Here is a 54,162-nt window from a genome sequence, read left to right on the forward strand (position 1 = left end):
GTTTGGGAACCGACCCTACCGAAGCGTTCGGACCGTTCGGTGCATTGTTGGTAGGGTCGCATCCCGATCGACTGCCGCTACGCTGCGCAACGTTCGGCAAGGGCATGACCTCCGATCGAAGGCGGCTCCGGCACGGGTCATGCGTTCGCCGCGCCGATCACCGTTATCGGCAGTCGTTTGGGAACCGACCCTACCGAAGCGTTCGGACCGTTCGGTGCATTGTTGGTAGGGTCGCATCCCGATCGACTGCCGATACCATGCGCAACGTTCGATAAGGGCATGACCTCGGATCGAAAGCGGCTCGGGCACAGGCCACGCGTTCGCCGCGCCGATCACCGTCATCGGCAGTCGTTTGGGAACCGACCCTACCGAAGCGTTCGGACCGTTCGGTGCATTGTTGGTAGGGTCGCATCCCGATCGACTGCCGATACCATGCGCAACGTTCGATAAGGGCATGACCTCGGATCGAAAGCGGCTCGGGCACAGGCCACGCGTTCGCCGCGCCGATCACCGTCATCGGCAGTCGTTTGGGAACCGACCCTACCGAAGCGTTCGGACCGTTCGGTGCATTGTTGGTAGGGTCGCATCCCGATCGACTGCCGGTACGCTGCGCAACGTTCGGCAAAGGCATGACCTCGGATCGAAGGCGGCTCCGGCACGGGTCATGCGTTCGTCGCGCCGATCACCATCACCGGCAGTCGTTTGGGAACCGACCCCACCGGCGACGCGCCCGCCGTTACAGCCGGTGTGGGCCGTCTTCCAGTACCTGGCGCAGGAACGGTACGGTGATGCGGCGTTGCGCGGCCAGCGATTCGCGGTCCAGCCAGTCCAGCAGGCTGACCAGGCTGCCCAGTTCGCGGCCGGTGCGGGTCAGCAGCCATTCGATCGCCGCTTCGTCGATCGCCAGGCCCCGGCGCAGCGCGCGTTCGCGCAGCACCGCCGCGCGGCCTTCGTCGTCCAGCGGCTGCAACTGCACGCGCACGCACTGCTGCAGGCGCGAACGCAGGTCGGGCAGCACCAGGCCGAGCTGGTCAGGCCCGTGCTGGGCGGTGTACAGCAGGGTGATACCGGCACTGCGCGCGCGGTTGTGGAAATCGAACAGTGCCACCTCGTCCTCGCGCTGCCCGGCCACCGCGTCCAGCCCGTCCAGCGCGACCAGGTCGCGCCCTTCCAGCGACTCCAGCGCGGCGCGGGTGCGCCCCACCACCGCCTTCAGCGGCAGGTAGGTGGGCTGCCGCCCGGCCTGTTCGGCCAGCGAACACATCGCCAGCGCCTGGTGGGTCTTGCCGGTGCCGGCGGCACCTTCCAGGTAGACCCAGTCGTGCGCGGCGCCCAGCGCGATCGCACGCAGCTGCGCCAGCGCACCGTCGGGGGCACCGATGAAGGTTTCCAGGCGCTCGTCCTGCGGGTAGCGCAGGGCGAGCGGCAGCTGCGGGACGACACTCACTGCGGGTCGGGTGCCTTCGGCAGGGTGTCGATAAGGGTCGCCGGCTTGTCGCCGTACGAATCCAGCACGATCGACGAACGCTCGCCGGCATACAGGTCGCTCTGCCGGTAACGCTGGTGGGCATAGCGCAGCAGCACGTTGCTGACCGCCGCTACCGGCAGCGCCAGCAGCATGCCCAGGAAGCCGAACAGCTGGCCGCCGGCCATCACCGCGAAGATCACCGCCACCGGGTGCAGGCCGATCTTGTCGCCAACGATGCGCGGGGTCAGCACATAGCTTTCCAGCAGCTGGCCCACGGTGAATACGATGGCGACCAGGACCAGCAGCTTCAGGTCGAAACCCTGCGCCTGCACCAGTGCCGCGGCCACCGCCATCACGATGCCGGTGGTGGCGCCCAGGTAGGGGATGAAGCTGATCAACCCGGCCACCAGGCCGATCAACAGGCCCAGCTTCAGCCCGACCAGCGACAACCCGGCCGCATACACCACGCCCAGCGCGATCATCACCAGGAACTGGCCGCGGATGAACGCGCCCAGCACTTCATCCGATTCGCGGGCCAGCTTGGTGATGGTGCCGATGTGGTTGCGCGGGATCATCGAGGCCACCCGCTCCACCAGCTTGTCCCAGTCGCGCAGGAAGTAGAACGCCAGGATCGGCAGCAGCAGGATGTTGACCACCCAGGTCACCATCGCAAAGCCCGAACGCGAGACATAGCCGAAGAAGGTCTTGGCGAAGCCACCGGCCTGCTGCCAGTGGCTGCGCACCCACTCGATCAGCCGGTCCGGGTCCAGCCACTGCATGATCTCCAGCCCGGTCTTCTGCTCGAACCACGGGATGCCGGTCCGCATCAGCCACTCCTGCGCCTGCGGGATGGCCGCGATCAGGGTGGCGATCTGGCGTTCGATCATCGGCACCAGCACCAGCAGGGCGGCCACCAGGGTCAGGATCATCGCCACGAACACCAGCACCACGCCGGTGTTGCGCGAGCGCCCGGTCGCCTCGATCCGGTCGACCAGCGGGTCGCCCAGCCAAGCCAGCGCCAGGGCCAGCACGAACGGGGTCAGGATCGGGGCCAACAGCCAGACCACCCAGCCGATCGCCAGCGCCAGCAGCACGTACTTGACGCGGCGCAGGAACTGCGCGATTTCCGCTTCGGGGCTGAGGATCATCGCAGTCGGTACTCGTTGCTGGCCGGGCGCGGCGCGGTCGTGGACGGGTCGCCATCATCGGGCACCGGCAACGGCGCCAACGGCACGATCACGCCGCTGTCGCCCAGCATGCGGTTCAGCCCGGCCAGGCCGGTGGTCATTTCCAGGGCCAGCTCCAGGCGGTTGCCGGAGGCGCGCAGCGGGGTGATGTTGCGCACCACCGGGCTCTCGCGCAGGCCGGCAGCCAGGCGCATGTAGTCCTCGGCGCTGTCCAGCCCGGTCACCGCGATGGTGTAGGTCCCGGCCGCTCCGGTGGCCGCGCCGGCCTTGGCGTAGCGGCGCACCAGCGCATCGGCGGCACCGTCGGCGCCACCGGCCATGGCGCGGCGGGCATCGCTGTCCTTGGTGGTCCACTTGTTCAGTTCCTTGCCACCGTCGACGAACACCCAGTCGGCCACCCAGCCACCGTTGGCCCGGTACAGCTTGCCGACCAGCTGCATCGGCGGGGCATAGCGCGACGAGGCACGGGCCACCGCGGCGGTGTCCTGGCGCCAGATCGCGCCGACCAGGGCCTGTTCGGCGGCACTGCCGGTGGGCAGGCCCAGTTTGTAGCCGCGCTCGACCGCACGGTTCAGCAACGGGCGGGCCGCATTGGCCTGCTGGACGCTGACCAGGCGCGGGCCGGAGCCGTCATCGATGGCCAGCCAGGCCACCGGCTTGGGCCGCGGCTGCGGCCACAGCGGCAGGCCCAGGGCCGAGATCAGGCCGTCCACCTCATCCTGGCGGAAACGCGCCACCAGCATGGTGCGGAAACTGGGCGCCCCGCTGGCCGAGGTGCTCTGGTCCTGGCGGTAGTCATAGCTGGCCACGTAGTCCTTGGCACCGCGCAGGGCCTGGGCCACGCCGGGGCGGCCCATCACGCTGCGGTCGCCGGACAGCTTGGCCAGCACGTTGCCCAGCGCCCGGGCCAGGGCGCCATTGCGGTCGCCGTCGGCCTGGCTGTTGACCGGCACTTCGGCCTCGTAGGCCCCGCTGGCAATAGCCACATCGCCTTCGGTACGCAGGCCGCTCTGGGCCATCGTGGCCACCGGCAGGCATAGCGCGAGGAACATCATCATCAAGAGGCTGCGGCGCATCAGGACTTCCATTGAGCGTATCCGGGGGGAATTGTTGCCCGAATAGGGCCTGCGCGCCAACGTGGCCTGTTAAAATCCCGCTTTCACCCCAGCGCAGCGCCGACGCCCGTGACCAACTCCCCGTCCAACCCCTCTCCCCTGACCTACCGCGAGGCCGGTGTCGACATCGACGCGGGCAACGAACTGGTCGAGCGCATCAAGCCGCTGGTCAAGCGCAGCTTCCGCCCCGAGGTGATGGGTGGCCTGGGGGGCTTCGGCGCGCTGTTCGACCTGTCCGGCAAGTACCGCGAGCCGGTGCTGGTGTCGGGCACCGACGGAGTGGGCACCAAGCTGAAGCTGGCACAACAGCTGGGCCGCCACGACACGATCGGCATCGACCTGGTGGCCATGTGCGTGAACGACGTGCTGGTGCAGGGCGCCGAGCCGCTGTTCTTCCTGGACTACTTCGCCACCGGCAAGCTGGACATCGACACCGCCGCGGCGGTGGTCGGCGGCATCGCCAACGGCTGCGCCGAGGCCGGCTGCGCGCTGATCGGCGGGGAAACCGCGGAAATGCCCGACATGTACCCGCCCGGCGAGTACGACCTGGCCGGCTTCACCGTCGCCGGGGTCGAGAAGAGCGAACTCAAGGACGGCGCCAGCGTGGCCGCCGGCGACGTGCTGATCGGCATCGCCTCCTCCGGCCCGCACTCCAACGGCTACTCGCTGGTGCGCCGCATCTACGACCGCGCCGGCCGCCCGGCCGACCTCGAACTGGACGGCGGGGTCAAGCTGGTCGATGCGCTGATGGCCCCGACCCGCCTGTACGTCAAGCCGATTCTGGCGCTGCTGAAGACCCACGGCGCGGCCATCCACGGCATGGCGCACATCACCGGCGGCGGCCTGACCGAAAACATCATCCGCGTGGTGCCCGATGGCCTGGGCCTGGACATCCGGGCCGATGCCTGGACCCTGCCGCCGGTCTTCCAGTGGCTGCAGAAAGAAGGCGCCGTGGCCGACAGCGAAATGTGGCGCACCTTCAACTGCGGCATCGGCTTTGTGCTGATCGTCGCCGCCGACCAGGTCCAGGCGGTGTCCGCCGCCGTGGCCGCACAGGGCCTGGAGCACTGGACCATCGGCGAGGTCACCGTCGCCGACGGTGCCGAACGCGTCCGGATCGGTTGATCCATTCCATGGAGCCCCGCATGGATGCCCCCGCTCCGCCGCCGCTGCCGGCCTCGCCGGCCGCGCCCGTGCAACGTTACGACGACGATGCGCAGCTGCGCGTGCTGTCGATCCTGCACTACGTGCTGGGTGGGCTGACCGCGTTCTTCGCGCTGTTCCCGTTGATCTACGTGGCGCTGGGGGTGGCGATGATCGTCGGCGCGGTGCCCGGCGAGGGCACGGCGGCCGACCAGCTCACCCCGCAGGTGGTGGGCTGGGTGTTCGTGCTGATGGCGCTGCTGTTCATCGCGCTGGGCATGACCCTGGCCGGCTATCTGATCTATGCCGGGCGCTGCCTGGCCCAGCGGCGCCGCCACCTGCTGTGCATGGTGGTGGCCGGCATCGCCTGCGCCTGCATGCCGCTGGGCACCATCCTGGGGGTATTCACCCTGCTGGTGCTGTCGCGCAGTTCGGTACGCGAGCGTTTCCCGCCTGCGCGCCCGCCGGTCGGTGCCTGATGCGCCCGACCCTGCTGCGATGAACCGCCCCGCCCTGCCTGCGCCACCGATGAGCACCGCCAAGAAAGCCGCCTTCGCCACCGTCCTGGCCGTGTTCGCGGCCAGCTGGATCGATCCGCAGTGGCCGCTGGAACAGACCCTGCACAGCACCCTGACCGTGCTCGGGCTGGCCGCGTTGTGGTGGGTGGACCGCCGCTGGACGCTGGGCAGCGGCGCCTTCGCCGCGATCTGCGCCTTCATCGCCATCCACTGCATCGCCGCGCGCTGGCTGTACTCCAATGTTCCCTACGATGCCTGGTTGCAGGCGGCGCTGCACTGGTCGCCCAATGCGGCCTTCGGCTGGCAGCGCAACCACTTCGACCGGCTGATCCATTTCCTCTACGGCGTCTGCTTCACCCCGGCGCTGGTCCAGCTGGCGCGGCACGCCTGGCCGGCACTGCGCCTCGGCCAGGCCTTCAGCCTGGCGGTGATGGTGGTGATGTGTTCCAGCCTGGTCTACGAATGGTTCGAGTGGGGCATCGCGCTGCTGCTGTCGCCCGAAGCGGCCGAGTCCTACAACGGCCAGCAGGGCGACCTGTGGGATGCGCATGCGGACATGCTGCTGGCCACCCTGGGCAGCGTACTGGCGTGGCCGCTGGCGCGCCGGGAGCTGCGCCGATGAGCGCGCCCAGCCGCATCGCGGTGCTGGCCTCCGGCCGCGGCAGCAACCTGCAGGCGATCCTGGCCGCGATCGCCGCCGGGCAGCTCGATGCCGAGGTGGTCGGCGTGCTGTCGGACAAACCCGAGGCCCCGGCCCTGCACAGCGTGCCCGCCGCGCGCCGCTGGGCGCGCGCGCCGCGCGACTTCGCCGACCGCGACGCCTTCGATGCCGCGCTGGGCGATGCGCTGGCCGGCTTCGCCCCGGACTGGATCGTCTGCGCCGGCTATATGCGCATCCTCGGCGCGGCCTTCGTGGCCCGCTTCGAGGGCCGCCTGGTCAATATCCATCCGTCGCTGCTGCCGCTGTACAAGGGCCTGCACACCCACGCCCGCGCGCTGGCCGCCGGCGATGCCGAGCATGGCGCCAGCGTGCACTTCGTGGTGCCCGAACTGGACGCCGGCACGGTGCTGGCCCAGGCGCGGGTGCCGGTGCTGCCCGGCGACACCCCCGAAACCCTGGCCCGGCGGGTGCTGACGGTGGAACACCCGCTGCTGATCGCCAGTCTGCAGTGGCTGGTGGCCGGCCGCGTGGCTGAACAGGATGGTCAGCTGCTGGTGGACGCTCACCCCCTGTTTAGTCCATTGCGCCTAGATTGCGCCGGTCAGCTGCAGCATTGACGGCCGCGCACACGCGCTGCTGACCCGGCCGCTGGCATCCTTCCCCCCTCGCCCCCTGCCCGCATGAGTACTTCCTTGTTCAAGCCAGTACTGCTGATTGCATCCCTGCTGTGCACCGTGGCGGTCGTGCAGGCCCAGCAAGCGGCCGATCCGCCGTTGCCGCCGGCCCTGCCCGCGATGCAGTGGGAGGCGCCGCCGCTGGAGCCGTTCACCGCCACCTACCAGGCCCTGTACAAGGGCAAGGAAGCCGGCGATGCAGTCCTGCGCGTCACCCATACCGGCGGCGCGCAATGGCGGGTGGACATGCAGGTGATCGGCCGGCGCGGCTTTGCCAGCGTGCTGGGGCTGAACCTGGAACAGAGCACGGTGTTTGAAAAGCGCGGCGACAGCTACGTGCCGCTGAGCCAGGCGACGGTGCGCAAGGGCCTGTTCCTGGGCAAGAAGGTCACTGGCACCTACGACTGGCAGGCCGGCACCGCGCAGTGGCTGGGCGACCTGAAAAAGGAACGCACCCAGCCGATTCCGCTGCAGGCCGGCGACCAGAGCGCCCTGCTGATCAACCTGGCGATCATGCGCGATGCCCGCCCCGGCGGGCAGATGCGCTACCGCTACGTCGACGTCGGCCGGGTGCGCCAGCACGACTACCAGGCCGCGCCGGACACCGAGAACGTGCAGGTCGGCGAGCTCTCCTACAACGCGCTGCGGGTCCACCGGACCAACGGCGGCAATGACGAAACCATCCTCTGGATCGCCAACGGTGTCCCCACGCCGGTGCGCATCCTGCAACGCGAAGATGGCGAGGATCGGATTGATCTGCGCCTGATCGAATACCAAGGAGTCTGAGCATGAACCTGTTGAACCGCCCGCTGACGTGGGTCGCCGCCGCCGCGCTGAGCATGGCCAGCCTGCCGGCCATGGCCCTGCAGCCGTTCAAGGCCGATTACCAGGCCAGCTACATGGGCATGCAGGCCAACGGCACCATGACCCTGACCAGCGAAGGCGCCAACAAGTGGCGCTACAGCCTGAACGTGAAGAACCAGCTGGCCGACCTCAGCCAGAACACCGTGTTCGAGGAAGCCAACGGGCGCCTGCGCCCGCTCACCAGCAGCGACCGCTCGGTGCTGCTGGTGAAGAAGCGCAATGTGGATGCCACCTACAACTGGTCCAGCAACCAGGCCAGCTGGACCGGCGACATCAAGCCCGACCGCCGCGGCCCGGTGGCGTTGAAGGCCGGCGACATGGATGCGCTGCTGATCAACCTGGCGATCGCGCGCGACGTGGCCGCCGGCAAGCCGCTGAACTACCGCATGGTCGACGAGGGCCGGATCAAGCCGATGAGCTACAAGGTGATCGGCCAGGAGAAGATCACCGTGGCGGGCAAGTCCTACGATGCGACCAAGGTGTCGCGCGTGGACGGCAACAAGGAACAGATCGCCTGGATCGTCAAGGAATTCCCGGTGCCGGCGCGCCTGCTGCAGCGCGAGGGCGGCAAGGATGCGCTGGACCTGACCATCAAGGGGATGAACTGAGGGTTTGATGGCGGCATCCACGCATGGCGTGGATGCGGACCAATGCAAAACGCCCGCTTGCGCGGGCGTTTTTTCATTCCTTCTTGGCGTCTTCGCCGAACACCGTCTTGCAGTCCACGCGGATCTGCTCGCGGTTGCCGCGCCAGTAGAAGGTGCGGCAATGCCGGTTGCCCTGCTGCTGGGTGTCCACGCCCACCGCATAGAACGCCTGCAGCACCTCGGTGCGGCTGACCGTGCCGTCGCCGTTCCAGTCCATGTCCTGCTGCTCGATGCCCTGGGTGATGGCGATGTCGGCATACCAGGCATAGCCCAGCCACGCCAGCACCACCAGTACCAGCGCCAGCAGCGCCTTGCGGCGGCGGGTGAACTTGCCGCGCAGGATCATGCGGCCACGCGCCGGATGGTCGCGCCCAGCGAGGACAGCTTCTCTTCGATGTTCTCGTAACCGCGGTCCAGGTGGTAGATGCGGTCGATGGTGGTGTCACCTTCGGCCATCAGGCCGGCCAGGATCAGCGAGGCCGACGCGCGCAGGTCGGTGGCCATCACCGGTGCACCGCTCAGGTGTTCGGCACCGCGCACGATCGCGGTGTGGCCTTCCACCTGGATATCCGCACCCAGGCGCAGCAGCTCGTTGACGTGCATGAAACGGTTTTCGAAGATCGTTTCATTGATCACGCCCACCCCGTCGGCCACGCAGTTGAGCGCCATGAACTGGGCCTGCATGTCGGTCGGGAAGGCCGGGTACGGTGCGGTGGTGAGGTTGACCGCGCGCGGGCGCTTGCCTTCCATGTCCAGGGTGATGCTGTGCTCGGTGGTCTCGATCTTCGCGCCGGCTTCGACCAGCTTGGCCAGCACCGCGTCCATGGTGCCGGGACGGGCACGGTTGACCGTGACCCTGCCGCCGGTCATCGCCGCGGCGACCAGGAAGGTGCCGGTTTCGATGCGGTCCGGCAGCACTTCATGGCGGCCGCCGGACAGTTTTTCCACGCCCTCGATCACCAGCCGGGCGGTGCCCAGGCCTTCGATCTTGGCGCCGAGCGCGATCAGGCAGTGGGCCAGGTCGGTCACTTCCGGTTCCATCGCCGCGTTGTCCAGCACGGTGGTGCCTTCGGCAAGCACGGCCGCCATCAGCACGTTCTCGGTGCCGGTGACGCTGACCATGTCGAAGGTGAAGTGCGCCCCCTTCAGGCGGGTGGCCACATGCGCCTTGATGAAGCCGTTCTCCACGGTGATCTCCGCACCCAGGGCCTGCAGGCCCTTGATGTGCTGGTCGACCGGCCGCGAGCCGATCGCGCAGCCGCCGGGCAGCGACACTTCGGCCGCGCCGAAGCGGGCCAGCAGCGGGCCCAGCACCAGGATCGAGGCGCGCATGGTACGCACCAGTTCATACGGGGCCACGTGCTGGTTGACCGGGCGCGGGTCGACCACGATCGCGCTGCCGCGCGACAGCGTGCCCTGGTCGATGGTGACCTTGGCGCCCAGTTCGCTGAGCAGCTTCACCGTGGTGACCACGTCATGCAGGTGCGGCACGTTGGTGATCTCCACCGGCGCATCGGCCAGCAGGGTGGCGCACAGGATGGGGAGGACGGCGTTCTTGGCGCCGGAAATGTTCACTTCACCGTGCAGCGGCTTGCCGCCGGTCACTACGATCTTGGCCATGGAGTCTGCGCAATAAGGGAAAAAAGGAGGGGGGGGGGGTAGAAGCCGACCGTTGGTCGGCTTACCGATCAGCTTTGTTGGTCGGCTTACCGATCGGCTTCGGCGGCGGTCACGGTCTTCAGCGCCAGCGCGTGGATCGCCCCGCCCATCAGATCGCCCAGGGTCGCATAGACCATCCGGTGGCGCGCCAGCGGCAGCTTGCCGGCAAAGGCGTCGCAGACCACGGTGGCCTCGAAATGCACGCCGTCCTCACCCTGCACGTCGGCGCGGGCGCCGGGCAGGCCGGATTCGATCAGATTGCGGATGGTCTGCGCGTCCAACGGGCTTTCCTAATAAAATGAGCGTCCATTCTACCCTTCCGCGTGGCGCCCGCATGGCTGTATCGCCCCTGCCCCCCTCTCCGGCCGACGCCGGCGCCCTGGTCGCCAGCGGCCGCCGCGTGTTCCAGATCGAGGCCGACGCCCTGGCCGCCGTGGCCGACCGGCTGGGCGATGCGTTCAGCCAGGCCTGCCAGCGGATCCTGCGCGGCAAGGGCCGGGTGGTGGCCACCGGGATGGGCAAATCCGGGCACGTGGCGCGCAAGATCGCCGCCACCCTGGCCTCCACCGGCACCCCGGCCTTCTACGTGCACCCCGGCGAGGCCGGGCACGGCGACCTGGGCATGATCACCGGGGACGATGTGGTGCTGGCGCTGTCCTATTCGGGCGAGTCCGACGAGCTGCTGATGCTGCTGCCGGTACTCAAGCGCCAGGGCAACACCCTGATCGCCATGACCGGCCGGCCCCAGTCCAGCCTGGCCCTGGCCGCCGATGTGCACCTGGACGTCAGCGTGCCGGCCGAGGCCTGCCCGCTGGCGCTGGCCCCCACCTCCAGCACCACCGCCTCGCTGGCGATGGGCGATGCGCTGGCGGTGGCCCTGCTGGACGCGCGCGGCTTCACCGCCGACGACTTCGCCCGCTCGCACCCGGCCGGCAGCCTCGGCCGCCGGCTGCTGCTGCATATCACCGACGTGATGCACAGCGGCGACGAGCTGCCGCGGGTGGACGCCGGGGCCAGCCTCAGCGAGGCGCTGGTGGAAATGAGCCGCAAGCGGCTGGGCATGACCGCGGTGGTCGACGCCGACAACCGCCTGATCGGCCTGTTCACCGACGGCGACCTGCGCCGCGCGCTGGACACCGCGCTGGACGTGCGCAGCGCGAAGATCGCCGAGGTGATGACCCGCAACCCGCGCACCATCGGCGCCGACCGGCTGGCCGCCGAGGCCGCGCAGCTGATGGAAACCCACAAGATCACCGGCCTGCTGGTGGTCGATGCCGACGGCCGGCTGGTCGGCGCACTCAACATTCATGACCTGTTGCGGGCCCGGGTGGTTTAAACCACAGTGGCCTTCCTCCATTCAGACAACCTGCGCCCCTGCTGATGCCCTATTCCCCGCTGCCCGGCTTCCCGTCCCACCTGCATGCCGCCGCCGGCCGTATCCGGCTGGCCTGCTTCGACGTGGACGGCACGCTCACCGATGGTCGGCTCTACTACGACCGTGACGGCAACGAGAGCAAGGCGTATTACGTGCAGGACGGACTTGGCCTGAAACTGCTGCAGCAGCACGGCATCCACCCGGTGCTGATCACCGCGCGCAACAGCCTGTCGGCGCAGAAGCGTGGCGCCGACCTGGGCATCGACACCCAGATCGCGGTCGGCGACAAGCTGGCCAGCGTGCGCGCGCTGTGCGACAGCCACGGCATCGGCCTGGACCAGGTCGCCTTCATGGGCGATGACCTGCCCGACCTGGCCCCGCTGTGCGCGGTCGGGCTGGCGGTGGCGCCGGCCAACGCGCATCCGTGGATCGCCGAGCGCGTGCACTGGCAGACCCGCAGCGATGGCGGCCGTGGCGCGGCCCGCGAGCTGTGCGACGTCCTGCTGGCCGTGCAGGGCCATGTGGACGCGGTATTGGCGAGGTTTGGCGCATGAACTGGCGTACCGTCCTGGGAGGCCTGCTGCTGGTGGCCGCGCTGGTCAGCGGCTGGTCGCTGCTGCGCCACCGCGACAAACCGGCCGCCGAAGCGGCCGATGACGGCAGCAAGGACTACGTGCTGCACGACTTCCAGATCATCGCGCTGGACGAACAGGGCAAGGAATCCACCACCCTGCGCGCGCCGCTGCTGGAGCGGGCGCGCAACGATGAAACCATGACCATCACCACCCCGCTGTTCCTGCTGCCCGACCAGGACGGCAACCACTGGGAGCTGCGCAGCGAGAAGGGCTGGGTCAGCGCCAAGGGCGACCTGCTCAAGCTGACCGGCAACGTCAGCGGCGACAGCCCGAAGGTGCCCAGCGTGCCGCCGACCACCTTCCGCACCGACCATTTGGACGTCTACCCGAAGGAAAACCGGGCCAGGACCGATGCTCTGGTCAGCATGACCCGGCCAGGCATGACCCAGTCCGGGGTCGGGTTCGAGCTGGATTCCAAGAGCAAGACCTATCATTTCCTGAGCCAGTCCAAGGGCCGTTACACGCCCAGCCGCTGAGCCACCGCCCTGGCGACGTCTTCGGACCGGCGCCGGCCCCGCCCCACCTGGACCGGCACCCGCCGGGCCTCGACCCCAACCTTCGCAGGACAGACCCCTTTCATGAAGATCCTATTTGCAGCCGCCTGCGCGATCAGTCTTCTGGTTCCGGCCTTCGCCGCCGGCGCCAAGTCCACCGACCGCAACCAGGACATGTCCATCGACGCCGGCGCCCAGTCCGGCACCCTGGTCGGCGACGGCAAGACCGTGCTGTCGCAGGGGGTGATCATCATCCAGGGCACGCTGGACCTGCGCTCCTCCGATGCGGAGATCTACATGAAGGACGGCGAGGCGGTACGCGCGGTGTTCACCGGCAAGCAGGCCAAGCTCAAGCAGCAGCTCGACGACGGCAGCTGGATGGACGCCAGCGCCGACCGCATCGACTACGACATCAAGGCCGAAGTGCTGACCATGACCGGCAATTACCACGTCAAGAGCGCGCGCGGCACCAATACCGGCCAGAAGATGACCTACAACACCCGCACCGGCGAGATGAACAGCGGCGGCGACGGCTCGCGCGTGCGCACGGTGATTCCGCCCAAGAACAAGACCGCCGCCCCGGCCGCGGCCACCCCGGCGGCCAAGACCACCGTCCCCACCGCCGGGAGCAAGAAGTAATGCTCGTCGCCAAGGGCCTGCGCAAGCGCTACAAGCAGCGCGAAGTGGTCAAGGATTTCGAACTGACCCTGGACGCCGGGGAGGTCGTCGGCCTGCTCGGCCCCAACGGCGCCGGCAAGACCACCTGCTTCTACATGATCGTCGGCCTGGTCGAGGCCGACGCCGGCAGCATCGTGCTGGACGGCAAGGACATCACCGCCGACCCGATGTACACCCGCGCCAAGCAGGGCGTGGGCTACCTGCCGCAGGAGCCTTCGGTGTTCCGCAAGCTGACCGTGGCCGACAACCTGCGCCTGGTGCTGGAGCTGCGCGAGGACCTGGACAAGGCCGGCCGCGAGAAGGAGCTGAATTCGCTGCTGGACGAACTGCAGATCGGCCACGTCGCCGACCAGCTCGGCGCCAGCCTGTCCGGCGGCGAACGCCGCCGCTGCGAGATCGCCCGTGCGTTGGCCGCCCGCCCGCGCCTGATCCTGCTCGATGAACCCTTCGCCGGCGTGGACCCGATCTCGGTCGGGGAGATCCAGCGCATCGTCACCCACCTCAAGCAGCGTGGGATCGGGGTGCTGATCACCGACCACAATGTGCGCGAAACCTTGGGAATCTGCGACCGCGCGTATATCCTCAACGAAGGCAGCGTACTGGCGCAGGGGGCGCCGGAGGCGATCCTGGCCAACGCCGATGTCCGCCGCGTCTACCTTGGGGATACCTTCAAGCTCTGACGCCGGGCCGCTGCGGCGCCTTCCCTTCGTTCGGCACAGGCATGAAAGCACGGCTGCAGACATCGCTGGGACAACAACTGGTCATGACGCCGCAGCTGCGTCAGGCCATCAAGCTGTTGCAGATGTCCAGCGCCGAGCTGGAGCTGGAAATCGCCGAGGCGGTGGAAACCAACCCGTTGCTGGACTGGGCCGAGAACGCCGAACCGGCCCTGGAGGCCGCACCCGGCGACGACGCCCCGCCGCCGGCCCCGGCCGACACCCACGCCGATGGCGAGCACCAGATCGCCGCCAGCGACGACTGGGCGCCCGGCGAGGGCGACTGGAGCAGCGGCAACAGCGGCGGCTCGTTCGACGATGACGACAACGGCAGCGCCGCCGAGCGCGTGGCCGAGACCGAAAGCCTGGCCGACCACCTGCTGTGGCAGCTGCACCTGTCGCACCTGTCCGCGCGCGACCGCAGCATCGGCGCGGCGCTGATCGATGCGTTCGAGGACGACGGCTACCTGCGCGAGCCGTTGTCGACGATCGCCGAGACCCTGCTGCCGGCCATCCACGCCGACCACGCCGAAATCCTGACCGTGCTGCACCAGATCCAGCGGTTCGACCCGATCGGGATCGGCGCGCGCAGCCTGGGCGAATGCCTGCGGCTGCAGCTGGACGTGCTGGACCCGGCCACCGCCGGGCTGGCGCTGGCCCGGAAGATCGCCGATGGCCCGCTGGAACGGCTGCCGCGCAGCGGCGTGGCCGGGCTGGCCCAGGAGCTGCGCGAGCCGCTGGCCGAGGTGGAAACCGCGGTCCAGCTGCTGCGCTCGCTGGACCCGCGCCCGGGCAGCCGGATCGGCGAGCTGGCCCACGACAGCTACGTGGTGCCCGACTGCGTGGTCTGGCGCCAGAACGGGGTATGGCGCGCCGCGCTGGCCGGCCATGCCGGCCCCAAGGTGGTCATCCACCGCGGCTACGAACAGATGATCCGCCGCTGCGGCGACGCCGACGCCGGCTACCTGCGCGCCCACCTGCAGGAGGCGCGCTGGCTGCTCAAGGGCCTGGAGGCGCGCGGGGAGACCCTGCTGCGGGTGATGCGCAGCCTGCTGCAGCAGCAGGCCGCGTTCCTGGAGTTCGGCGAACAGGCGCTGCGCCCGCTGACCCTGCGCGAGGTGGCCGCCGAGCTGGGCCTGCACGAATCGACCATTTCCCGGGCGATCGCGCGCAAATACGTGCGCACCCCGCGCGGCACCCTGCCGTTGCGCGCCTTCTTCGCCTCCGGGATCGACACCGACAGCGGCGGCGAAGCCTCCAGCACCGCCATCCAGGCCATGATCCGGCGCCTGATCGACACGGAGAACCCGCGCAAGCCGCTTTCTGACGCCAAGCTGGCTGACCTGCTCAAGACCTCGGGAATACCGGTGGCGCGCCGCACCGTGGCGAAGTATCGTGAGGCCATGAACATTTCCGCCTCGCACGAAAGGGTACGAATCGTCTGACGCTCCACCGCGCCTGGCGGGAAGGTTCATTGGCACATCCGAACAAAGGAGATACCCGATGCGCATCGAGACGTTTGGCAAAGACGTGGAAGTCACCCCGGCCCTGCAGGAATACGTGGAAACCAAGCTGCAACGCTTGGCCAAGCACTTCGAACAGCACTGCGAAGTGCGCGTGACCCTGGGCCTGCGCAAGAACGAACACCACGTCGATGCCAGTGCCAACGTCCCCGGGCAGACCCTGCACGCCGAGGCGGGGGGCCAGACCATGTATGCGGCGATCGATATCCTGGCCGACAAGCTGGACCGGCTGGTGATCAAGCACAAGGAAAAAAAACAACAGCACGCACCGCTGCCAGTGGGCGACAATGACGACTGACGTCCTCGCTCTGCCCTGACATGCCCTTGACTGATCTACTGGCGGCCGTGCGCACCCAGGTGCTGCCGGCCGCCGATCGCGACAGCGTGCTGCATGCCGCCGCCCGGCTGCTGGCCTGCCGTGAAGCCAATGCCGACCTGATCTACCAGAACCTGTGCCAGCGCGAGACGCTGGGCAGCACCGCGATCGGCCATGGCATCGCCATTCCGCACGGCCGTGCGCCATTGCTGGAACGCCCGCGCGGGGCCCTGCTGCGGCTGGAAAGCCCGGTCGATTTCGGCGGCGAGGAGCCGGTGGACCTGGTGTTCGCCATCGCCGTGCCGGCCCACTACACCCATCAACACCTGATGCTGCTGTCCGAACTGGCCGAGCTGTTCTCCGAACCGGCCATCCGCCAGGCGCTGCGCGAAGCGCGCGACGGCGACGCACTGCGCCAGGTGATCGAATTCCCCCCGCCGGCGAGTGCCGCATGAATACCAGCATCACCGCGCGCGAACTGTTCGAACAGCAGCGCGACCGCCTGGGCCTGCGCTGGGTGGCCGGGCAGAAGGGCGAGCGACGCGAACTGGAAGCCGGCAATACCGTGTCCCGGCGCCCCTCGCTGGCCGGCTACCTCAACGCGATCTACCCCAACAAGGTGCAGATCCTGGGCACCGAGGAGCTGGCCTGGCTGGATTCGCTGGACTCGCGCCAGCGTTGGGAGACCATCGAGCGGATCATGCTCTCCCACCCGCTGGCGCTGGTGATCACCCGCAACCAGGCCTGCCCGGAAGACCTGCGCGCGGCCGCCGACGAATCGCAGACCCCGCTGTGGATCTCGCCCAAGCGCGGCCACGAACTGCTCAACCACCTGTCCTACCACCTGGCGCGCACGCTGGCGCCGCGGGTGATCCTGCATGGCGTGTTCATGGAGATCTACTCGATCGGGGTGCTGATCACCGGCGAAGCCGGCTCGGGCAAGAGCGAACTGGCGCTGGAGCTGCTCAGCCGCGGCCACCGGCTGGTCGCCGACGATGCCCCCGAATTCACCCAGATCGCCCCGGACGTGCTCGACGGCACCTGCCCGGAACTGCTGCAGGACCTGCTGGAAGTGCGTGGGCTGGGCGTGCTGAACGTGCGCGAGATGTTCGGTGACACGGCGGTAAAGAAGAACAAGTACCTTCGGCTGATCGTCCACCTGACCAAGCCGATGACCGAACCCACCCCGCATGGCTACGAGCGCCTGACCGGCGACTCGGGCACCCGCCACGTGCTGGACCTGGACGTGCCGCTGATCACCCTGCCGGTGATGCCCGGGCGCAACCTGGCGGTACTGACCGAGGCCGCCACCCGGCTGCACATCCTGCGCACCAAGGGAATCGACCCCGCCGCGATGTTCATCGCCCGCCACAGCAACATGCTCGAACGCCGAACGCCATGAACACGCCCACGCCCGCCTCCGCCCCTGCCGCCGCCACCCTGATCATCGTCAGTGGCCTGTCCGGTTCCGGCAAGACGGTCGCGCTGAAGACCTTCGAAGACCTCGACTACTACTGCTCGGACAACCTGCCGATCAACCTGCTGCCGGACTTCGTGCGCAGTCTGCTCGGCGACCACGACCAGGCCGGGCCGCGGCGGCTGGCGGTGGGCATCGATATCCGCGCCCAGAGCGACCTGTCCCAGCTCTCGCACTGGCGCCAGGATGCCCAGGCCGCCGGCCTGGATGCGCAGCTGCTGTTCTTCGATGCCACCGATGAAACCCTGCTCAAACGCTATGCCGACACCCGCCGCCGGCACCCGCTGAGCCAGCTGGGGCTGTCGCTGCCCGAGGCGATCGCGCGCGAACGCGAACTGACCGCGCCGCTGCGCCGCGCCGCCGATGCGGTGATCGACACCACCACGCTCAACGTGCACCAGCTGCGCCGCAAGGTGGTGACCGAATTCGCGCTCAACCACGCCAACAAGCTGTCGCTGCTGTTCGAATCGTTCGCCTACAAGCGCGGCGTGCCGGCCGAAGCCGACTTCGTGTTCGACGCCCGGGTGCTGCCCAACCCGCACTGGGACCCGCAGCTGCGGCCGATGTCCGGGCGCGAGCGCGAGGTGCGCGAGTATCTGGATGCGCAGCCGGACGTGCAGCGTTATACCGGCCAGCTGATCGATTTCCTCGATACCTGGCTGCCGCGGCTGGGCAATGACACCCGCAGCTATGTGACCGTGGCCTTCGGCTGCACCGGCGGCAAGCACCGTTCGGTCTACCTGGCCGAACGCATGGCCCGCCACGCCCGCGAGCAGGGCTGGCCGGAAGTGGCCACCTTCCACCGCGAACTGGATTGACCGGTACGGCCGGCAACCGCGCCCCCCGGTAGTGCCGGCCGCTGGCCGGCTCCTCAAGGATTCCGGGCTCAAGCGCAGCAGCGCCGATCCTTCCTGCTCTGCACCGATTCCGCTGTGCGCAGGTAGCGCAGGGAAACCGTGCGCCTGAAGATGCCTCGGCCATCCATCATGAATACGGGACACAGCGCCCCTCTTTTGCGGCTATCGCCAATTCACGTTGACCTGTTAACGTTTGGCAATGACCTGTGGCATTCTCCTGGTAACTCATCCTGGCGTCGGCACCTCCCTGCTGGAGGTGGCGACCCGGCTGCTGCGGCACCTGCCGCTGAAGACCGAAGCTTTCGAAGTACCGTTCGACGCAGACCTGGACGTCCTGCTGCCCCTCGCCTCGGCCGCCTTGCGCCGGGTGGATGGTGGCCAGGGCGTGCTGATCCTGACCGACCTGTACGGCGCCAGCCCCAGCAATCTGGCCGGGCAACTGGCTCGTCTGGGCACCCCGGCACGCCGGGTTTCGGCGCTTAGCCTGCCGATGTTGTTGCGGGTGATGAATTATCCGGAACAGGGACTGGATCAACTGCCCGCCACCGCTGCGGCGGGCACTCGCAATGGAGCGATTGTCGACGATGCTTGAACGTGAACTCACCGTATCCAACCGCCTGGGCCTGCACGCCCGCGCCACTGCCAAACTGGTGCAGGAGCTGGCGCCTTTCCGCTGCAACGTGACCATGACCGCCCGGGGCCGGGAGATCAACGCCAAGAGCATCATGGGCGTGATGCTGCTGGCCGCCGGCCAGGGCACCCCGGTCACGGTGCGCATCGACGGCGAGGATGAAGCCGCCGCGATGGATGCGGTGGTCTCCCTGTTCGAACGGCGCTTCGACGAGGACAACTGAGCATGCCGGGGCCACCGTCTCGACCGGGCACCACCAGCGCCAGCCGGACCGCGTCCGGCGCGCTGCTGTTGGCCGGCCACGGTGCCTCGCGCGGCAATGCCCTGGGCCGGGCCCGGGTGCGCCTGCCGCACGCGCTGGAAGTGGCCGAGCAACGCATCGCCCCGGCCAAGGTCGAGGCCGAACTGCAACGGCTGCACCAGGCCGTGGACGCGGCCCGGGCGGAAATGCACGACCTGCGCCAACGCCTGCAGGGCGCATTGAACCAGGAGGCGGGCGAATTCCTGGACCTGCATGCCCTGCTGCTGGACGACCCGGAGCTGCTGTTCGGGCTGGATGAACTGATCCGCAGCGGCCCCTACAGCGCCGGCTATGCCCTGCGCGTGCAGCGCGACCGACTGGCCAAGGTCTTCGATGGCATGGACGATGCCTACCTGAAGAGCCGCATGGACGACCTGGACCATGTGATCGGGCGCATCCATGCCTTCCTGCAGAAGCGCCCGCCGGACGTCAAGGGCCTGGCCGGCGAAATCCTGGTCTGCGACAACATCGCCCCCTCCGAACTGGCCCAGCTGCAGGCGCACGGCGTGGTCGGCATCGTCACCGTCGGCGGCAGCGCGCTGTCGCACAGCGCCATCCTGGCGCGCAGCCTGCACCTGCCGCTGATCGTCAACGCCGCCCTGGTGCTGCAGAAGATCGCCGACGGCGACGTGCTGATCATCGACGGCGGCACCGGCAGCATCACCATCAACCCGCAGGCCGGCGACCTGCGCGACTACCGCAGCCGCCTGCGCGAACAGGCGCGCGAACAGCGCGAACTGGGCCGGCTGCGCTCCAAGCCCAGCCGTACCCGCGACAACATCGACATCACCGTGCTGGCCAATGCCGAATCGCGCGAGGACGTCACCCAGGCCCATGCCCTGGGCGCGCACGGGCTGGGCCTGTACCGCACCGAATTCCTGTTCCTGCAGCGCAACGAGCTGCCCGACGAACAGGAGCAGTTCGAGACCTACCGCGATGCCGCGCTGGGCATGAGCGGCCGCCCGGTCACCATCCGCACCCTGGATTTGGGCGCGGACAAGGCCGACCGCACCGGGCTGACCCTGAGCAACGAGGAGAACCCGGCGCTGGGCCTGCGCGGGGTCCGCCTGTCGCTGGCCCGGCCCAAGGTGGCCGACACCCAGCTGCGCGCGATCCTGCGCGCCTCGGCCTACGGCAAGCTGCGCATCCTGGTGCCGATGGTGAGCACCCGCGAGGAACTGCTGGCGGTGCGCCGGCGCCTGCACAAGCAGGCCGCGCTGCTGCGCGCCGAAGGCCATGAGGTGGCCGAGCACATTCCGTTCGGCGCGATGATCGAAGTGCCGGCCGCGGCGATCGCGCTGGAGAGCTTCATCGACCTGGTCGACTTCCTGTCGATCGGCACCAACGACCTGGTCCAGTACCTGCTGGCCGCCGACCGCAACAACGAAGCGGTCGGCGAGCTGTATTCGCCGCTGCACCCGGCGGTGGTGCGCCTGCTGGCGCATATCCTGCGCACCGGCCAGGCCTACGACATCCCGGTGGCGGTGTGCGGGGAAATCGCCGGCGACCCGCGGATGACCCCGATGCTGCTGGCGCTGGGCCTGACCGAGTTCAGCCTGCACCCGGGCACCCTGCTGGAAGTGCGCCGCGCGATCCGCGACAGCGACCTGTCCGTGCTGAAGGCCATGGCCCCCAAGCTGCTGCAGGCGCGCGACCGGCGCGGGATCGAACGCTGGATCGAAAAGGCCGGCCTGGCCACGTAGGTATCGACCGTTGGTCGATACGCGGCATCACACGCGGCACGACCAACGGTCGCGCCCTACCCGATTGACACACAAGCACGCGATAATGACGCGCTGACCACCCCGCTTGCCGCATCCTGTCCGGGATAGCGGCCTTTTCTTTTCCCGCAGGAGCTGTGCATGGCCGAAGCCGTACGCCACGACAAGACGGCACGCCAGCTGCGGCTGTTGTCCGATGCACTGGACAGCGGGCGACTGGGACCGGTGCGCCGGCTGGTCAACACGCTGGCGCCGGCCGAGATCGGCAACCTGCTCGAATCGCTGCCGCCGGGCAAGCGCGAGGTGGTGTGGGGCCTGGTCGACCCCGAGGACGACGGCGAGGTGCTGGTCCACGTCGGCGAGGAAGTGCGCGAAAGCCTGCTGGCCGACATGGACCCGGACGAAATCATCGCCGCGGTCGAAGACCTGGACATCGATGACCTGGCCGACCTGGTCGAGGACCTGCCCGACACGGTCATCGACGAAGTGCTCAAGTCGATGGACCGCGAGAACCGCGAGCGGCTCGAGCAGGTGCTGTCCTACCCCGAGGACAGCGCCGGCCGCCTGATGAACCCGGACGTGGTGACCGTGCGTGCCGACGTCAACGTCGACGTGGTGCTGCGCTACCTGCGCCTGCGCGGCGAGCTGCCCGACCATACCGACCACCTGTTCGTGGTCAGCCGCCGCCACCAGTACCTGGGCCGGCTGTCGCTGGCCGCGCTGGTCACCCATGAAGACAACACCCCGATCAACCGGCTGATCGACGACGAACAGCCGGCCATCGACGTGGGCGAAAACGCCGACGAAGTGGCCCGGCAGTTCTCCGATCATGACTGGGTGTCGGCCCCGGTGGTGGACGACAACAACATCCTGCTCGGCCGCATCACCATCGATGACGTGGTCGACATCATCCGTTCGCAGGCCGAGCACCAGGCCCTGGGCGCGGCCGGCCTGGACGAAGAGGAAGATCTGTTCTCGCCGATCAAGCGCGCCGTGCGCGGCCGCGTGGTGTGGCTGGGGATCAACCTGTGCACCGCGTTCCTGGCGGCCAGCGTGATCGGCCAGTTCGAACTGACCCTGCAGAAGGTGGTGGCCCTGGCGGTGCTGATGCCGATCGTGGCCGGCGTCGGCGGCAATGCCGCCGTGCAGGTGCTGACCCTGATGGTGCGCGGCATCGCGCTGGGCCAGGTCGGCCCGAGCAATGCACGCATCCTGCTGTGGAAGGAATCGCGGGTGGCATTGATCAACGGCACCCTGATCGGCACCGTGGTCGGCATCATCGCCTACCTGTGGTTCCACAGCTTCCTGCTGTCGCTGGTGATCACCCTGGCGCTGATCATCAACTTCTGCGCCGCCGCGCTGGCCGGTGTGCTGTTGCCGCTGATGCTCAAGCGCATGAACGTGGACCCGGCCGTGGCCGGTACCGTAGTGGTAACCGCGGTCACCGACGTGATGGGCTTCTTCAGCTTCCTCGGCCTGGCCACCCTGATCCTGCTGCACTGACCTTGCAACACTGACTGGAGCCGGACATGGCGCTGACCCTGGACAACTACTTCTCGCCCGGCTGGCGCGACCAGCTGCACACCTGCGCGGCCTGCGAATGGCAGGGCAGCGCGCGCCAGATGCCGATGGAACTGCACGAGGACGAGGCCCAGTTCGACTGCCCGCAGTGCGAAAACCCGATCCTGCTGGTGGTCCACCCCAGCCTGGCCCAGGTGCAGGCCGCCGCCGCCGACGGCCATCCCGAGGCGATCGACCAGCTGCAGATCCTGGCCGCCGCGCCGCGCCCGCACTGACGCACTGCAAGATGCCCACGGCGTGCCGACCACCTAGACTGAAAACGTTTCCAGTCGAGGATGGCCAATGGCACGATACGCGCGAACCCTGCTGTGGATACTGGCGGTGCTGATGCTGGCCGGCTGCACGCCGACCCGCGACGACGCCCCCGGGCATTTCGTCGGCCGCGCGCTTACCGTGGACGGCCACACCACGCACTACCAGGTGTTCGTGCCGCGTGGCGCGCGCACCCGGCGCGGCGCGTTGCCGGTGGTGCTGTTCCTGCATGGCTCGGGCGAGCGCGGCCGCGATGGCCTGCGCCAGATCCAGGCGGGGCTGGGGCCCTACCTGCGCGCCCAGGCACGCACCTTCCCGGCACTGGTGGTGTTGCCACAGGTACCCGAAGACGAAGAATGGTCCGGGCAGAACAACCGCCTGGCGTTGGCCGCGCTGGACACGGCCATCGCCGAGTTCGGCGGCGACCCGCAGCGCCAGTACCTGACCGGCATGTCGATGGGCGGCTACGGCAGCTGGAACATCGCCCTGGCCGAACCGACCCGGTTTGCGGCGATCGTCCCGGTATGCGGCGCGGTGCTGGCCCCGCGTGCGGTGCGCCCCACCCTGTTCGTGGAGGACGTCGCGCACGAAGCCGATCCGTACGCGGCCATCGCCCAGCGCCTGCGCAACGTTCCGATCTGGATGTTCCATGGTGCGCTGGACGACCTGGTGCCGCCGGAGGATGACCGCAAGCTGCACGCCGCGTTCCAGCAGGCTGGAGCAAAGGATGTGCGTTACACCGAGTACCCCGGCGGCAACCACAACGCGTGGGACGCCACGTACGCCGATGCCGCGATGTGGGCGTGGCTGTGGGAGCAGCGGCGCTGATGCCGGCCGCTGGCCCACCTGACCGGTAGTGCCGGCCGCTGGCCGGCTCCTCATTCATCTGGATCCCCCCGTAACGCTGCGGGATACGGCGACCCTTGCCTGCGCCATTGACCGATATCGCCAGACTGCCGGATCGATGACGATGTGCCATGAGTTCTACTCGACTGCGCAAGGGCCGCTGTTCGCTTCCCGGGCAGACCTACGTGGTGACGACGGTCTGCAACCATCGTCATCGCTGGTTTGAGGATCACGATGCGGCAACCATCGCGATGGACCAGCTACGGGAACTGGATCAACGTGGATGTGCACGTTCGCTTGCCTGGGTGGTGATGCCCGATCACGTGCATTGGCTACTGGAACTGCAGTCCAAGCCGCTCGACGATGTGATGCGCCGCTTCAAATCATCAAGTGCGTTGGCGTTCAATCGAGCATATGGTCGCGGCGGCGCATTGTGGCAATCCGGCTACCATGATCACGCGGTGCGCTCGGACGAATCGCTGCGCCGCCACGCGATGTACATCCTCTGCAACCCGATCCGGGCCGGGCTTGCGGCTGCGATCGGGGATTATCCGTACATGTGGAGCCTATGGCCGCATGACCGGTAGTGCCGGCCGCTGGCCGGCTCTGCAAGGTCTATCGGGAGCCGGCCAGCGGCCGGCACTACCTCTCTCCACGGATGGTCGGCTGCGGAGCCGGCCAGCGGCCGGCACTACCGTGTGTGTCGGCCTAAGGCCGATACACATGCCGACGCCTTACCCCAACAACGTCTCCAGCACCGCCATGCGCACCGCCACACCGTTGGCGACCTGGCGCAACACCCACGACTGCGGGCCGTCGGCCACTTCGTCGGTGACTTCCACGCCGCGGTTGATCGGGCCGGGGTGCAGCACGGCCGCGTCGGTGCCAGCGCGCTTGAGGCGCTTGGCATCCAGGCCGTACTGCGCGTGGTACTGCTCGATCGACGGCACCAGGCCTTCTTCCATGCGCTCGCGCTGCAGGCGCAGCATCATCAGCGCATCGGTGCCTTCGAGCATGGCGTCGAAATCCTGGCCGACGATGCAGCCCTTCAGCGTTTCATCGTCGGGCAGCAGCGACTGCGGGCCGCATACGCGGATTTCGCCCACGCCCAGCGTGCGCAGCGCGTGCAGGTCGGTGCGGGCCACGCGCGAGTGCTTCACGTCGCCGACGATCAGTACCTTCATCTTCGAAAAATCGCTGCCCTTGGCCTGGCGCAGGGTCAACATGTCCAGCAGGCCCTGGGTGGGGTGCGAGCTGCGGCCGTCGCCGGCGTTGACCAGGGCGGTGCCCTCGCCCGCGGCGGCGGCCAGCGCGGCCACCGCGCCGTCATCGGGGTGGCGCACCACGAAGCCGCGCACGCCCATCGCTTCGAGGTTCTTCAAGGTGTCGCAGGCAGTTTCGCCCTTGCGCGTGGACGAGGTCGACGCGTCGAAGTTCAGCACGTCCGCGCCCAGCCGCTGCGCGGCCAGCTGGAACGAGCTGCGGGTACGCGTGGAGGGTTCGAAGAACAGCGTGCACACCGCCGAACCGCCCAGCACGTGGCGCTTGTTGCCGACCCGGCCGACCGCCGCGTCGCGGATCTGGCCGGCGCGGTCGAGCAGCTGCAACAGGGTTTCACGGGGCAACCCTTCCAGGGTCAGCAGGTGGCGCAGGCGTCCATCGGAATCGAGTTGCGAAGCGGTCATGGGCAGGGTCTGAGGGTCAGGAAACGGGGGTGGCGTCGTCGGGGCAGGACAGCCAGCGTTCGATGATCACCGCGGCGGCCACCGCATCCAGGGTGGCCGCGTCGCGGCGACGCTTGCGGCCCTGCGCGCGTTCGACCGCGAACCGGCGCGCCGCCTCGACCGAGCTGGAACGCTCGTCGACCAGCACCACCGGCAGTTTGAAACGTTCCCGCAGCTGGCGGGCAAAGCCCTGCGCGCGCTTGCGGTTGGGCTGGTCCAGGCCGTCCAGGGTCAGCGGGTCGCCGACCACCAGGCCATCGGGCCGCCATTCCTTGATCAGGCGCTCCACTGCGGCCCAGTCCGGGCCGCTGCCATGCACGTCGACCACCGCGATCGCGCGCGCATGGGTGCCGAACGAGCTGCCGATCGCCACCCCGATCCGGCGCGAGCCGACATCGAAGCCGAGCACGGTGCCGTCGCGGGGGATGCCCGCCGGTGCGGCGGCGGCAGGCGCTGGCAGGGCCGACTCAGACATTGCCGCTGTAATCGGTCAGCCGGAACAGGTCCACCCCGATCCGCGACGCGGCGCCCTGCCAGCGTTGCTCCAGCGGGGTGCTGAACAGCAGGTCGGCATCGGCCGGCACGGTCAGCCAGCTGTTGTCGGACAGCTCGTTCTCCAGCTGGCCTTCGCTCCAACCGGCGCAGCCCAGGGTGACCAGCGCATTGCGCGGGCCCTCGCCACGGGCCATCGCTTCGAGGATGTCGCGCGAGGTGGTCAGGTAGACCCCCTCGCCCACGGCCAGACTGGAATCCCAGCTGCGCGCGTCGTCATGGATGACAAAGCCGCGCTCGGGATGCACCGGGCCGCCGTTGAGCACCACCTGGCCACGCAGGCGGCTGTCGTCGGTGGGGATTTCCATCTGCGCCAGCACCTCGCCCAGGGTGTACTCGGAGGGCTGGTTGACCAGCACTCCCATCGCACCGTTGTCGTCGTGCTGGCAGATCAACGCCACGCTGCGCGCAAAGGTGGGATCGGTCAGCGACGGCAGCGCGACCAGCAGGTGATGGGCCAGGGAGGTGGAAAGCTCGGACATGGGCCCATTCTAACCGCTGGGGCCGGGACACGGGCGTGAGTGCTCGGCTAGCATGCGTGCTTCCCTGGACGGACCCGAGCGCATGCACACCAGCCCCGTACTTCCCACCGCCACGCGCAGTGCCATCGTACTGATCGCGCTGCTGCAGGGGCTGATGCTGTATGCCGTGCAGCAGGCCGCCGACAGCGGGCTGTTCCACGATATCGGCAACCGCCTGCGCTGGTACAGCTGGGTGCTCAGCGTACCCACCGCGGTCGCGCTGACCCTGGTCACGCTGGGCGACCGCCGGCTGTGGCTGCATGCCGCACTGGCCTCGCTGCTGGTGCTGGGCCTGGCCAGCTGGATCGGCTGGAACCTCGGCGGGGGTGCCACGGGCCTGCAGCAGGGCGTGCTGCTGGTTCCGTTCTCGGTCTGCATGGCCATCGCCGTGTTCGTCAGCCTGCCGTGGTGGCAGTTCCGGCTGCAGGAAGGGCATTGGCGCGCGCCGTATGCGGCGCTGTTCGAGCGTGCCTGGCAGAACGCGCTGACCCTGGCCCTGGCGGTGGCCTTCACCGGGCTGACCTGGCTGCTGCTGTGGCTGTGGGCGGCGCTGTTCCAACTGGTGGAGGTGCGCTTTTTCCGCGATCTGTTCCGCGAGGAGGCCTTCATCGCCCTGGCCACCGGCACCCTGTTCGGCTTCGGCGTGCTGATCGGGCGCACCCAGCACCGCGCGATCCAGATGATCCGCCACGTGCTGTTCGCGGTCGGCCGCGGCCTGCTGCCGCTGCTGGCCTTCATCGCGCTGATCTTCGTGCTCAGCCTGCCGTTCACCGGGCTGGACGCGCTGTGGCGGACCCGCTCGGCGGCCAGCCTGCTGCTGACCCTGTCGCTGCTGCTGGTGGTGTTCGTCAATGCGGTCTACCAGCACGACAGCGAGCGCCCGCCCTACCCCAATTGGCTGCGGCGGGTGGTGGAGGCCAGCCTGCTGGCGCTGCCGGTGTATGCCGGGCTGGCGCTGTATGCGATGGGGCTGCGCATCGACCAGTACGGCTGGACCCCCGAGCGGCTCTGGGGCCTGCTGGTGGCGCTGCTGGTGGCCGGCTATGCACTGGGCTACGCCATCGCAGTGCTGCGCCCGCGCGCGCGCTGGCTGCAGTGGATCGAGCCGGTGAACCGCTGGATGTGCTGGACGGTGCTGGGCATGGCGTTGCTGGCCAACTCGCCGCTGTTGGACCCGATCCGGATCAGCGCGGCCAGCCAAGTGGCCCGGCTGCAGGCCAAGGCGCCGGACATCAACGCCGACGACGCCGACACCCTGCGCTTCGGGCTGGGCCGGCGCGGCGTGGACGCGCTGCGCACGCTGCAGCAGGACCCGCGTTTCAGCGCTGATCCGCGCGCGGCCAGCGTGCTCGCCGCCGCGCTGGCGCGGGAATCGCGCTGGGCCTCGGCCGGGACGCCACCGATCGACGATGGCCTGCGCGACCTGGCGGCGCTGCAGCGCCAGCTGCAGGTGGCCAGGGGCACGACGGCACCGGACCCGGGCTGGTGGCAGGCGCTGCTGGCCCGCGGCGTGGCCGCCGGCGGCTGCCTGGAGGCTGGCCAGGCCTGCCTGGCACAGCGCCGCGACCTGGACGGCGACGGCGTGGATGAAGTGCTGCTGTGCGACCTGCAGGACTACCGTGGCCCGTCCTGCCACCTGCATGCGCTGCGCGCCGGCGCCTGGACCGACGCCGGCAGCATCGACCTGGGCAGCTACGGCACCCAGGATGAAGTGAAGCGCGCCAATGCCGCGCTGCGCGAGGGCCGCCTGCAGGTACACCCGCCACACTGGCCGCGGTTGTCGCTGGACGGCGGCGGCATGCGCAACATCGAAGAGCCCGCCACCAAGGAAACCCGCTGATGAGTGGCTATTGCCTGATCGCCCCCGGCCATCCCGTCCACGGCCATTACCACGACCACGAATACGGCTTCCCGCAGCGCGACGAACGCGAACTGTTCGAGCGCCTGCTGCTGGAAATCAACCAGGCCGGGCTGAGCTGGGAAACCATCCTGAAAAAGCGCGAGGGCTTCCGCGCCGCCTACGACGGCTTCGACGTGGACACCGTCGCCGCCTATGGCGAACGCGACATCGAGCGCCTGCTCAATGATGCCCGGATCATCCGCAACCGGCTCAAGGTGCACGCAGCGGTGCACAACGCGCAGGTGATCCAGCAGCTGCGGGCCAGTCATGGCAGCTTCGCGGCGTGGCTGGACGCGCACCACCCCCGGGACAAGGCCGGCTGGGTAAAGCTGTTCAAGAAGACCTTCCGCTTCACCGGCGGGGAGATCACCGGCGAGTTCCTGATGAGCCTGGGCTACCTACCCGGCGCGCACAGCCCGGACTGCCCGGTATATGCGCGCCTGCAGAAAATGCGTACCGACCAACGGTCGGTACCTACCGACAGGTAGGCGGCCACCGTTGGTGGTCGCGTGCGTGTGTCGCGGTAGGCGGCCACCGTTGGCGGTCGCGCGCGTGTGTCGCGGTAGGCGGCCACCGTTGGTGGTCGCGTGCTTTCGTACCCACCAACGGTGGGTACCTACACGCCCATGTAACGGCCCGGGCGGTGGTTGAACATCAGCACCAGGCTGAGCACCACCGCGCCGATCGCCGAGTACATCACCTGGGACGGGGACAGCACGAAGAACGCCACGCCCATCAGCAGCGTGTCGAAGGACATCTGCACCTTGCCGGCGCTCCAGCCGCGGGTGCGCTGCAGGTACACCGCCAGGATGCCGATGCCGCCCAGGCTGGCGCGGTGGCGGATGTAGAACAGGATGCCCAGCCCGGCCAGCGCGCCGCCGACCAGCGCCGAATACAGCGGGGCGATATGGGCAAAATCGGCCCAGCGCGGCAACAGGTCGGTGAGCACCCCGCAGGCGGTGACCGCCGCGAAGGTTTTAAGGGTGAACTCCCAGCCCATGCGCCGCACGGCCACCCAGTAGAACGGCAGGTTGACCAGCACGAACACCAGCCCGAAGTTCCAGCCGAACGCGTAGTGGGCCAGGAACGCCAGCCCGGCCATGCCGCCGATCATCAACCCGCCCTTGGCGAAGATGGCCAGGCCCAGCGACGCCACCAGCGTGGCCAGCACCATGCCCTGCACGTCCTCGGCCACCGAGTGGCGCAGGGCCGTTGCGTCGGCGATGGTACCGGCACTGTCCGGCGGCGGGGTCAGCGGGCCGGCGGTGACCAGGTGGCCGTCGGCGTCGTCGCACGGCGCGGGGCCATGGGAATCAAGGGACATGGGGGTGGGGGCTGTTGCGTGGGGAGCGGTATTAGACACGATCGGCGTGACCGTTGCAGGTGAATCGATTCAGCCGGCCAGCGCGTCGGTTCAGGCTGTGCCCCGGCCGCCGGCCGGCCCTCAGCCGCCGCCACGCAGGTGATGGGCCACCAGCGCATTGGCATGGCCGTGGCCAAGCCCGTGCTCGGTCTTCAGGAAGGCCACCAGCTGCATGTGTTGCATCCCGCCCTGGGCCACCAGCAAGGCCAGCCAGTGGCCGACCGGCTGCCCGTAGGTCTTTTCGATGGAGGGGAAATAGGAGGCCGGGCCGGTGACCTTGGCGGTGTCGCTCATGATGGATTCCTCGGAATGGACGCCCCGGCCGAACCGCCGGGTCATGCAGTACGACGCTGCAGCGGTCGCCGAATCGACATCCACCGTTCATGTCCGCTGAACGCCTGCCTGCGCAGCATGCAGGACGGGCCGCCCGCCGGGCCGCCGCTCTCTCCCCCACAGGAAGCCACGTCATGCCGTATGTCACCACGCCCGACAACACGCAGATCTTCTACAAGGACTGGGGCAAGGGCCAGCCGATCGTGTTCCACCATGGCTGGCCGCTCAGCGCCGACGACTGGGACAGCCAGCTGCAGTTCTTCCTGCTGCAGGGCTACCGGGTGATCGCCCATGACCGCCGCGGCCACGGCCGGTCGTCGCAGACCAGCGGCGGCCATGACATGGACACCTACGTGGCTGACGTGAACGCCCTGGTCGAGCACCTGGACCTGCGCGATGCGGTGCACATCGGCCATTCCACCGGCGGCGGCGAGGTGGCCCACTACGTGGCCCAGGCCACGCCCGGCCGGGTGGCCAAGGCGGTGCTGATCGGGGCGGTGCCGCCGGTCATGCTCAAGAGCCCGGGCAACCCCGGCGGCACGCCCAAGGAGGTGTTCGACGGGTTCCGCCAGCAGCTGCTGGACGGGCGCGCCAGCTTCTACCGCGAGGTGCCGATTCCGTTCTATGGCTTCAACCGCGACGGCGCCCCGCCGCAGCAGGGCATCGTCGACAACTGGTGGCGGCAGGGCATGATGGGCGCGATCAACGCCCACTACGACTGCATCAAGGCGTTCTCGGAAACCGACTTCACCGAAGACCTGAAGAAGATCGACGTGCCGGTGCTGGTCATGCACGGCGACGACGACCAGATCGTGCCGATCGCCGATTCGGCCGAGCTGTCGATCACCCTGCTCAGGCACGGCACGCTGAAGGTCTACAAGGGCTACCCGCACGGCATGTGCACCACCCACGCCGGGGTGATCAACCAGGACCTGCTGGCGTTCGTCCGCAGCTGAGCCGCGTACCGACCGACGACCGGTACCTGCCCACGCAGGCGGGTACCGGCAGCGCGCGAGCAGCGGGTAGGCCGCCAATGACCCGGCCGTTTCCCGTTGCTGGAACTCGGCTTCGTGCGGCCAGCACTACGGCCCGGCGCTGGTTCAACGCGCTCCCGGCAGCGGCACGCTGACCTCGCCCACCAGCATCAGCAGCAGGCCCATCGCCAGCAGCCCGCCGCCGAACAGCAGGATCAGGATGTGCCAGACCGTCAGCCGGTCCAGGCGCGTGCTGTCGATGCGCTCGTCGCGGTGGTACTGGCGCAGCAGCGCGTTGACCGGCAACAGCGGCACAACGCTGAACAAGGCCAGCAGCGAGCCGGCGTTGTCGAGGCGGCCGGCCAGGTTCAACACGGCGAACACGATACCCAGCAACGCCACCGGGAAGGCCAGTTCGCGGCGGCGGCCACGGGTCATGTCACTGAGCCGGGCAAAGCAGGCGAATGACCACAGCAGGCAGAACAGCGCGCGCGCCCACGGCCACAGCGGCTCGCCGGTTTCGCGCTGGATCGCCTGCCAGTTGCGCCAGAACCAGTACAGCGTGTACAGGCCGAACGTGGCCAGCGACATCGCCACCAGCTTGAACGTGGACGGTGCGAAGAACATCGGCTTGTCGGTCGCCAGCGCCCCCGCGGCACGCTGCTCATGCGGCAGCGGGGCGGACATCGGCAGGCCCGACGCCGGCAATTCCCGGCTCGGCGGGCGGTACGGGTTGTGCACATCCATATGCAGGCTTACCAGGCAGGTGGTGGGTCGGCCGCGGCAGGTGCCGCGCCCGCGGTGCGGAGCGCGGCGCGACTATGCCAGAGAACCATGGCGTCCACCAGCCAGGCGATGCACGCCTGCAGGCGCGCCGCGCCGATGGCTGTCGGCACTGCCTCAGCGGATCTCGGAGATCTCCACCCCATCCAACCCCTGCGACAGCGTGCGCGCATCGCCGCCCTGGGACAGCTTGATGCGCAGGCGTACTTCGTTCTGCGAATCGGCGTAGCGCAGCGCATCTTCGTAGCTGATCTCGCCGGCCTGGTACAGCTCGAACAGGCTCTGGTCGAAGGTGCGCATGCCCAGCTGCACCGACTCCTTCATCACTTCCTTGAGCTTGTGGATCTCGCCGTCGCGGATGTAATCCTGCACCAGTGGGGTGCCGAGCATGATCTCCATGGCCACCTTGCGCGACTTGCCGTCCGGCGACGGCACCAGCTGCTGGGCCACCACGCCCTTGAGGTTCAGCGACAGATCCATCAGCAACTGGTTGCGGCGGTCTTCGGGGAAGAAGTTGATGATGCGGTCCATCGCCTGGTTGGCGTTGTTGGCATGCAGCGTACACAGCACCAGGTGGCCGGTTTCGGCAAACGCGATGGCGTGGTCCATGCCCTCGCGGGTGCGCACCTCGCCAATCATGATCACGTCCGGCGCCTGGCGCAGGGTGTTCTTCAGCGCCGCTTCCCAGCTGTCGGTGTCGATGCCCACTTCGCGCTGGGTGATGATGCAGCCTTCGTGCTTGTGCACGAATTCGATCGGGTCTTCGATGGTGATGATGTGCCCGGTCGAATTGTGGTTGCGGTAGCCGATCATCGCCGCCAGCGAGGTGGACTTGCCGGTGCCGGTGGCGCCGACGAACAGGATGATGCCGCGCTTGGTCATCGCCAGCGTCTTGATGATCGGCGGCAGGTTGAGCTCTTCCACGGTGGGAATGCGCGTCTCGATCCGGCGCAGCACCATGCCGACCTGGTTGCGCTGGTAGAAGCAGCTCACGCGGAAGCGGCCCACACCGGACAGGCCGATGGCGAAATTGCATTCGTGGGTCTTTTCGAACTCTTCGCGCTGCGCCGGCGTCATCACGTTGAGCACCATGTCGCGGCTCTGCTGCGGCGTCAGCGGGGTCTGGGTGATCGGCGAAATCTTGCCGTTGACCTTGATCGCCGGCGGCATGCCGGCGGTGATGAACAGGTCCGACGCCTTCTGGTGCGCCATCAGTTTGAGGAACGAGGTGAAGTCGATGGTGGTGGTGCTCATCGCGGTGTGCTCCGAAGGTTTTCAGGAGCCGGCCAGCGGCCGGCACTACCACTATTCGAAAATCCGCTTGTCCTTGGCGTATTCGCGCGCCTGGTTGCGGGTGATCAGGCTGCGCTTGACCAGGTCCTGCAGGTGCTGGTCCAGGGTCATCATGCCCAGCTGCTGGCCGGTCTGGATCGCCGAGTACATCTGCGCCACCTTGTCCTCGCGGATCAGGTTGCGGATGGCCGGGGTGCCCACCATGATTTCCCACGCAGCGGTACGCCCGCCGCCGACCTTCTTCAGCAGCGCCTGCGAAATCACCGCGCGCAGCGACTCGGACAGCATCGAGCGCACCATCGGTTTTTCGCCGGCGGGGAACACGTCGATGATGCGGTCGATGGTCTTGGCCGCCGAACTGGTATGCAGCGTGCCGAACACCAGGTGGCCGGTTTCGGCGGCGGTCAGCGCCAGGCGGATGGTTTCCAGGTCGCGCAGTTCGCCGACCAGGATGATGTCCGGGTCTTCACGCAGGGCCGAGCGCAGTGCTTCGTTGAAGCCGTGCGTATCACGATGCACTTCGCGCTGGTTGATCAGGCACTTCTGCGAGGTGTGCACGAATTCGATCGGATCCTCGACGGTGAGGATATGCCCGTATTCGTTCTTGTTGATGTGGTCGATCATCGCCGCCAGCGTGGTCGACTTGCCCGAACCGGTCGGGCCGGTGACCAGGATCAGGCCCTGCGGCTGGTCGATCAACTCGCGGAAGATCGGCGGCACCGCCAGGTCTTCCAGGGTGAGCACTTCGGACGGAATGGTACGGAACACCGCACCGGCGCCGCGGTTCTGGTTGAAGGCGTTGACACGGAAGCGCGCCAGCGAGGGAATCTCGAACGAGAAATCGACCTCGAGGAACTCTTCGTAATCGCGGCGCTGCTTGTCGGACATGATGTCGTAGACCAGCGCATGGACCTGCTTGTGGTCCAGGGCCGGAATATTGATGCGGCGGACATCGCCATCGACGCGGATCATCGGCGGCAGGCCTGCCGACAGATGTAGATCCGACGCTTTGTTCTTTACGGAAAACGCCAACAGTTCGGCGATATCCATGCGCTGCTACTCCCCATGACTGCTGCGACTGGAAGGTTCTTTCCCCGGCCGGCAGTATAGCGTTCCTGATCTGCCGGAATGCGCCCGTGTCCGCCCTGCCCCTGCCGACGATACTGCTGAACCTGCACAACGCGGCCACCGCCGCCGGGCGGCCAGACCCCCGCCTGCTGGCGGTTTCCAAGACCCAGCCGGCCGCCGCGGTGGCCGCACTGGCCGCGCAGGGCCAGCGCGCGTTCGGCGAGAACTATGTGCAGGAGGCAGTGGCCAAGATCGAGGCGCTGCGCGCACTGGGCCTGGAGTGGCACCTGATCGGCCACCTGCAGTCCAACAAGGCCGAGCTGGCCGCGCAGCAGTTCGACTGGGTGCAGAGCGTGGACCGGCCCAAGCTGGTGGCCGCGCTGGCCGCGCACCGCCCGGCCGCGCTCGCTCCGCTGAACGTGCTGATCCAGGTCAACATCGACGATGAAGACAGCAAGCATGGCTGCCGCCCCGAAGCGGTGCCGGCATTGGCTGCGGCGATCGCCGCGCAGCCGCGCCTGCAGCTGCGCGGGCTGATGGCCATTCCCGCGCCCTGGCCGGACCCGGCCCGCCGGCAACAGGCGTTGGCGCGGATGTACGGATTGTTCCAGGCACTGGCCGTGGCCCACCCCCAGGTGGATACGCTGTCGATGGGCATGAGCGGCGACTATCCCGAGGCGATCGCCCAAGGTGCGACCATGGTCCGGATCGGCACCGCGCTGTTCGGTGCGCGTGCACGCCCGGCCTGAGGCCTCGGTTCTGAACCCCTGTTCCAAGGAGATTGCATGAGCACGTCCACGCTTACCTTCATCGGCGGCGGCAACATGGCCCGCAGCCTGATCGCCGGCCTGGTCCGCCAGGGCGTCGCGCCGGCGCACATCCACGTGGCCGAGCCGGTCACCGCGCTGCGCGAGCAGCTGACCGCCGACTTCGGGGTGAAGACCTATGCAGCGGCCACCGAAGCGGCCGCGCAGGGAGCGGTCTGGGTACTCGCGGTGAAACCGCAGGTGCTGCGCGATGTCTGCGCCTCGCTCACCGCGCTGGCCCGCAACACGCAGCCGCTGGTGCTGTCGATTGCCGCCGGCATCACCAGCGCGCAGCTGGAGCGCTGGCTGGGCGGCGATCAGGCGGTGGTGCGCGCGATGCCCAATACCCCCGCCCTGCTCGGCGCCGGCGTCACCGGCCTGTATGCCACCGCCGGGGTCAGTGCGGCGCAGCGCCGGCTGGCCGATACGGTGCTGGCCAGTGCCGGGCGCACGGTCTGGATCGACGACGAGGCGCGCATGGATGCGGTCACCGCCGTGTCCGGCAGCGGCCCGGCCTATGTGTTCCTGCTGGCCGAAGCGATGGAGGCGGCGGCGATCGCCCAGGGCCTACCGGCCGACGCCGCGCGCACCCTGGTGGTGCAGACCCTGCTCGGCGCCAGCCGCATGCTGGACGAATCCGGCGAGGCCCCGGCCGAACTGCGGCGCCGGGTGACCTCGCCCAACGGCACCACCCAGGCCGCGATCGAGTCGTTCCAGGCCGATGGCTTGGAGGCGATCGTGGCACGCGCGATCGATGCGGCCACCCGGCGCGGCCAGGCATTGTCGGCGGCGAACGACTGAGCGGCGCGGACCCGGGCGAGGCGGCCGCGACGCTGCCCGCGGGTAGGGTCGGTTCCCAAACGACTGCCGGTCATGCCGATCAGCACGGTGACGCAGGGACCCACACCGAAGCAGCACGCCGTCTCCGGCCAGGGTCATGCCCTATCGCGCTGGCAACCTCCCACGGCAGTCGATCCGGATGCGACCCTACCAGCGGGCGCCCGACGGCCCCCGGTAGGGTCGGTTCCCAAACGACTGCCGGTCATGCCGATCAGCACGGTGACGCAGGAACCAACACCGAAGCACCAAGGCCGTCTCCGGCCAGGGTCATGCCCCATCGCGCTGGCAACCTCCCTCGGCAGTCGATCCGGATGCGACCCTACCAGCGGCCCAGGCGCGCGTCAGCCCACCACGCGCGCCAGCAGGAAATCCACGAAACTGGACAGCTTCGGCCGCGGCCGACGGTCCGGCAGGTAGACCAGGTGCAACGGCCGCGGTTCGGGCAGGTACGCTTCCAGCACCGGTTGCAGGCGGCCGGCGGCGATGTCCTCGGCCAGCAGCACCGCCGGCTGCAGGATCAGCCCGGCACCGGCCAGCGCCGCCCGGCGCAGGCCATCGCCGTCGTTGCACAGCAGCCGCGAGTGCTCCGACCAGTCCTGCGCGGGCTGCCCGCGCAGCCGCCAGCCCTGGCCGCCGCGCCAGGCCAGGTGGGTCAGGCAATCGTGGCCGGCAAGATCGGCCGGATGCTGCGGGGTGCCCCTGCGCTGCAGGTACGCCGGCGCGGCACAGATCCGCATCGCATACGGCGGCAGCGGCCGCGCCACCCATTCGGCCGACCCCGGCTGGCCCATCCGCACCACCGCATCGAACTGCTCTTCGATCAGGTCCACCCGGCGGTTGCTCAGGTCCAGTTCCACCGTCACCTGCGGATGGGCGGCCAGGTAGTCGGCCACCAGCGGTGCCAGCACGCAGCTGCCCCAGGTCACCGGCGCGCTGATCCGCAACACGCCCTGCGGCTGTGCCTGCAGCCCGGCCACGCTGGCCTGCGCCTGCTGCACCTGGTCGAGCACCGCGCGGCAGCCGGCCAGGTAGTTGCGGCCGGCATCGGTCAGGCTCTGGCGGCGGGTGTTCCGCTGCAGCAGGCGCACGCCCAGGTGGGCCTCGAGCTGCTGCAGGTACTTGCCGACCATCACCGAGGACACCTGCAGCTGCTCGGCGGCGGCGTTGAGGCTACCCCGGTCGACCACCGCGACGAAGGCCTGCATGCAGCGCAACGTATCCATTGGAAACCACAGGTTAGGAATCTACAAATCATACGCCGGTTACCAAACCCCCGACAGGGGCGCAGACTGGCCTGACTTTCCCTGGAGCGATACCCATGAAGATTCTGCTTGTCGGTGCCAGCGGCACCCTGGGCCAGGCCGTCGCCAGCACGCTCGGCGCCCACCATGAACTGATCCGCGCCGGCCGCCATGGTGGCGATGTGCAGGTCGACCTGACCGACGACGCCAGCGTGCAGGACCTGTTCGCCAAGGTGGGCAAGCTCGATGCGGTGGTCGCCACCACCGGCCAGGTGCACTTCGGCCCGCTGGCCCAGATGCGGCCGGCCGATTTCAACCTCGGCCTGCAGGACAAACTGCTCGGCCAGGTGCGGCTGAGCCTGGCCGCCCAGCATCACCTGAACACCGGCGGTTCGATCACCCTGACCAGCGGCATCATCAGTGCCCAGCCAATCCGGGACGGTGCCAACGCGACGTCCGCCAACGCCGCGCTCGAAGGTTTCGTGCGTGCGGCCGCCTGCGAATTGCTGCCGCGCGGGCTGCGCATCAATGCCGTGAGCCCGAACGTGCTGGTCGAATCGATGGACGACTACGGCGCCTACTTCCCCGGGTTCGAACCGGTCACCGCCCAGCGCGCCTCGCTGGCCTACCAGCGCAGCGTGGAAGGCGTGCAGAGCGGGCAGGTGTTCACCGTGTGGTGAGGGCGGCGATCGGCACGTATCGACCAACGGTCGATACCTACCGATCCAACGCGGTCGATACCGCCGATTCAGCGCGGTCGATTCCGATTCAACCCGGTAGCTGCCGACCGTTGGTCGGTAGGCCGGTCACAGACAGGTAGTGCCGGCCGCTGGCCGGCTCCACGCATTGCCCCGAATCGACCGAGGAGCCGGCCAGCGGCCGGCACTACCGTCGCATGGCGTTCCGGCGTTTCAATCAGCTCTCCCACCGCCGTGGCCCATCGCCGCGCTCGCCCAGCGCATCGTCAGGATTGGTCAGGCGGCAACGTTTCAGCGACAGGCAACCGCAGCCGATGCAGTCGGTGAGCTGGTCGCGCAACAGCAGCAGTTGCTGGATGCGCTGGTCCAGCTCGCTGCGCCACAGCGCCGACATCCGCGCCCACTCGGCCTTGGTCGGGGTCTTGTTTTCCGGCAGCGCGGCGAACGCGCTGGCCACCGCCTCCAGCGGCATGCCGACCCGCTGCGCGACCCGGATCACCGCCAGCCGGCGCAGCACATCGCGGGCGAAGCGGCGCTGGTTGCCGGCGGTGCGCAGGCTGCGGATCAACCCCTTGCGCTCATAGAAATGCAGCGCCGATACCGCTACGCCGCTACGCCTGGACACTTCCCCCACACTCAGTTCCTGCGCGATCACGAGCTTGACCTCAACCATGGTTCAGGTGGCATCCTGCGTGACGATCGCGCGTGCTGCAAGCGCCCTGCCCCCGTTTTCCTGGATTTCGCGCATGTCTTCCGATGTTGCTGCACCTGTTTCCGTCCCCACCGATGCACCGCCGTCGATCCTGTCGCCGGCCTACCGCGCCACCACCATCGGCATGGTCGCGCTGATTTCGCTGCATGCCTTCGAAGCCCTAGCGGTGGCCGCGGCGATGCCCACCGTCGCCCATGAACTGGATGGCCTGCGCCTGTATGCGCTGGCGTTCGGCGGCACCCTGGCCACCAGCGTGATCGGCATGACCCTGGCCGGGCGCTGGAGCGATCAGCGCGGCCCGGCGCGGCCGTTGTGGCTGGGCCTGGCCTGCTTCATCGCCGGCCTGCTGGTGGCCGGGCTGGCCCAGCACATGCCGGTGCTGGTGCTGGGCCGGCTGATGCAGGGGCTGGGCGCCGGTGCGATCTCGGTGGCGCTGTACGTGCTGGTCGGCCGCACCTTTCCCGAACCGATGCGGCCACGGGTATTTGCCGCGTTCTCGGCTGGCTGGGTGGTGCCATCGTTGGTCGGCCCGGGCATCAGCGGGCTGATCGTGCAGCACCTGGGCTGGCGCTGGGTGTTCCTGGCGGTGCCGCTGCTGGCCGTTCCGGCGGCGCTGCTGTTGCGTCCGGCGCTGCGCAACCTGGCCCCCGCCAGTGCGGCGCCGGGCGACACCACGGTGGTGCGCTGGGCGATCGGCGCGGCCGCTGCCGCGCTGCTGCTTTACATCGGCGGGCAGCAGCAGGGCTGGGCGGCCTTGGCCCTGCTGCTGCCGGCCGTGGCGTTGCTGGCGCTGTGCAGCTGGAAACTGCTGCCGGCCGGCACCCTGCGGCTGCGCCGTGGGCTGCCCAGCGTGATCGCACTGCGCGCCATCGCCGCCTCGGCGTTCTTCGGTTGCGAAGCGTTCCTGCCGCTGCTGCTGCAGCGCGAACGCGGGCTGAGCCCGCTGCTGGCCGGGGTGGCGTTGAGCCTGGGCGCATTGGGCTGGTTCAGCGGTTCGTGGCTGCAGGGCCACCAGCAGCGCGGCTGGTCGCGGCGGCAGCTGCTGCAGGCCGGGGCGCTGCTGATGTGCGTGGGCATCGTCATCACCGCACTGGCCCTGCATCCCAGCGTGCCGCTGTGGCTGGCACTGGCCGGCTGGAGCCTGACCGGGCTGGGCATGGGCCTGGTCTACCCGAGCCTGTCGGTGCTCACCCTGTCGTTGTCGCCGCCGGCCCAGCAGGGCGCCAACACCTCGGCGCTGCAGTTGAGCGAGGCGTTGGGCGTGGCCACCACGCTGGCGGTATCGGGCTCGTTGTTCGCGCTGTTCCTGCAGGGCAACGTGATTGTGGGTTACCTGCTGACCTACGCGATCATGCTGGCGCTGGCCGTGGCCAGCGTGGCGGTGGCCCGGCGGGTGTAGCGCCGGGTCAACGCAGCGGGGCAGCGCCCCGCTCTACCGGAAGGTGCGAGTCGCCCACCTCCTTGAGGTCCTCGCGCAGGATGCGGCGGATTTCCAGTACCGCCTGTGGGGTTTCCTGCACGCTGTGCCCGGAAGTGATCACCTTCTCCGACACCGCCCCGTCCAGGTGCGCGCTCCAGTACGGCACCAGTCCATCGTCGGACTGCGCCAACGGGATTTCCGGTTTGCGCTGGGCGATGATCGAGTGGTACTTCAGCCCGGGCATGATCGGCAGCGCACCGGCGGCCTTGACGAACGGGTCGCTGGCCTTGAGGTTGTCGATGCTGTTGGGGATCTGCAGTTTGGTCGGCTGCGCCGATTGCCGTTCGGACTGCTGCAGGGTCTGGAACACATCGTCGAACTTGCCCAGGATAGTGATCGGCAACCGCACCAGGCGGCCGATCAGCCGGCCCAGGCGGTTGCCGGCGATGTCGGTGCCCTTGTGCGGGGCGGCGATGAAGATCGCCCGTTCCACGTTCGGTTCGGCGTTGAAGTGCAGCAGCGGCCCCAGCTTGGCTTCCACCCGCTTCAGCCGCTCGCCCTTGAGTTCGTAGTTGGCCAGCAGCTGGTCCCACAGCACTTCGCCGGAAGAGGTCACCAGCAGGCGGGCAAGCACGCCGCCCATGCTGTGGCCGATGAACACCATGTTCTTCGACGCCGGGCTGCTGCCGGTCGGATCGAAGTGCCTGAGCGTGTTGTTGAACGCTTCGTTGATCTCAAAGCGGTTCAACGCGATCGGCGCATTGGTCGGGTAATAGACCTGCCACACCTGGAAGTGCCGGCGCAGCTCGGGGTCGCCCATGATCTCGTTGGCCACGTTGACCCAGGCCTCCGGGCTGCTGCCCAGCCCGTGCAGCATGAAGATGATGCGGCGGTTGGGATCCCACGGCTGCATCAGGTACATATGCGGCTCGGCGATACCCTCGCTGAGCCCGAACAGGGTGCGCAGCGACTGGGTTGCAAAGCCGGACTGGGCCAGCCACATGCCATAGGCGGCGGTGAAGTTGCCGGCCAGCGGCACCTTCTCCCCGTGCAGGTCGATACTCTCGGTGGACTCGGGCGAGTACACATCGAACAACACCTGGGTGGTATCGAGCACCTGCTGCAGGGTGTCGCCCTTGAAGCGCAGCAGCGCGGTAGCGTTGATCGCCGACATCTCGCTGTACTGCGGAACCTCCGCCTTGCTGCCGTCGGCGGCGGCAATCAGCTTGGGCGGGTCCATCACCACCACCAGCTCGGCACCGAAGCCGTCGCGGCGGTAGGTGCTGCGCAGGCCGGCAAAGCTCACCGACGAGGCCGAGACCATGCTGGTGGGAATGCTGGACATGCGCAGTTCGTCGAAGTCCGAGGTCAGCGTCCAGCGCTCGCCGGCCACCGGCGCGTTGTAGTCCTCCCCGTCCAGCGCGCTCTCGCGGGCACGCTTGAACACCACCGCCGCGGTCTGTTCGGCCGCGTAGTTGTAGTAGTCGCGCACCTGGGTCTGGCGGTCTTCGAAAGCGCGCTCGGACGGGGTACGCCCACTGAAGAACAGGTAGGCATAGGCATAGCGCGCCGCTTCCAGCCACGCATCCAGCGCGGCATCGGACATCGGGTGTTTGTCGCGGTCCTTGGGCTTGGGGCTCAGGCCCAGCGCTGTCTTCACCCACAGCTCCGACAGCGCCGACAGCCGCTGCTCTTCGGGCAGCACCGCGGTGTCTTCCAGAGTCTTCTGGCAGGTGACCACATCCTTGGCGCACAGGTCCTCGTCCAGGCCGATGACGCTCAAGGTCTCCTGCGATGCCGCACTGAGCTTGCCCGAGGTGAGCACATCGCCGCGCTTGCTGGCCAGGTAGTCGGTGGGCGCCACCTGCTTCATGGTCACCATCGCACAACCGCTGGACAGCAGCAGCGACAGGGCCACCGCCAGCAGCGGCAGCATCCGGCGCCGAACGCCGGGATAGACAGCCATCATGGAACGCTTCCTTGCTCGGCGCCGGGCATGCCCTGGCGGATCAGTCGGGAGAAATCGGGATCCTCGCCTGCGGCACGGGCGCGATCGGTGATGCGGCCGCGTGCCTTGAGCGTGGCGAAATCCACGCCCGGCACCAGTACGCCGAGGTCGCGCGCGTATTCGGCGAAGTAGCCGGACACCAGCAGGCGGTAATCCAGCGGCAGGCCCGGCGCGATCTGTTTGGCCAGTGCGTAGACGATGGTGGTGCAGTTGCTGGTCAGCGTGTTGTAGAACGCCGGGGCGGCATCGAGCTTGCGCGCCTCGCCCAGGTAGGAAACGAACAGGCCCTTGAGCTGCTCCCGGGTCATGCCCTGCAGGCGGTACAGGTACACATCTTCGCCGCGCACGTTGCTGCGCACGCGGACGATGTCGGTTTCCTCCGACGCCACCAGAGTCATCTCGAACTTGCGGAAGAACCCGCCCAGCGCCGAGAACGACTCGCCGCGCTCCTTGCGGATCTCCAGCGAGAACACCAGCTGGCGGCCGTCGGCGAAGCCGAACGAAACCAGGGTGTGGGCGATCATCGGCCCCATCCAGTAGGACATCACCAGGTCGGCCGAACGCAGCTGATCCAGGTCGTACTGGCGGCGTACCCAGCGCACGTCATGGTCGTCTTCGCTGCGCCAGGTGAAATCGCGCACGTTGTCGAGCACTACATGGCGGCCATCGAACTGCACCACCTTCAGCCGCTGGGCCACGTCATCGGCCCAGACCCGGTCCTGGCGCGGGGTCAGCAGCAGCCACCACACCCCGGTGGCGACCAGCGCGGCCGCATACAGCGCACCCGGCCAGCGCCCGGCGCGGGCACGCGCCACCGCCACCACCGCGGTCAGCGCAAAGCCGGCCCACAGCGCCATGGCCACGCCACGCAGCCAGCCCGGACCGGGCAACTGGTAGGCCAGCATGCCGGTGACCCACAACGCCGCCACCAGCATCAGCAGCGCCAGCCCCCATCGTCCTGCCTTCTTCACGCGTCGTTCCGTCGTTGGTCCGGGGCGCTAGTTAGCCATAACCATGGCCGGCAGGACATATTCGCCTGTTCAGCTTGGTCGCAGCCCGGCCCCGCGCTGGCCGCTGTCGCCTACAGCGCATCTGAGACTCATTTGCATTGACGCCCGGGCCTCCCGATAATCCGCCCCCTCCCCTCCGTTCCCGGATTCCCCGCCATGCCCGTCCTGCCGCGCCGCCGCCCCGCCCTGTTGCTGTTCAGCCTGGGAGTTCCCACCCTGCTGGCCTCGGCGCTCGCCCATGCCCAGGACGGCGACACGGCGCGGACGCTGGATGCGGTCAGCGTGGTGGCCGAGCGCGCCAGTACCGCGACCAAGACCGACACGCCGCTGACCCAGACCCCGCAGGCGATCAGCGTGGTCACCAGCGACCTGTTCAGCGACCGCGGCGCACACACCCTGCAGGAAACCCTGCGCTACAGCGCCGGCGTCACCGCCGACGCCTACGGCATGGACACCCGCAGCGACGGCAGCACCATGCGCGGCCTGGACCCGGTGCAGTACCTGGACGGCCTGCGCCGCAGCTACGGCTTCAATCCGATGGCGCGTACCGAGGTCTACGGCCTGGAACGGGTGGAAGCACTGCGCGGCCCGTCCTCGGTGCTGTACGGCGCCGGAGCCACCGGCGGCATCATCAATGCCATGACCAAGCGCCCGACCTTCAACGAGATCGGCGGCGAAGTGGGCGTGCAGCTGGGCAACTTCGACCGCAAGCAGTTCCAGGCCGATATCGGCGGTGCATTGAACGATGCCGGCAGCGTGGCCGGGCGCGTGGTCGGCCTGGTCCGCAACGCCGGCATGCAGACCGATTTCATCGACGACGACCGCATCTACATCGCCCCGTCGATCAGCTGGCGCGGTGAACGCAGCAACCTGACCGTGCTGGCCAGCTACCAGCACGACAAGACCGCTTCCAGCCAGCAGTTCCTGCCGGTGGCGGCCACCTTGAACGCTGCCGCCGGCCGCCCGCGGCTGGGTCCGTCCACCTTCCTCGGCGACCGCGATTTCGACAAGCTCGATTCGCGCGTCTACAGCGTCACCGCGCTGTTCGACCACCGCTTCAGCGACAGCGTCAGCCTGCGCTCGTCGGTGCGCTACCTGGACGGCAAGACCGAGTTCCGCCAGCTGTACCCGGATACCTACAGCAACCCGCTGGACCCGTTCATCGATGCCGACAAGCGCGTGGTCAACCGCAACGCCTATGGCGTGCGCCCGGACGTGCGCGTGCTGACCAGCGACACCGCCTTCCAGTTCGACTTCGCCACCGGCGCCTTCCAGCACCTGCTGCTGGCCGGCGTGGACTACACCGACTACCGCGAGGAATCGGCCGGCCTGGATGCCACGCCCACGCCGATCGACATCTACGCCCCGGTTTCCACCGGCGTCACCATCAACGCCTGGAACCGCCTGCCCGACCAGCGCACCACCCAGCTGGGCGTGTACGTGCAGGACCAGATCCGCTGGGCCGACCGTGTTTCGCTGGTGCTGGGCGCGCGCCGCGACCATGCGCGCAGCAGGACCGAAGGCCTGCCCAGCCAGACCGACAACGCCACCACCTACCGCGCCGGCCTGATCGGCGAAATCGGCGCGGGCGTGTCGCCGTACATCAGCTACAGCGAGTCGTTCCTGCCGGTCAACGGCCAGGACTTGTACGGCCGCGCGTTCAAGCCGATGCAGGGCCACCAGACCGAAGCCGGCGTGAAGTGGCAGCCGGCGCGCAACATGCTGGTCACCGCCTCGGTCTACCGCATCACCGAAACCAACCGCCAGACCAACGATCCGGACAACGTGCTCAACGTCATCCAGACCGGTGAAATCCAGTCCAAGGGCGTGGAGCTGGAAGGCCAGTTCTCCTTTGCCAACGACTTCACCGTGACCGCGGCCTACGCCCGCAACAAGGCCGAAGTGACCCGCAGCAACTTCGCCATGGAAGTGGACCAGCGCCTCAACGACACCCCGCAGGAACTGACCTCGCTGTGGATCGCCAAGGGCTTCCAGCTCGATGCCGATGCGCGCCTGCGCGTGGGCCTGGGTGGCCGCTACGTCGGCAATACCCAGTCGCTGGGCTATGGCGGTTTCATCCGCACCCCCAGCTACACCCTGGTCGATGGCCTGTTCGAACTGCAGGTCACCGACTGGACCATGGCGCTGAACATCACCAACCTCACCGACAAGAAGTACTTCGCGCCGTGCCGCAATTTCGGCGACTGCTTCACCGGCAACCCGCGCACCGTCACCGGCACCATCAGCTACCGGTTCTGAGTGCGGCAGGCATGCGCTGCCATCCCAGCAGCGCCATGACCAGCACCGCACTGCCGGCGGTGGCTGCCGCCAGGCCGCGCAGCAGCCACGCCAGCGCATCGCTGCTGGCGTGCTGCAGCGCCGCCGCAGGCAGGCCCGGCAGCAGGGCCGAGGCCTGCGTCAGCGAACCGGTGGCCAGGTAGGCCCCGGCCCGGGCCAGCGTGGCCCACGACGCGGCAGTGCCCGGCGCCAACCGCTGCGCCACCAGGGCGGCCAGCAACGCAGTCACCGCGGCCAGCGCGATGCCTTCGCCGGCCACCCGCACCGTGCCGAAGATGCCGGCGGCCATGCCCGCCCGCTCGGCCGGCACCACGCTCACCGACAACCCATCCATCAGCCCCCACGGCAGCGCCGTGCCGGCGCCGACCAGCAGCAACGCCAGCCACCACTGCGCCGGCTCGGCATGCAGCGCGCGCCGGGACAACAGGTACAGGCCCAGCGCGCACAGCAGCAGGCCCAGCGCGCACAAGCGCGCCGCCCCTATCCGGCGTGCCCAGCCGGCGGCAAGCAGCGGCAGCACCAGCAGCGGCGCCGACAACGCCAGCATCTGCATCCCCACCTGCAGCGACGATTGCCCCTGCACGCCGGACAGGTGCAACGGCAGGATGACCAGCAGCACCACGTAGCCAAGGCAGGTGGCCACCGGCAACAGCTGCACGCCCAGGAATTGCCGCTGCGCGAACAGCGACAGTTGCAGCAGCGGATGCTGCAGGCGGCGCTCGACCCGCACGAACGCCACCAGCAGTGCCAGCGTCGCCGCGGCCGCGCCGATGACGACCGGCGCGTGCAGGCCATGCTCGGCCAGCAACAGCAGCCCGGCGGTCAATGCGGCCAGCATCAGGCTGAAGACGACCATGCCGGCCACATCCAGCCGTACCTGCATGCCGTGGCTTTCGTCCAGGTGGTGCCAGCCCACGGCCCATGCCGCCAAGGCCAGCACGCCGCCGCTGGCAAATACGCTGCGCCAGCCCAGGGCGTCCAACAGGACCCCGGCCAGCAACGGCCCCAGCGCAAGCCCGACCCCGAACATCGTCCCCATCAAGGCAAACGCGCGCGTGCGCGCATGCCCGTCAAAACCTTGCGCCAGCGCCGCGCTGCCCGAGGCCAGGGCGGCGGCGGCGCCTACGCCCTGGGCGCCCCGCGCCAGGTCCAGCCAGATCAGATCCGAAGCCAGGCACACCGCCAGGGTGGCCAGCGCAACACCGGCGCAGCCGGCCAGGAACAGCCGTCGTCGCCCCCACCGATCGGCAAGGCCGCCGGCGGCCAGCAACAGGCTGCCGAAGCTGAGCATGAACGCATTGGTCACCCAGGCCAGCGCGGCCGGCGAACCGGGAAACCGGCCGGCCAGTGCCGGCACTGCTATCGCGCCGGCGGAAAAAGACAGCGGCAGCGCCAGCGCCACCAGGCACACGGCCAGCAGCCCCAGGCGCGGATCGCGGGACGGGGAAAGGGAAAACGACGACATGGGGAGTTCCTGGGGAGACGGCCATTGAAGATAGCCATGCGCCTATTTCCAATAAACGCCGCCATCTGCATTTGATTGCGGCCACTTCTTCCGTAATCATCCAGTGATGGACTCCATCGCCGAACTGCTTGCCTTCGTCCGCACCGCCGAAACCTCCAGCTTCGTCGGCGCCGCCCGCAGCCTGGGCCTGTCGCCCTCCACCGTGGGCAAGCGCGTGGCCCGGCTGGAACAGGATCTGGGCGTGCGCCTGTTCCAGCGCACCACCCGGCGCGTGCGCCTGACCGAAGCCGGCGAGCGGCTGCTGGAGCGCTGCCGGCGTGCGCTGGAGGAATTGTCCGAGGCACGCGCCGACCTGGCCCAGCGCCAACACTCGCCCAGCGGACTGCTGCGGGTTGGCCTGCCCACCATCGGCTACCGCTTCCTGTTGCCCGTGCTGCCGCTGTTCGCCCAGCGCTATCCGGACGTGCAGCTGGAACTGGACTTCAACGACCGCCTGGTCGATGTGGTCAGCGAAGGCCTGGACGTGGTGATCCGCAGCGGCGAACTGGCCGATTCCAGCCTGATGGCGCGTCGCCTGGGGCCCTTCCATTTCCTGCTGTGCGCGGCTCCCGCACACCTGCGCACGCATGCGCCGCCGGCCACGCTGGCGCAGCTGGGCGCACACCCGGCCGTGCGCTTCCGCTTTCCCACCACCGGCAAGCTGCAGCCGTGGACGCTGCCCGGCCATGCCGGCGATGCCGGCGCGCCGCTGACCACGGTGATGACCTGCAACAACATGGAAGCCCTGCTGGCCGCGGCCATCGGCGGCATGGGGGTGGCCTGGATGCCGGATTTCCTCGCCGCCGAGGCACTGGCCGACGGCCGCCTGCAGGAACTGCTGCCCGACCACCCGCGCCAACCCGGCCAGTTCTCGCTGCTGTGGCCGGGCAGCCGCCAGCCCGGCGCGCGCCTGCGGGTGTTCATCGATTTCATGGCCGAGCACCTGTTCAACGCAGCGCCGCCGCTCACACCTTCCCGCCGGCGGCGCTGACCGCGCCGACCTCATCACGTACCATCGCCGGCATCCTCGCCAGCCCTGCGCCAGCCCACATGCAACGCACCACCCTCAAAGCCTGGTTCCTCGTGCACAAGTGGACCAGCCTGGTCTGCACTGTGTTCCTGCTGCTGTTGTGCCTGACCGGCCTGCCGCTGGTGTTCGGCGAGGAAATCGCCCACCTCGACGAGCCCGAGGTGGCGGCCGCCCCGGCCGATGCGGTGCCGCGCGACCTGGACGCGCAGGTGCGCACCGCCCTGGCGCAATACCCTGGCGATGTGCCGTTGTTCGTCGGTTGGGATCCGGACGCGCCCACGGTCTACGTCAATACCGGCGCGCGCCCGGACACGCCGCCGCAACAGATGCACACCGCCCTGCTGCACGCAGTCAGTGGCGAAGTACTGCCCGCCGCGCAGTTCAACCAGGGCGTGATGTACTTCCTTTACCGCCTGCACACCGACCTGTTCCTGGGCCTGCCCGGCATGTCGTTCATGGGCGCCATGGGCCTGCTGTTCGCCGCGGCGATCGTGTCCGGGCTGGTGTTGTATGGCCCGTTCATGCGCCGGCAGCGGTTCGGCACCCTGCGCACCGGGCGCAGCCGCCGCCTGGCCTGGCTGGACCTGCACAACGTGCTCGGCGTGGTCACCCTTGGTTGGGCGCTGGTGGTGGGCGTCACCGGCGCGATCAACACCATTGCCAAACCGCTGGAGCAGGCCTGGCAGAGCGAGCAGCTGGGCGAATTCGCCGCGCGCTATGCAGGCAAGCCGCGCCCGACCACGCTGGCCCCGCTGCAGGCGGCGGTGGCCACCGCGCGCCACGCCGCACCGGGCATGCGCCCGGCCTTCGTCAGTTTCCCCGGCACCGGCTACAGCGGCGATCACCACTACGGGGTGTTCATGCAGGGCAATACGCCGCTGACCGAGCGCCTGTACCGCCCGGTGCTGATCGACGCGCAGACCGGCGCGCTCACCGCGCAACCGCAGTTGCCCGGCTACATGAGCGTGCTGCTGCTCAGCCAGCCGCTGCACTTCGGCGACTACGGCAAACTGCCGCTGAAGATCCTGTGGGCGCTGCTGGACCTGCTGACCATCGCGGTGCTGGTCACCGGCCTGTACCTGTGGTTCAAGCGGGGCAGCACCGAGGCACGCGTGAGCGAGCTCGAACGCGCCGCGCAAACGGAGGCTGCGCCATGAGCACGCCCGGCCAACCGCCACCGCGCAGCCCCTTCACCGCGCCGGCTTGGATCGCCGCAGCCAGCGTGCTCGGCCTGGTCAGCGCGCTGATCGGCGATGGCGTGTTCGATGCCGTGTCATGGGTGGTGTTCGCCGCACTGGTCGCCGTGGTGGTACGCGTGTGGGTGAAGCGCACGCGCTGATACCGCCAGGCGCCGGCAACGGTATCGCGGGGAAGCATCCAGCGCCCGGCGTCGCGCGGGGCTTGTCGGGAGGCATCTCCACGTCCGCTTGCCGGCGTCACTGCGGTGCCGCAATCATGGTCCAGGGCTGTCCTCGGGCGTCAGCACGTGCACCAAACCATCAGGCAGCAGCATTGCTCCGGCTAAGCTGCAGGCCTGCAGCGCCGCTTCGTCGATCCGCGCTTGGTCGCGCACCTGCACGCGGATGCGGGTGATCGCAACGCGCTGTTGCGTTGCCAGGTTTTCGCTGCCGCCCAGCGCGGCGATCACTTCCGGGGCGAGCAGCGAGGCCGGCACGGCCGCGTCCGCGGGCGGCGCGGCCACCAGGTCCGGCGTGAGCAGTTTCCAAAGCGCATCGTTCCATTTACCGAGCATGCTCACCCCTCCCGTGCCAATGACAGCACCGGCTGCGCCGGCGGATACGCCAACAGCGCCTCACGCACCTGCCCGGCACTTTCCAGCCCAAGTACCCGGCGTGCCAATGCCCGGCATTGGCCGGAATCCACCGCGCGCACCGCCGCCTTGATCGCCGGAATCAACGGTACGCTGACCGACAGTTCGTCCACGCCCAGGCCCAGCAGCAGCGGTACCGCCGGCACCTCGGAGGCCAGCGCACCGCAGACCGCGACCGGCTTGCCATGCGCGTGCGCGGCCTGCACGGTGCGGTCGATCAGGCGCAGCACCGCCGGGTGGCAGCTGTCGGCATGGCGCGCCAGCTGCGGGTGATCGCGGTCCATGGCCAGGGTGTACTGGGTCAGGTCGTTGGTGCCGATGGAGAAGAAATCCACTTCCGAGGCAAACAGGTCGGCCATCAGCGCCGCCGACGGTACCTCGACCATGATGCCCAGCTTCGGCGGCGTGGCGAGCCCGATCTGCGCGGCCTCTTCGTGCAGCATCTGGCGGGCCAGGCGCAGCTCGCACAGGTCGCTGACCATCGGCAGCATGATGTGCAGCCGGGCCAGGCCGGCGCTGCCCAGGATCGCCCGGAGCTGCCCGCGCAGCAGTTCCGGACGGGCCAGGCACAGGCGGATGCCGCGGATGCCGAGGAAGGGATTGGCCTCGCTGTCCATCGGCAGGTAGGACAGCGGTTTGTCCCCGCCCACATCCAGCGTGCGTACCACCAGGGTGCGCGCCGGGCCCAGCGCGCGCGCCATGCCGCTGTACGCCCGAACCTGCTCGTCGTGGCTGGGGGCGCTGCTGCGCTGCAGGTACAGGAACTCCGAGCGCAGCAGGCCCACGCCTTCGGCGCCCAGCGCCAGGGCCTGCTCGGCCTCGGCCTGCGAGGCGACGTTGGCGGTCACCTCGACGGCGTGGCCGTCGCCGGTCACCGCCGGCAGCAATGCCTGCGCCAGATCGCGGCGGTGTTGCTGCTGTTGCTGCCGGCGCTTGTGGCCGAACTGCTCGACCAGCGCAGGGTCGGGCTGCAGGTGCAGTTCGCCGCGGTCGGCGTCGAGCAGCACGCTGCTGCCGTTGTCCAGCGCAAGCACCTGTGCCGACACACCGCACAGCGCCGGCAGCCCCTGCGCCCGGGCCAGTATCGCCACATGGCTGGTGGCCCCGCCATTGGCCGTGGCCAGCCCGACCACCTTGCGCCGGTCCAGCGCGGCGAACTGCGAGGGCGTCAGCTGCGCGGCGATGACGATGGCCTGGTCGGGCAGTTCGCAGGCACCCTCGTGCACGCCCAGGATCTGCTTGAGAACCCGTTGGCCGACATCGACCAGGTCCAGCGCGCGGTCGGCCAGGAAGGCATTGCCACCGGCCTTGAAGTTCGCCGCGGTTGTCGCGGTCACATGGTTCCAGGCAAAGGCGGCGCTCCTGCCCTGCTCGAGCAGCGCCTGTGCCTGCTCCAGCAGGCCGGGGTCGTCCAGCAGTTCCTGGTGGGTGCGGAAGACCTCGGCCTGCACCGGACCTGCGGCGCTGTCGCGCAACTGCTGCAATCCCTGCGCGGCCGCGCGCAGCGCACGCTGCAGGGTGTCGCGCTCGGCCGCGGGGTCGGCCGCATCTTCGGCGATGTCCATGCCGTGCTCGGCCAACTGCACCACCTGGCCGAATGCCGTGCCGGCCGAGGCGCATACCCCATGCAACACGTTCGCCGATGCCGGTGGTGCCTCGGCTGCCGGCACGGCCGGCGGGCCGCTGGCCGCCCCCGGGGCCACCGCCTCGCCACAGCCCGCTTCCAGCAGGCGGGTCAGCGTGGCAATCGCTTCGGCTGCATCGTCGCCGGCCGCGCCCACCCGTACCGCATCGCCATGGGCAGTCTGCAGGCCCATCACCGCCACCAGCGATTTGGCATTGGCACGGCCCTGCGGTGCATGCAGCTGGATGTCGGCCGCGAATGCCTTGGCCGCATGCACCAGCACGGCGGCCGGGCGCGCATGCAGGCCGTTCGCATTGGGCAGCGCCACCGGTTCGGACAGCAGCGCCGCTGCGTGCGCCTGCGTCGTCTCGCCGTGGCGCTCTGCAGGGGTCAGGCCCAGCAGTGGCTGCCGGCACTGCACCGCCCCGTCCCCGCCGGCACCGGCCAGCGCAGCGAAGGGCTCACCGCTGATCACCAGCATCAGCGTCATCAGGCTGCGCGCGTGCAGGGCGATGTAGTCGGCATCGAACTGGATCAACGGCTGACCGGCCTGGACGTGCTGGCCCACCTCGACCAGCGCCTGGAAGCCCTGCCCGGCCAGGTTCACCGTATCCAGGCCGATATGCAGCAGCACCTGGGTGCCGCCTGCATGGGTGAGGGTGATGGCGTGGCTGCTGCGCTGCAGTTCGCTGACCACCGCGTCCAGCGGCGCGCACAGCGTCTGCGAGGTGGGGTCGATACATACCCCGTCACCGATCACCCGCCCGGCGAACACCGGGTCGGGTACCTGGTCCAGCGGTATCAGCACCCCGGACAGCGGTGCCAGCAGTTGCAAGGGTTGAACGGAAGCCATGGTTTCACCTGCGGTTGTGGTGGTGCAACTACCTGGGGCGGGCAGCAGCCGCGTCACCACCAGGTTTCGATCTGCAGCCCGACGTTGGCACCATGCAGCGCCGGGCCGAAGGCGCCGGTGCCGGACAACGCCGAGCCGGCGGCCATGCCGTTGGCGGCACGCTGTGCGGCCTGGTTCCAGCGGGCGTAGGTGTAGTAAAGGCGCAGCTCCGGGCGCGACCAGAACGCCGGCCCGCGCGGCGACCAGGTGGGCGCCACGGTGAGCTTGCTGAGGCTGTGCATTCCCCCCGGCGCCCAGACCCGGTCGTGGCCCAGTTCGACCACCAGCTTGATCTGCTCGGTGATCGCATAGGCCGGCCGGGCGCCCAGCGACATCCAGTGCTGGCCCTTGCCGTCACGGCGGATATCGCGCTGGTACACCGCTTCGACCTGCCCGCCAAAACGCGGGCCGGCCTGCCAGTCGAAGAACTCCACCAGGCGGTAGCGCCTGGCGCTGGCGTCCAGCCCGACATCGCCGGTATAGCCCAGGCCGGTGCCCGGCCCCTGGCCGTACTGCAGCGCCAGTGTGTTCTTGCCACCGAGGAAATCCTGCTGCACGTGCTGCACGCTGAGCGACCAGCCGGCGTGCGCGTCGCGGCGGCCGGGGCGGTCGATATGACTCACGCCCAGCTCCAGCCCACCACCGGGATTGGTGGCAAAGCCGGCCACGTGCAGATCGTGCCGGGTGGTGTAGGCGGTCTGGTACAGGTTGTCCTTGCGCGACAAGGTGTAGCTGTAGGTCCGCCCGCCGATGGCCACGTCCTCGATGCCGGCACCGGTCCCGCTCTGGTTCCAGTAGTAGAAATCGGCGATATGGATGTCGTTGCGCTTGTAGTAGCGCCGGCCGGCCCACAGCGATCCACCGTTGAGCGCAGGCAGGTTGGACCATTGCGCGTACAGCTGCGGCAGCCGCACCGCACCGTCGTCGCCGCGCAGCGTGAGGTCGCGGCCGTATGCGTTGAACAACGAAACCATGCCGGCCACGCGCAGCACCGAGCCGTCGTCCAGGGTCAGCAGCGGCTGGCGCAGTTCCAGTTCGGCGTACTGCTCGCATTCGTTGCCCAGCCGGTATTTGGTTTCCGCGCCGGGCAGCTTGAAGCAGGCCTGGTCGCCACCGCCGGCGGTCGTTCCCACGCCGCTGCGCAGATAGCCGGCAAACTCCAGCGCCTGGGCAGGCGATGCCAGGCCTGCCGCGCCGGCCAGCAGGCCCAGGGTAATGGCTGCGGTCCGCAGCGGCATGTGTGCAACCTTCATGCGTTGTCCTCCTTGCCGATCAGGCACGCCGCTCCGATGGCACGGCCGGCGATCGATGGGACCGGGGAAGGCAGCACCTGCAGGCGATCCCGACCTGCAGGCGCAAGCGGTGGTCACCCCGCCTCGGCCAGGTGCACCACGAAGGATTCGTAAGGGCGCAGCAGCAGCTGCCGGCCCGGCACCGCACAGTCGGGGTAGTTGCCGATCACCACGCGCTGCACGCTGCAACCGGCCAGCACCGATTCGGGCAGCTCGACCAGGCACGTGGCGGTGTAGAAGTTGTTCACCACCAGCAGCCGTTCGCCGCGGCCCTCGCGCAGATAGGCCCAGACCTGGGGGTGGTCGCACAGCAGCAGCCGATAGACACCATCGACCATCAGCGGTTCGCTGCGGCGCAGCGCGATCAGTTGGCGGTAGTGGTGCAGTACCGAGGCCGGGTCGTCGCGCTGGCATTCGACATTGATGTGGGTGGCATTGGCCGCCACGCCGATCCAGGGCTCGGCGCTGCTGAAGCCGGCGAAGGGCTGCGCGCTCCACTGCATGGGCGTGCGCCCGTTGTCGCGCGAGCGTTGCCGGATGGTGGCCATGCTCGACGCAACCGGTTCCCTGGCCAGGTGCTTGAGCCGGTAGATGTTCAGGGTCTCCACATCGCGGTACTGCTCGATGTGCTCGAAACCGGGGTTGGTCATGCCCAGTTCTTCGCCCTGGTAGATGAACGGGGTTCCGTGCAGGAAGTGCAGCGCAGTGGCCAGCATCTTGGCCGACACCACGTGGTAGGGGCCGTCGTCGCCAAAGCGCGATACCACCCGCGGCTGGTCATGGTTGCACCAGAACAACGCATTCCAGCCGCCGCCGTGCTGCATGCCGGTCTGCCAGTCCGACAGCACGCGCTTGAGCTGGAGAAAATCGAACGCGGCCAGCTCCCATTTCTGCAGGTTCGGGTAGTCCACCTTCAGGTGGTGGAAGTTGAAGGTCATCGACAGCTCGTTCGCCTGCGGGTGCGAGTAACGCACGCAGTGCGCCAGGCTGGTGGAGGACATCTCGCCGACGGTGAGCAGGTCGTGCCCGGCGAAAACCTCGCGGTGCATTTCCTGCAGGTAGCGGTGCACGTTGGGGCCATCGGAATAGAAATGCCGGCCGTCGCT

At 68.8% G+C, this 54,162-nt stretch carries 57 protein-coding genes (1 of these 57 only partly in view); 34 read left to right on the plus strand and 23 right to left on the minus strand.

The features are described from left to right. Nucleotides 1–736: 736 nt before the first annotated feature. The 3 genes from hda to IC535_RS14995 are packed head-to-tail and all read right to left on the minus strand — an operon-like array spanning nt 737 to nt 3,731. Nucleotides 737–1,447, minus strand: a complete 711-nt coding sequence (gene hda, locus IC535_RS14985; protein ID WP_038689943.1) for a DnaA regulatory inactivator Hda — start codon at nt 1,445–1,447, stop codon at nt 737–739. Continuing rightward, nucleotides 1,444–2,616 carry an AI-2E family transporter gene (locus tag IC535_RS14990; RefSeq protein ID WP_228886793.1) on the minus strand — a complete coding sequence of 391 codons (1,173 nt, stop codon included), beginning with the start codon at nt 2,614–2,616 and terminating at the stop codon, nt 1,444–1,446. The genes hda and IC535_RS14990 overlap by 4 nt, the downstream gene beginning before the upstream one ends. Next, nucleotides 2,613–3,731, minus strand: coding sequence for a DUF2066 domain-containing protein (locus tag IC535_RS14995; RefSeq protein WP_228886792.1), 1,119 nt, complete (start codon nt 3,729–3,731; stop codon nt 2,613–2,615). The genes IC535_RS14990 and IC535_RS14995 overlap by 4 nt, the downstream gene beginning before the upstream one ends. A gap of 108 nt (nt 3,732–3,839) precedes the next feature. Between IC535_RS14995 and purM the strand changes: the two genes are divergently transcribed. The 6 genes from purM to IC535_RS15025 all read left to right on the plus strand — a co-directional run bounded on the left by purM (nt 3,840) and on the right by IC535_RS15025 (nt 8,238). Further along, nucleotides 3,840–4,895, plus strand: coding sequence for a phosphoribosylformylglycinamidine cyclo-ligase (purM, locus tag IC535_RS15000; RefSeq protein WP_228886791.1), 1,056 nt, complete (start codon nt 3,840–3,842; stop codon nt 4,893–4,895). A 20-nt stretch (nt 4,896–4,915) separates the two neighbouring features. Continuing rightward, complete coding sequence (locus tag IC535_RS15005) at nt 4,916–5,392, plus strand: hypothetical protein (protein ID WP_228886790.1); 477 nt, start codon at nt 4,916–4,918, stop codon at nt 5,390–5,392. Between the two features lie 49 nt (nt 5,393–5,441). Beyond that, nucleotides 5,442–6,053 carry a DUF2238 domain-containing protein gene (locus tag IC535_RS15010; protein WP_228886796.1) on the plus strand — a complete coding sequence of 204 codons (612 nt, stop codon included), beginning with the start codon at nt 5,442–5,444 and terminating at the stop codon, nt 6,051–6,053. Then, the gene (gene purN, locus IC535_RS15015) at nt 6,050–6,709 is read left to right on the plus strand and encodes a phosphoribosylglycinamide formyltransferase (protein ID WP_228886789.1); all 660 of its coding nucleotides are present in this window, start codon (nt 6,050–6,052) and stop codon (nt 6,707–6,709) included. Before IC535_RS15010 ends, purN begins: the two co-directional genes overlap by 4 nt. Before the next feature lie 63 nt (nt 6,710–6,772). Beyond that, the gene (locus tag IC535_RS15020) at nt 6,773–7,552 is read left to right on the plus strand and encodes a DUF3108 domain-containing protein (protein WP_228958693.1); all 780 of its coding nucleotides are present in this window, start codon (nt 6,773–6,775) and stop codon (nt 7,550–7,552) included. 2 nt (nt 7,553–7,554) lie between these two features. Further along, the gene (locus IC535_RS15025) at nt 7,555–8,238 is read left to right on the plus strand and encodes a DUF3108 domain-containing protein (RefSeq protein ID WP_228886788.1); all 684 of its coding nucleotides are present in this window, start codon (nt 7,555–7,557) and stop codon (nt 8,236–8,238) included. Nucleotides 8,239–8,311: 73 nt separating this feature from the next. Here IC535_RS15025 and IC535_RS15030 read toward each other — a convergent pair whose 3' ends face one another. From IC535_RS15030 to IC535_RS15040, 3 genes are all read right to left on the minus strand, one after another. Next, nucleotides 8,312–8,623, minus strand: coding sequence for an EF-hand domain-containing protein (locus IC535_RS15030; RefSeq protein ID WP_228886787.1), 312 nt, complete (start codon nt 8,621–8,623; stop codon nt 8,312–8,314). After that, the gene (gene murA / locus IC535_RS15035; protein WP_228886786.1) at nt 8,620–9,897 is read right to left on the minus strand and encodes a UDP-N-acetylglucosamine 1-carboxyvinyltransferase; all 1,278 of its coding nucleotides are present in this window, start codon (nt 9,895–9,897) and stop codon (nt 8,620–8,622) included. The genes IC535_RS15030 and murA overlap by 4 nt, the downstream gene beginning before the upstream one ends. An 86-nt stretch (nt 9,898–9,983) precedes the next feature. After that, nucleotides 9,984–10,217, minus strand: coding sequence for a BolA family protein (locus tag IC535_RS15040; RefSeq protein WP_228886785.1), 234 nt, complete (start codon nt 10,215–10,217; stop codon nt 9,984–9,986). Nucleotides 10,218–10,270: 53 nt separating this feature from the next. Between IC535_RS15040 and IC535_RS15045 the strand changes: the two genes are divergently transcribed. The 17 genes from IC535_RS15045 (at nt 10,271) to IC535_RS15125 (ending at nt 23,926) form a co-directional block, all read left to right on the plus strand. Then, entirely contained in the window at nt 10,271–11,272 is a 1,002-nt protein-coding gene (locus tag IC535_RS15045; RefSeq protein WP_228886784.1) for a KpsF/GutQ family sugar-phosphate isomerase, read from the plus strand. 44 nt (nt 11,273–11,316) lie between these two features. After that, nucleotides 11,317–11,865, plus strand: a complete 549-nt coding sequence (locus tag IC535_RS15050) for a KdsC family phosphatase (RefSeq protein ID WP_228886783.1) — start codon at nt 11,317–11,319, stop codon at nt 11,863–11,865. Then, nucleotides 11,862–12,422, plus strand: a complete 561-nt coding sequence (gene lptC, locus IC535_RS15055; RefSeq protein ID WP_228886782.1) for an LPS export ABC transporter periplasmic protein LptC — start codon at nt 11,862–11,864, stop codon at nt 12,420–12,422. Before IC535_RS15050 ends, lptC begins: the two co-directional genes overlap by 4 nt. Nucleotides 12,423–12,524: 102 nt before the next feature. Next, nucleotides 12,525–13,079, plus strand: coding sequence for a lipopolysaccharide transport periplasmic protein LptA (gene lptA / locus IC535_RS15060; protein ID WP_228886781.1), 555 nt, complete (start codon nt 12,525–12,527; stop codon nt 13,077–13,079). Next, a complete protein-coding gene (lptB, locus tag IC535_RS15065; protein WP_228886780.1) occupies nt 13,079–13,798 on the plus strand; it encodes an LPS export ABC transporter ATP-binding protein in 720 nt (239 codons plus the stop codon). The genes lptA and lptB overlap by 1 nt, the downstream gene beginning before the upstream one ends. Before the next feature lie 41 nt (nt 13,799–13,839). Then, nucleotides 13,840–15,279 carry an RNA polymerase factor sigma-54 gene (locus tag IC535_RS15070; protein WP_228886779.1) on the plus strand — a complete coding sequence of 480 codons (1,440 nt, stop codon included), beginning with the start codon at nt 13,840–13,842 and terminating at the stop codon, nt 15,277–15,279. Nucleotides 15,280–15,337: 58 nt separating this feature from the next. Further along, nucleotides 15,338–15,655 (plus strand): ribosome hibernation-promoting factor, HPF/YfiA family, encoded by a 318-nt coding sequence (gene hpf / locus IC535_RS15075; protein WP_228886778.1) that lies wholly within the window; start codon nt 15,338–15,340, stop codon nt 15,653–15,655. A gap of 20 nt (nt 15,656–15,675) precedes the next feature. After that, nucleotides 15,676–16,128, plus strand: coding sequence for a PTS sugar transporter subunit IIA (locus IC535_RS15080; protein ID WP_228886777.1), 453 nt, complete (start codon nt 15,676–15,678; stop codon nt 16,126–16,128). Continuing rightward, on the plus strand, nt 16,125–17,075 hold the full coding sequence (hprK, locus tag IC535_RS15085; protein ID WP_228886776.1) for an HPr(Ser) kinase/phosphatase: 951 nt from the start codon (nt 16,125–16,127) through the stop codon (nt 17,073–17,075). Before IC535_RS15080 ends, hprK begins: the two co-directional genes overlap by 4 nt. After that, nucleotides 17,072–17,968 carry an RNase adapter RapZ gene (gene rapZ, locus IC535_RS15090; RefSeq protein ID WP_228886775.1) on the plus strand — a complete coding sequence of 299 codons (897 nt, stop codon included), beginning with the start codon at nt 17,072–17,074 and terminating at the stop codon, nt 17,966–17,968. Before hprK ends, rapZ begins: the two co-directional genes overlap by 4 nt. A gap of 238 nt (nt 17,969–18,206) precedes the next feature. Then, nucleotides 18,207–18,599: a PTS sugar transporter subunit IIA gene (locus tag IC535_RS15095; protein ID WP_228886774.1), complete on the plus strand. Its 393-nt coding sequence runs from the start codon at nt 18,207–18,209 to the stop codon at nt 18,597–18,599. After that, nucleotides 18,592–18,861, plus strand: a complete 270-nt coding sequence (locus IC535_RS15100; protein WP_228886773.1) for an HPr family phosphocarrier protein — start codon at nt 18,592–18,594, stop codon at nt 18,859–18,861. The genes IC535_RS15095 and IC535_RS15100 overlap by 8 nt, the downstream gene beginning before the upstream one ends. Nucleotides 18,862–18,863: 2 nt before the next feature. Continuing rightward, nucleotides 18,864–20,642: a phosphoenolpyruvate--protein phosphotransferase gene (gene ptsP, locus IC535_RS15105; protein WP_228886772.1), complete on the plus strand. Its 1,779-nt coding sequence runs from the start codon at nt 18,864–18,866 to the stop codon at nt 20,640–20,642. A 159-nt stretch (nt 20,643–20,801) separates the two neighbouring features. Next, nucleotides 20,802–22,163, plus strand: a complete 1,362-nt coding sequence (gene mgtE / locus IC535_RS15110; RefSeq protein WP_228886771.1) for a magnesium transporter — start codon at nt 20,802–20,804, stop codon at nt 22,161–22,163. A 26-nt stretch (nt 22,164–22,189) separates the two neighbouring features. Then, nucleotides 22,190–22,456, plus strand: coding sequence for a hypothetical protein (locus IC535_RS15115; protein WP_228886770.1), 267 nt, complete (start codon nt 22,190–22,192; stop codon nt 22,454–22,456). Nucleotides 22,457–22,523: 67 nt separating this feature from the next. Further along, nucleotides 22,524–23,321, plus strand: a complete 798-nt coding sequence (locus IC535_RS15120) for a prolyl oligopeptidase family serine peptidase (RefSeq protein ID WP_228886769.1) — start codon at nt 22,524–22,526, stop codon at nt 23,319–23,321. Nucleotides 23,322–23,470: 149 nt separating this feature from the next. Beyond that, on the plus strand, nt 23,471–23,926 hold the full coding sequence (locus IC535_RS15125; RefSeq protein WP_228886768.1) for an REP-associated tyrosine transposase: 456 nt from the start codon (nt 23,471–23,473) through the stop codon (nt 23,924–23,926). A gap of 147 nt (nt 23,927–24,073) precedes the next feature. On the opposite strand, the gene IC535_RS15130 is transcribed toward IC535_RS15125, so the two are convergent. From IC535_RS15130 to IC535_RS15140, 3 genes are read right to left on the minus strand one after another with little or no spacing between them, the layout of a single operon-like run. Continuing rightward, nucleotides 24,074–25,024, minus strand: a complete 951-nt coding sequence (locus IC535_RS15130) for an aspartate carbamoyltransferase catalytic subunit (protein ID WP_228886767.1) — start codon at nt 25,022–25,024, stop codon at nt 24,074–24,076. A 16-nt stretch (nt 25,025–25,040) separates the two neighbouring features. Next, on the minus strand, nt 25,041–25,538 hold the full coding sequence (ruvX, locus tag IC535_RS15135; RefSeq protein WP_228886766.1) for a Holliday junction resolvase RuvX: 498 nt from the start codon (nt 25,536–25,538) through the stop codon (nt 25,041–25,043). Next, nucleotides 25,531–26,097 carry a YqgE/AlgH family protein gene (locus IC535_RS15140; RefSeq protein ID WP_228886765.1) on the minus strand — a complete coding sequence of 189 codons (567 nt, stop codon included), beginning with the start codon at nt 26,095–26,097 and terminating at the stop codon, nt 25,531–25,533. Before IC535_RS15140 ends, ruvX begins: the two co-directional genes overlap by 8 nt. 82 nt (nt 26,098–26,179) lie before the next feature. On the opposite strand from IC535_RS15140, the gene IC535_RS15145 reads away from it, so the two are divergent. Together IC535_RS15145 and IC535_RS15150 are read left to right on the plus strand one after the other, a co-directional pair. Beyond that, on the plus strand, nt 26,180–27,976 hold the full coding sequence (locus IC535_RS15145; RefSeq protein ID WP_228886764.1) for a DUF4153 domain-containing protein: 1,797 nt from the start codon (nt 26,180–26,182) through the stop codon (nt 27,974–27,976). Beyond that, nucleotides 27,976–28,524 (plus strand): DNA-3-methyladenine glycosylase I, encoded by a 549-nt coding sequence (locus tag IC535_RS15150; protein WP_228886763.1) that lies wholly within the window; start codon nt 27,976–27,978, stop codon nt 28,522–28,524. The genes IC535_RS15145 and IC535_RS15150 overlap by 1 nt, the downstream gene beginning before the upstream one ends. A gap of 128 nt (nt 28,525–28,652) precedes the next feature. On the opposite strand, the gene IC535_RS15155 is transcribed toward IC535_RS15150, so the two are convergent. Together IC535_RS15155 and IC535_RS15160 are read right to left on the minus strand one after the other, a co-directional pair. Beyond that, a complete protein-coding gene (locus IC535_RS15155) occupies nt 28,653–29,360 on the minus strand; it encodes a YitT family protein (RefSeq protein WP_228886762.1) in 708 nt (235 codons plus the stop codon). 120 nt (nt 29,361–29,480) lie between these two features. Continuing rightward, nucleotides 29,481–29,693, minus strand: a complete 213-nt coding sequence (locus IC535_RS15160) for a DUF4287 domain-containing protein (RefSeq protein ID WP_228886761.1) — start codon at nt 29,691–29,693, stop codon at nt 29,481–29,483. A gap of 173 nt (nt 29,694–29,866) precedes the next feature. Here IC535_RS15160 and IC535_RS15165 point away from each other — a divergent pair, with 173 nt between their 5' ends. Then, on the plus strand, nt 29,867–30,688 hold the full coding sequence (locus IC535_RS15165) for an alpha/beta fold hydrolase (RefSeq protein WP_228886760.1): 822 nt from the start codon (nt 29,867–29,869) through the stop codon (nt 30,686–30,688). A 144-nt stretch (nt 30,689–30,832) separates the two neighbouring features. On the opposite strand, the gene IC535_RS15170 is transcribed toward IC535_RS15165, so the two are convergent. The 3 genes from IC535_RS15170 to IC535_RS15180 form a co-directional block, all read right to left on the minus strand. Then, nucleotides 30,833–31,393, minus strand: a complete 561-nt coding sequence (locus tag IC535_RS15170) for a hypothetical protein (RefSeq protein WP_228886759.1) — start codon at nt 31,391–31,393, stop codon at nt 30,833–30,835. A 213-nt stretch (nt 31,394–31,606) separates the two neighbouring features. Next, nucleotides 31,607–32,743 (minus strand): PilT/PilU family type 4a pilus ATPase, encoded by a 1,137-nt coding sequence (locus IC535_RS15175; RefSeq protein ID WP_228886758.1) that lies wholly within the window; start codon nt 32,741–32,743, stop codon nt 31,607–31,609. Between the two features lie 51 nt (nt 32,744–32,794). Then, nucleotides 32,795–33,832 (minus strand): type IV pilus twitching motility protein PilT, encoded by a 1,038-nt coding sequence (locus IC535_RS15180; protein WP_228886757.1) that lies wholly within the window; start codon nt 33,830–33,832, stop codon nt 32,795–32,797. A gap of 86 nt (nt 33,833–33,918) precedes the next feature. Between IC535_RS15180 and IC535_RS15185 the strand changes: the two genes are divergently transcribed. Beyond that, complete coding sequence (locus IC535_RS15185; protein WP_228886756.1) at nt 33,919–34,599, plus strand: YggS family pyridoxal phosphate-dependent enzyme; 681 nt, start codon at nt 33,919–33,921, stop codon at nt 34,597–34,599. Nucleotides 34,600–34,635: 36 nt separating this feature from the next. Beyond that, nucleotides 34,636–35,457 (plus strand): pyrroline-5-carboxylate reductase, encoded by an 822-nt coding sequence (proC, locus tag IC535_RS15190; RefSeq protein WP_228886755.1) that lies wholly within the window; start codon nt 34,636–34,638, stop codon nt 35,455–35,457. A gap of 380 nt (nt 35,458–35,837) precedes the next feature. Here the strand turns inward: proC and IC535_RS15195 are convergent, their stop codons facing one another. Beyond that, on the minus strand, nt 35,838–36,719 hold the full coding sequence (locus tag IC535_RS15195; RefSeq protein WP_228886754.1) for a LysR family transcriptional regulator: 882 nt from the start codon (nt 36,717–36,719) through the stop codon (nt 35,838–35,840). 95 nt (nt 36,720–36,814) lie between these two features. Here IC535_RS15195 and IC535_RS15200 point away from each other — a divergent pair, with 95 nt between their 5' ends. Continuing rightward, on the plus strand, nt 36,815–37,417 hold the full coding sequence (locus IC535_RS15200) for a short chain dehydrogenase (protein WP_228886753.1): 603 nt from the start codon (nt 36,815–36,817) through the stop codon (nt 37,415–37,417). Between the two features lie 235 nt (nt 37,418–37,652). On the opposite strand, the gene soxR is transcribed toward IC535_RS15200, so the two are convergent. Further along, nucleotides 37,653–38,090 carry a redox-sensitive transcriptional activator SoxR gene (gene soxR, locus IC535_RS15205; protein ID WP_324250483.1) on the minus strand — a complete coding sequence of 146 codons (438 nt, stop codon included), beginning with the start codon at nt 38,088–38,090 and terminating at the stop codon, nt 37,653–37,655. Between the two features lie 91 nt (nt 38,091–38,181). Between soxR and IC535_RS15210 the strand changes: the two genes are divergently transcribed. Next, a complete protein-coding gene (locus IC535_RS15210; protein WP_228886751.1) occupies nt 38,182–39,546 on the plus strand; it encodes an MFS transporter in 1,365 nt (454 codons plus the stop codon). 7 nt (nt 39,547–39,553) lie between these two features. On the opposite strand, the gene IC535_RS15215 is transcribed toward IC535_RS15210, so the two are convergent. After that, nucleotides 39,554–41,536, minus strand: a complete 1,983-nt coding sequence (locus IC535_RS15215; protein WP_228886750.1) for an esterase/lipase family protein — start codon at nt 41,534–41,536, stop codon at nt 39,554–39,556. After that, nucleotides 41,533–42,510, minus strand: a complete 978-nt coding sequence (locus tag IC535_RS15220; RefSeq protein WP_228886794.1) for a DUF4105 domain-containing protein — start codon at nt 42,508–42,510, stop codon at nt 41,533–41,535. Before IC535_RS15220 ends, IC535_RS15215 begins: the two co-directional genes overlap by 4 nt. Nucleotides 42,511–42,741: 231 nt before the next feature. On the opposite strand from IC535_RS15220, the gene IC535_RS15225 reads away from it, so the two are divergent. Continuing rightward, nucleotides 42,742–44,844, plus strand: a complete 2,103-nt coding sequence (locus IC535_RS15225; protein ID WP_228886749.1) for a TonB-dependent siderophore receptor — start codon at nt 42,742–42,744, stop codon at nt 44,842–44,844. On the opposite strand, the gene IC535_RS15230 is transcribed toward IC535_RS15225, so the two are convergent. Then, entirely contained in the window at nt 44,828–46,348 is a 1,521-nt protein-coding gene (locus IC535_RS15230) for an MFS transporter (protein WP_228886748.1), read from the minus strand. The genes IC535_RS15225 and IC535_RS15230 overlap by 17 nt on opposite strands. A 106-nt stretch (nt 46,349–46,454) precedes the next feature. Between IC535_RS15230 and IC535_RS15235 the strand changes: the two genes are divergently transcribed. From IC535_RS15235 to IC535_RS15245, 3 genes are read left to right on the plus strand one after another with little or no spacing between them, the layout of a single operon-like run. Next, nucleotides 46,455–47,378: a LysR family transcriptional regulator gene (locus tag IC535_RS15235; RefSeq protein WP_228886747.1), complete on the plus strand. Its 924-nt coding sequence runs from the start codon at nt 46,455–46,457 to the stop codon at nt 47,376–47,378. Between the two features lie 59 nt (nt 47,379–47,437). Further along, nucleotides 47,438–48,574, plus strand: coding sequence for a PepSY-associated TM helix domain-containing protein (locus IC535_RS15240; RefSeq protein WP_228886746.1), 1,137 nt, complete (start codon nt 47,438–47,440; stop codon nt 48,572–48,574). After that, nucleotides 48,571–48,756: a hypothetical protein gene (locus tag IC535_RS15245; protein ID WP_228886745.1), complete on the plus strand. Its 186-nt coding sequence runs from the start codon at nt 48,571–48,573 to the stop codon at nt 48,754–48,756. Before IC535_RS15240 ends, IC535_RS15245 begins: the two co-directional genes overlap by 4 nt. 114 nt (nt 48,757–48,870) lie before the next feature. Here the strand turns inward: IC535_RS15245 and IC535_RS15250 are convergent, their stop codons facing one another. The 4 genes from IC535_RS15250 to treC all read right to left on the minus strand — a co-directional run. Continuing rightward, on the minus strand, nt 48,871–49,170 hold the full coding sequence (locus IC535_RS15250; RefSeq protein WP_228886744.1) for a PTS transporter subunit EIIB: 300 nt from the start codon (nt 49,168–49,170) through the stop codon (nt 48,871–48,873). Nucleotides 49,171–49,172: 2 nt separating this feature from the next. Next, nucleotides 49,173–51,725, minus strand: coding sequence for a phosphoenolpyruvate--protein phosphotransferase (ptsP, locus tag IC535_RS15255; RefSeq protein WP_228886743.1), 2,553 nt, complete (start codon nt 51,723–51,725; stop codon nt 49,173–49,175). A gap of 53 nt (nt 51,726–51,778) precedes the next feature. Further along, nucleotides 51,779–53,017, minus strand: a complete 1,239-nt coding sequence (locus IC535_RS15260) for a maltoporin (RefSeq protein WP_228886742.1) — start codon at nt 53,015–53,017, stop codon at nt 51,779–51,781. A gap of 113 nt (nt 53,018–53,130) precedes the next feature. Next, nucleotides 53,131–54,162, minus strand: partial view of an alpha,alpha-phosphotrehalase gene (gene treC, locus IC535_RS15265; protein ID WP_228886741.1) — the 3' portion only. Its footprint extends 621 nt past the window's final position; 1,032 of the gene's 1,653 nt are visible here — the last part of the coding sequence; the start codon falls outside the window, past its right edge — the gene reads right to left on this strand; it ends in the stop codon at nt 53,131–53,133.

Origin of the sequence: Stenotrophomonas rhizophila (assembly GCF_020857975.1) — a bacterium.
GTDB lineage: Bacteria > Pseudomonadota > Gammaproteobacteria > Xanthomonadales > Xanthomonadaceae > Stenotrophomonas > Stenotrophomonas rhizophila_C.

What these genes read in the sequence shown, in the direction of transcription:
- IC535_RS15170 (WP_228886759.1), bottom strand. Translation starts at nt 31,393, where the DNA reads ATGTCCGCCCCGCTGCCGCATGAGCAGCGTGCCGCGGGGGCGCTGGCG.
- IC535_RS15100 (WP_228886773.1), top strand. Translation starts at nt 18,592, where the DNA reads ATGCTTGAACGTGAACTCACCGTATCCAACCGCCTGGGCCTGCACGCC.
- IC535_RS15225 (WP_228886749.1), top strand. Translation starts at nt 42,742, where the DNA reads ATGCCCGTCCTGCCGCGCCGCCGCCCCGCCCTGTTGCTGTTCAGCCTG.
- purN (WP_228886789.1), top strand. Translation starts at nt 6,050, where the DNA reads ATGAGCGCGCCCAGCCGCATCGCGGTGCTGGCCTCCGGCCGCGGCAGC.
- lptA (WP_228886781.1), top strand. Translation starts at nt 12,525, where the DNA reads ATGAAGATCCTATTTGCAGCCGCCTGCGCGATCAGTCTTCTGGTTCCG.
- IC535_RS15220 (WP_228886794.1), bottom strand. Translation starts at nt 42,510, where the DNA reads ATGCTGGTGGCGGCGTTGTGGGTCACCGGCATGCTGGCCTACCAGTTG.
- IC535_RS15095 (WP_228886774.1), top strand. Translation starts at nt 18,207, where the DNA reads ATGACCTGTGGCATTCTCCTGGTAACTCATCCTGGCGTCGGCACCTCC.
- IC535_RS15150 (WP_228886763.1), top strand. Translation starts at nt 27,976, where the DNA reads ATGAGTGGCTATTGCCTGATCGCCCCCGGCCATCCCGTCCACGGCCAT.
- IC535_RS15200 (WP_228886753.1), top strand. Translation starts at nt 36,815, where the DNA reads ATGAAGATTCTGCTTGTCGGTGCCAGCGGCACCCTGGGCCAGGCCGTC.
- IC535_RS15230 (WP_228886748.1), bottom strand. Translation starts at nt 46,348, where the DNA reads ATGTCGTCGTTTTCCCTTTCCCCGTCCCGCGATCCGCGCCTGGGGCTG.
- IC535_RS15175 (WP_228886758.1), bottom strand. Translation starts at nt 32,743, where the DNA reads ATGAGCACCACCACCATCGACTTCACCTCGTTCCTCAAACTGATGGCG.
- IC535_RS15235 (WP_228886747.1), top strand. Translation starts at nt 46,455, where the DNA reads ATGGACTCCATCGCCGAACTGCTTGCCTTCGTCCGCACCGCCGAAACC.
- IC535_RS15120 (WP_228886769.1), top strand. Translation starts at nt 22,524, where the DNA reads ATGGCACGATACGCGCGAACCCTGCTGTGGATACTGGCGGTGCTGATG.
- IC535_RS14995 (WP_228886792.1), bottom strand. Translation starts at nt 3,731, where the DNA reads ATGCGCCGCAGCCTCTTGATGATGATGTTCCTCGCGCTATGCCTGCCG.
- IC535_RS15155 (WP_228886762.1), bottom strand. Translation starts at nt 29,360, where the DNA reads ATGTCCCTTGATTCCCATGGCCCCGCGCCGTGCGACGACGCCGACGGC.
- IC535_RS15020 (WP_228958693.1), top strand. Translation starts at nt 6,773, where the DNA reads ATGAGTACTTCCTTGTTCAAGCCAGTACTGCTGATTGCATCCCTGCTG.
- ruvX (WP_228886766.1), bottom strand. Translation starts at nt 25,538, where the DNA reads ATGTCTGAGTCGGCCCTGCCAGCGCCTGCCGCCGCCGCACCGGCGGGC.
- IC535_RS15245 (WP_228886745.1), top strand. Translation starts at nt 48,571, where the DNA reads ATGAGCACGCCCGGCCAACCGCCACCGCGCAGCCCCTTCACCGCGCCG.
- IC535_RS15010 (WP_228886796.1), top strand. Translation starts at nt 5,442, where the DNA reads ATGAGCACCGCCAAGAAAGCCGCCTTCGCCACCGTCCTGGCCGTGTTC.
- ptsP (WP_228886743.1), bottom strand. Translation starts at nt 51,725, where the DNA reads ATGGCTTCCGTTCAACCCTTGCAACTGCTGGCACCGCTGTCCGGGGTG.
- proC (WP_228886755.1), top strand. Translation starts at nt 34,636, where the DNA reads ATGAGCACGTCCACGCTTACCTTCATCGGCGGCGGCAACATGGCCCGC.
- IC535_RS15210 (WP_228886751.1), top strand. Translation starts at nt 38,182, where the DNA reads ATGTCTTCCGATGTTGCTGCACCTGTTTCCGTCCCCACCGATGCACCG.
- IC535_RS15115 (WP_228886770.1), top strand. Translation starts at nt 22,190, where the DNA reads ATGGCGCTGACCCTGGACAACTACTTCTCGCCCGGCTGGCGCGACCAG.
- IC535_RS15045 (WP_228886784.1), top strand. Translation starts at nt 10,271, where the DNA reads ATGGCTGTATCGCCCCTGCCCCCCTCTCCGGCCGACGCCGGCGCCCTG.
- IC535_RS15030 (WP_228886787.1), bottom strand. Translation starts at nt 8,623, where the DNA reads ATGATCCTGCGCGGCAAGTTCACCCGCCGCCGCAAGGCGCTGCTGGCG.
- IC535_RS15005 (WP_228886790.1), top strand. Translation starts at nt 4,916, where the DNA reads ATGGATGCCCCCGCTCCGCCGCCGCTGCCGGCCTCGCCGGCCGCGCCC.
- IC535_RS15195 (WP_228886754.1), bottom strand. Translation starts at nt 36,719, where the DNA reads ATGGATACGTTGCGCTGCATGCAGGCCTTCGTCGCGGTGGTCGACCGG.
- IC535_RS15130 (WP_228886767.1), bottom strand. Translation starts at nt 25,024, where the DNA reads ATGACCGCTTCGCAACTCGATTCCGATGGACGCCTGCGCCACCTGCTG.
- IC535_RS15145 (WP_228886764.1), top strand. Translation starts at nt 26,180, where the DNA reads ATGCACACCAGCCCCGTACTTCCCACCGCCACGCGCAGTGCCATCGTA.
- ptsP (WP_228886772.1), top strand. Translation starts at nt 18,864, where the DNA reads ATGCCGGGGCCACCGTCTCGACCGGGCACCACCAGCGCCAGCCGGACC.
- murA (WP_228886786.1), bottom strand. Translation starts at nt 9,897, where the DNA reads ATGGCCAAGATCGTAGTGACCGGCGGCAAGCCGCTGCACGGTGAAGTG.
- IC535_RS14990 (WP_228886793.1), bottom strand. Translation starts at nt 2,616, where the DNA reads ATGATCCTCAGCCCCGAAGCGGAAATCGCGCAGTTCCTGCGCCGCGTC.
- IC535_RS15125 (WP_228886768.1), top strand. Translation starts at nt 23,471, where the DNA reads ATGAGTTCTACTCGACTGCGCAAGGGCCGCTGTTCGCTTCCCGGGCAG.
- IC535_RS15160 (WP_228886761.1), bottom strand. Translation starts at nt 29,693, where the DNA reads ATGAGCGACACCGCCAAGGTCACCGGCCCGGCCTCCTATTTCCCCTCC.
- IC535_RS15260 (WP_228886742.1), bottom strand. Translation starts at nt 53,017, where the DNA reads ATGAAGGTTGCACACATGCCGCTGCGGACCGCAGCCATTACCCTGGGC.
- lptC (WP_228886782.1), top strand. Translation starts at nt 11,862, where the DNA reads ATGAACTGGCGTACCGTCCTGGGAGGCCTGCTGCTGGTGGCCGCGCTG.
- IC535_RS15215 (WP_228886750.1), bottom strand. Translation starts at nt 41,536, where the DNA reads ATGATGGCTGTCTATCCCGGCGTTCGGCGCCGGATGCTGCCGCTGCTG.
- hprK (WP_228886776.1), top strand. Translation starts at nt 16,125, where the DNA reads ATGAATACCAGCATCACCGCGCGCGAACTGTTCGAACAGCAGCGCGAC.
- IC535_RS15025 (WP_228886788.1), top strand. Translation starts at nt 7,555, where the DNA reads ATGAACCTGTTGAACCGCCCGCTGACGTGGGTCGCCGCCGCCGCGCTG.
- IC535_RS15070 (WP_228886779.1), top strand. Translation starts at nt 13,840, where the DNA reads ATGAAAGCACGGCTGCAGACATCGCTGGGACAACAACTGGTCATGACG.
- mgtE (WP_228886771.1), top strand. Translation starts at nt 20,802, where the DNA reads ATGGCCGAAGCCGTACGCCACGACAAGACGGCACGCCAGCTGCGGCTG.
- lptB (WP_228886780.1), top strand. Translation starts at nt 13,079, where the DNA reads ATGCTCGTCGCCAAGGGCCTGCGCAAGCGCTACAAGCAGCGCGAAGTG.
- IC535_RS15080 (WP_228886777.1), top strand. Translation starts at nt 15,676, where the DNA reads ATGCCCTTGACTGATCTACTGGCGGCCGTGCGCACCCAGGTGCTGCCG.
- IC535_RS15250 (WP_228886744.1), bottom strand. Translation starts at nt 49,170, where the DNA reads ATGCTCGGTAAATGGAACGATGCGCTTTGGAAACTGCTCACGCCGGAC.
- IC535_RS15140 (WP_228886765.1), bottom strand. Translation starts at nt 26,097, where the DNA reads ATGTCCGAGCTTTCCACCTCCCTGGCCCATCACCTGCTGGTCGCGCTG.
- rapZ (WP_228886775.1), top strand. Translation starts at nt 17,072, where the DNA reads ATGAACACGCCCACGCCCGCCTCCGCCCCTGCCGCCGCCACCCTGATC.
- IC535_RS15240 (WP_228886746.1), top strand. Translation starts at nt 47,438, where the DNA reads ATGCAACGCACCACCCTCAAAGCCTGGTTCCTCGTGCACAAGTGGACC.
- IC535_RS15050 (WP_228886783.1), top strand. Translation starts at nt 11,317, where the DNA reads ATGCCCTATTCCCCGCTGCCCGGCTTCCCGTCCCACCTGCATGCCGCC.
- IC535_RS15165 (WP_228886760.1), top strand. Translation starts at nt 29,867, where the DNA reads ATGCCGTATGTCACCACGCCCGACAACACGCAGATCTTCTACAAGGAC.
- IC535_RS15180 (WP_228886757.1), bottom strand. Translation starts at nt 33,832, where the DNA reads ATGGATATCGCCGAACTGTTGGCGTTTTCCGTAAAGAACAAAGCGTCG.
- hpf (WP_228886778.1), top strand. Translation starts at nt 15,338, where the DNA reads ATGCGCATCGAGACGTTTGGCAAAGACGTGGAAGTCACCCCGGCCCTG.